Below are 55529 nucleotides of genomic sequence, written 5' to 3' on the forward strand. Positions count from 1 at the left end.
TACGCGTCGGAACGGATATCCGCTCCTCCAAGCCGGATCGTATGACCCGCTGTTATGCTAAACCCGGCAGCGGCTTTCGCCGCCGCCGGGATATTCAGACCGATCCGCGATCTCAGCCCTTGAGGACTTCGACCAGCGTCTTGCCGAGCTGCGCAGGCGACGGCGACACGCGAATGCCAGCCGATTCCATGGCTGCAATCTTGTCTTCCGCGCCGCCCTTGCCGCCGGAGATCACGGCGCCAGCATGGCCCATGGTACGTCCGGCAGGCGCCGTACGGCCAGCGATGAAGCCGACCATTGGCTTCTTGCGGCCGCGCTTGGCTTCATCCTTGAGGAACTGCGCCGCATCTTCTTCAGCCGAACCGCCGATTTCGCCGATCATGACAATCGACTTGGTTTCGTCGTCAGCCAGGAACATTTCCAGGACGTCGATGAACTCGGTGCCCTTGACCGGATCGCCGCCGATACCGACAGCAGTGGTCTGGCCGAGGCCCTCGTTCGAGGTCTGGAACACTGCTTCATAGGTAAGCGTGCCGGAGCGGGAAACAACACCCACCGAACCCTTCTTGAAGATATTGCCCGGCATGATGCCGATCTTGCATTCTTCAGGGGTCAGGATGCCTGGGCAGTTCGGTCCGAGCAGGCGCGACTTCGAACGTTCCAGACGCTCCTTGACGCGGACCATGTCCAGAACCGGAATGCCTTCGGTGATGCAGACGATGAACGGAACCTCAGCCTCGATGGCTTCGATGATCGCGTCGGCAGCACCTGCTGGCGGAACGTAGATCACGGAAGCGTCGGCGCCCGTGCGTTCCTTGGCTTCGGCAACGGTTGCGAAGATCGGGAGCTTTTCGCCCTTGGCACCTTCCCAGGTTTCGCCACCCTTCTTCGGATGGATACCGCCGACCATCTGCGTGCCATAATAGGCAAGTGCCTGTTCGGTGTGGAAAGTACCGGTCTTGCCGGTCAGGCCCTGTACGAGAACCTTGGTGTCCTTGTTAACGAGAATGGACATGCCTCAATTCCCCTTCACTGCAGCGACGATCTTCTGCGCCGCATCGTCGAGATCGTCGGCCGAAATGACGTTCAGGCCGCTCTCGTTGATGATCTTCTTGCCGAGTTCCACATTGGTGCCTTCAAGACGGACAACCAGAGGAACCTTGAGGCCGACTTCCTTGACCGCAGCGATCACGCCTTCGGCAATGACGTCGCACTTCATGATGCCGCCGAAGATGTTGACCAGAATGCCCTGGACAGCCGGATCAGCGGTGATGATCTTGAACGCAGCCGTCACCTTCTCCTTGGTAGCGCCGCCACCAACGTCGAGGAAGTTGGCAGGTTCTGCACCGTAGAGCTTGATGATGTCCATGGTTGCCATGGCAAGACCAGCGCCGTTGACCATGCAGCCAATGTTACCGTCGAGAGCGACGTAAGCGAGATCGTGCTTGGAAGCTTCGATTTCCTTTTCATCTTCTTCCGACAGATCGCGCAGTTCCTGAATGTCAGGATGACGGAACAGTGCATTGCCGTCGAACGATACCTTGGCATCGAGAACGCGCACGCGGCCATCGGTCATGACGATCAGCGGGTTGATTTCCAGAAGGCTCATGTCCTTCTCGGTGAAGGCCTTGTAGAGGATCGGGAACAGCTTCAGGCCGTCTTCACGTGCCGCACCTTCAAGCTTCAGCGCATCGGCGAGCTTGTTAGCGTCTTCATCGGTCACGCCCTTGGCAGGATCGATAGCAACGGTGATGATCTTCTCTGGAGTTTCTTCAGCAACAGCTTCGATGTCCATGCCGCCTTCGGTCGAAACGACGAAAGCAGGACGGCCAACGGTGCGGTCGATCAGGATCGAGAGATAAAGCTCGCGATCGATGTCGGCGCCGTCTTCGATGTAGAGACGGTTGACCTGCTTGCCAGCTTCACCGGTCTGCTTGGTTACAAGCGTATGCCCAAGCATTTCCTTCGCATGAGCAACCACTTCCTCGACAGACTTGGCGAGGCGCACGCCGCCTTTTGCATCGGCTGGCAGTTCCTTGAACTTGCCCTTGCCGCGTCCGCCAGCATGGATCTGGCTCTTGACGACATAAAGCGGGCCTGGAAGCGTCTTTGCCCATTCTTCCGCCTGTTCGACGGAATAGACAGCCACACCATTGGCGATCGGTGCGCCGAAGGTGTGAAGCAGGCGCTTGGCCTGGTATTCGTGAATATTCATCTGGTTGTCCTCTGCGGATTCCCGGTCCGTCGCAAATGGTATTGAACGGAACCGGTACGGATTGACAGCCGGAAAAGGCCGGAGCCGCCCGCAGGCGGCAATCCGGCCTTGTCTGGAATTTTACTTCAGCGACGGAGCGATACCGATGCAGGCTTCGCAAAGACCGGCAACAGATGCGACCGACTTTTCGAACTCGGCCTTTTCGTCCTTGTCGAGATCGATTTCAATGATGCGCTCGACGCCGTTGGCACCGATCACGGTCGGCACGCCGACATACATGTCCTTGACGCCATACTGGCCAGTCAGCTGTGCTGCCACTGGCAGAACGCGCTTCTTGTCCTTGAGGTAGGATTCAGCCATCTGGATGGCCGAAGCTGCCGGAGCGTAGAAAGCCGAACCGGTCTTGAGCAGGCCGACGATTTCCGCGCCGCCGTCACGGGTGCGCTGGATGATCTTGTCGAGCTTTTCCTGGCTGGTCCAGCCCATCTTGACGAGGTCGGGCAGCGGAATACCGGCAACGGTCGAATAACGGGCCAGCGGAACCATGCTATCGCCGTGGCCGCCGAGCACAAATGCCGTGACGTCTTCAACCGAAACGTTGAATTCTTCCGAGAGGAAATAACGGAAGCGGGCGCTGTCGAGAACGCCAGCCATGCCGACGACCTTGTGCGCCGGAAGACCGGAGAACTTCTGCAGCGCCCAGACCATGGCGTCCAGCGGATTGGTGATGCAGATCACGAAAGCTTCAGGCGCATATTTCTTGATGCCTGCGCCAACCTGTTCCATCACCTTGAGATTGATGCCCAGAAGGTCGTCGCGGCTCATGCCCGGCTTGCGCGGCACGCCTGCGGTCACGATGACAACGTCTGCGCCTTCGATTGCGGCGTAGTCATTGGCGCCGGTGTACTTCGCATCAAAACCGTCAACCGGAGAAGATTCGGCGATATCCAGTCCCTTACCCTGCGGGGTGCCTTCCGCAATGTCGAAAAGGACGACGTCGCCGAGTTCCTTCAGACCAGCCAGATGGGCGAGCGTGCCGCCGATCATGCCGGAGCCGATGAGGGCAATCTTGTTGCGTGCCATGATTGTTTCTTTCCTCACTTTTGATCCAGAAACGCATCAAGCCATCCGGAAACCTCCCCGGAAACGCTCAAGCGTTGGAACTGCGAGATAGGACTCTTTGGCGATAAACTCAACTCATTATTTTGCGACTAATGTTTTCAATCGGTTAGAATTATCTGTTCTTACGTAAACGTAAGATAATTTGTCAATATCAAGGCAAAACCACCCCTCCCTACCGCCGCAAACCATCCCCGACGAAGCGGTGAAGGAGCGGTCGGCAAGCTGTCAATTCCAACAACGTCGCGCACCGGTTTAAAACCAGTCCCGACTTCAATCTGGTTCCTGGCCGGTTTTTGGGCCGGCTTTTGTCAGATGCTTCAGCAAAACCCGGCGCGAACGCGCCAAGCCTGCCGCATGAATTGCGTGAGCAACATAGCCCACCGGGCTTATAAGTCCAGTCTATGCCAATCTAATGACGGGGCAGTCTGATGATGGGCGGCCTGATGATGGGGCAGGGCGATATGTGATCTATCCGGCCTTGCCGGGCGGCTCGGCCAGATAGTCCGCGCTCTGCATCTCGAAAAGGCGGGAAGCGGTGCGGTCGAACTCGAACGCCTCCGTGCCCTTGCTCGCGAGATAGAGCTTTTCAGGCTGGGCTTCGGCGGAAATGAACACCCGCGCGTGATGATCGTAAAGCACGTCAACCAGCAGAATGAATCGTTTGGCCTCATTGCGGCGCGAATAGTCCAGCACCGGTACATCGTCGATGAACAGCGTCGGATAGTGCTTGACGATGGCGATATAGTCCGAGGCACCAAGCGGTTTTGAACAGAGTGCATCGAAAGTGAAGCGCGCAGCACCATGCGCGGCGCGGGCAACCTCGATGTCGCGCCCCTTGATGCGGATCACGTCCGGCTTTTCGTGCGCGCCGTCCTTTTGCGCCGCCCAGGCCGCATCCATGCGCTTGGTGGTCTCGGCACCCAGCGGTGACAGATAGACCGGCTGGCGGTCGAGTTTTTCGAGGCGGTAATCAGTGCGCGAATCGAGGTTGATCACATCGACATGCTGCTTGAGGATATCGATGAAGGGCAGGAAGAGCTGCCGGTTCAGGCCATCGCGATAAAGATTGTCCGGCGCAACGTTGGATGTCGCCACCAGCACAACCCCACGCGCAAACAACGCGCTGAACAGGCGCGACAGGATCATCGCATCGGCGATATCCGTCACGGTGAATTCGTCGAAACACAGAACCCACGCCTGCTGGCTCAAGGCATCGGCTACCGGCGGGATCGGATCGTCCTGCTTGGTCTCGCCGCGCTTATGCGCCTGACGATGCGCATAAATGCGATCATGCACATCAACCATGAAGTCGTTGAAATGGGCGCGGCGCTTGCGTTCCACCGGCAGCAGCGAAAAGAACATATCCATCAGCATGGTCTTGCCGCGCCCGACCTCGCCGTGCACGTAAAGCCCCTTGATGACGCTCGATGCTTCCTTGCGCTTGCCGAACAGCCAGCCGAGCGCGCTCGATTTACGTGACAGGCGTTTGGTGCAGATTTCCTCGATCAGCCGGTCGTAACGGTCGGTGAGTTCGAGTTGAGCTGGGTCGGCTTCCACATCACCCGCCGCGACCATTGCATCATAATGTTCGCGAAGGGAGGGAAACGCCTTCAAATTACCGTCGAAAGACATGATTGCTTCCGTTCAACCTTTCAATTGCAAAAACGGCGGACCATCTCGCGATGATCCGCCTGTCTTTAAGCGAAAGAATGTCTTAGCGCGAAAGCGACACGGCCTGACCGCCGGAAGTCTGTCCGTCGAAGCGGCTCTGTCCCGAAGAATAGAGCGAAGCGACAGTACCGCCATTCGCATCATAGAGAACGAGCTGCTTGCCGTTGACAGCCCAGGAAGCAAGATTGCCCAGTTCACCCGGGCAGCGCAGCGGACCGGCGCGGAAACCTTGACCATATTTGGTCTGTGGCGTCGCTATCTTGCAGCTCTGTCCGCCGAGCGATGCATTCCATACACCGGCGACGGAGCCTGGCGTCAGGTCCGGCGCTGATGCCGGCGGCAAGCTTGCAACCTGCGTGCCGGGCTGTGCATTCGGGTCCGTGGTCGGAGCAGTCGGGAACTGCGAAGCATTGGGCGAATTAAGGTTGCCCTTCTGCACCGCACCTGCCGGAGCGGCATTGACCGGCGGCGGTGGCGGCGGTGGCGAAACCGTGTCGAGATTGCCGAACCGCGAGCTCTGGCAACCGGCCAGGACAATGCCAGCTGCCGCGAGGCCGAGCAGACTTGCTTTCGAAATTCCCATCAGGTTCTCCATTTCCGCATTTCTCATCAGGGGTGGGGATGCCCCGGGCTCCCTACCGAAGCCCTGCATTGTGACAATATTGGACCGATAAAATGGCTATATGGTTAAAAAAGCAACACCGGCACCTGTCATTTTTGCCTCCCAAACTCTTCAAGAATGCTTGAAACCGCTTAATAATCTTGAAACTGGGACAGGAAGGCCACAGTTTCCCCGATATTGCCGCCTGTTCTGAAAGAACATCTGCACCGCAACTTTTCGCAATCTGATGCGGGTACTGGCAATTTGCGGGCTTTTCCGCCATATAGACGCTAATTGTCCCATAGGCTTTATCGACCAAAGCCACAGGAAAACGGAACCACGATAGTTATGGCCACCAGGGCAGCCTTCGCCAAGATGAACGGGCTTGGCAATCAGATCATCGTTGCCGACATGCGCGGCCGCGCCGATCGGATTACGCCTGAAGCTGCGATCCGTCTTGCAGGCGACAGCGAGACCGCCTTCGATCAGATCATGGCGATTCACGATCCGCGTACAGTGGGAACCGACAACTATATAGCGATCATCAATTGCGACGGCACCGAAGCGCAGGCTTGCGGCAATGGTACACGCTGCGTCGTGCAGGCGCTGGCCGCCGAGACAGGCAGGCAGGATTTCACCTTTGAAACCCGCGCCGGAATTCTGACCGCGACCGAACACGAAGACGGCCTGATTTCCGTCGATATGGGCAAGCCACGCTTCGACTGGCAGGATATTCCGCTTGCCGAAGAATTTCGCGATACACGCATGATCGAACTGCAGGTCGGCCCCATCGACGCACCAGTGCTGCATTCGCCGTCGGTTGCGTCCATGGGCAATCCGCATGCAATCTTCTGGGTCGACCGCGATGTCCGGTCCTATGAGCTGGAAAAATTCGGACCGCTTCTGGAGCATCATCCGATCTTTCCTGAGCGCGCCAATATCTCCATTGCCCGTGTCACTTCGCCCGAGACAATCGATCTGCGCACATGGGAGCGCGGTGCGGGTCTCACCCGCGCCTGCGGTTCCGCCGCCTGTGCCGCCGCCGTCTCGGCAGTGCGCACGCGCCGCACCGGACGCACGGTTACCGTCAATGTTCCCGGCGGCCCGCTCAGGATCGAGTGGCGCGACGACGATCACGTCATGATGACCGGCCCCGCCGAGTGGGAGTTCTCAGGCACTTTCGATCCCGCTACCGGCGAATGGAACCGCGACGCCCAAAATGACAAGGGTGCAGCCTGATGACGGTGGAAGTCGTAACATTCGGATGCCGTCTCAACACCTATGAATCAGAGGTGATGAAACGCGAAGCCGATGCCGCGGGACTTGGTGAATTGAAGGATGGCGCGATCATCTTCAACACGTGCGCCGTGACGGCGGAAGCTGTGCGCCAGGCGCGTCAGGCGATCCGCAAGGCACGCCGTGAAAACCCGGAAGCGCGCATCATCGTCACCGGCTGCGCCGCGCAGACCGAAGCGGACAATTTTGCCGCCATGGACGAAGTCGATCTCATTCTCGGCAATGAGGAAAAACTGAAATCCAATTCCTACCGAATGCTGCCGGATTTCGGCGTCAACCAGTTCGAAAAGGTCCGCGTCAACGACATTATGGAAGTGCGCGAAACCGCAAGCCATATGGTCGATGCCATCGAAGGCCGCGCGCGTGCTTTCGTGCAGGTACAGAACGGCTGCGATCATCGCTGCACCTTCTGCATCATTCCCTATGGTCGTGGTAACTCCCGCTCCGTTCCGATGGGCGCGGTGGTGGATCAGGTCAAGCGCCTTGTCGGCAACGGTTATGCCGAAGTGGTGCTGACCGGCGTGGACATGACCTCCTACGGTCCCGATCTTCCGGGAAGCCTGCGTCTCGGCAAGCTGGTGAAGACCGTTCTCAACCAGGTGCCGGATCTGCAGCGCCTGCGTCTTTCCTCCATCGATTCCATCGAGGCCGATGACGATCTGATGGATGCGATTGCCAATGAAAAGCGCCTGATGCCGCATTTGCATCTGTCGCTCCAGGCGGGCGACGACATGATCCTGAAGCGTATGAAGCGCCGCCATCTGCGCGACGATTCGATCCGTTTCTGCGAAGCGGTTCGGTCGCTGCGCCCCGATATCGTGTTCGGCGCGGACATCATCGCCGGTTTCCCGACCGAAACAGAAGAGATGTTCGCAAATTCGATGAAGATCGTCGAGGAATGCGGCCTGTCCCACCTCCACGTCTTCCCCTACAGCGCACGCGAAGGCACCCCCGCCGCCCGCATGCCGCAGGTGCGGCGCGAAATCGTCAAGGAACGTGCAGCGCGTTTGCGTGCCGTTGGCGACCGCGCTTATGAAAAGCACCTCGCTTCTCTCAACGGCACTGTGCAACGCCTGTTGATCGAGAAGGAAGGCATTGCGCGCACGGAGGGCTTTACGCTGGCATCGGTGGACGGCGGTGCACCGGGCGAAATCATCGAACGTATCGTGACAGGCCATGACGGTGAAAAACTCCTCACCCGTCAGGTAGAGCCGCAAGCGGCTTAAAGCTTAAGGGCATCAGATTTCATGGCAATGGGTTTCATCAAGAAAATGTTCTCCTTCGGCAAGAAGGAGGTCGAGGAAAAACCGGTCGAACAACCGGCTCCCGATGCTGTGGAAACGGCTTTAGAAACGCAGTTTCCTGAAACCGTCGAAACGCCCGAAGAAGCAGAAACAGCCGTCGTTGAAGTGGTCATTTCCGAACCGGAAGCGCCAGTGATCGCCAACGAGCCTGAGCCGATTGAAGAGCCTGCGGCTGAAACGGTTGAGGACGAAAAGGCAGAACCGGAGCATCCGGTTGCCGAGATTGAAATCCCGATTGAACAGCCTCCGGTGATGGAACCAGTCGCGGTTGAAGCATCTGCGCCAGAGCCTGTCGTTGAGCCAGAGCCCGAACCTGTTGCTGAACCTGAACAGCCTGAAGTCGCAAAAGCTCCCGATGCATCGGTTGTAGAGGAAGCGGTCGAACCCGCGCCCCAGCCAGAGCCGGTGAAGCCCAAAAAAGTCAAGGTCGCCAAGGCCGTTGAAGAACACGAGGACGAAGCACCGGTTGAAGCAGTGCCTGAACCAAAGCTTTCCTGGTTCGAGCGCCTGCGTCGCGGTTTGCTGCGTTCATCGAATTCGCTCAGCGAATCCATCGGCGGCATTTTCACCAAGCGCAAACTTGATGACGATACGCTGCAGGATCTCGAAGATGTGCTGATCCAGGCCGACCTCGGGCTTGAAACCGCCATGCGCGTAACCGATGCGCTGTCGTCCGGTCGCTACGGCAAGGACGTGACCGGCGAGGAAGTGCGCACCATCATGGGCGCGGAAATCGAAAAGGTTCTCGGCCCCGTGGCAAAGCCGCTGGAGCTTGATCTGTCACACAAGCCGCATGTCATTCTGGTTGTCGGCGTCAACGGCACCGGCAAGACCACGACCATCGGCAAGCTGGCCGCAAAACTGACCGCGGGCGGCCTCAAGGTCATGCTGGCGGCGGGCGACACTTTCCGCGCGGCCGCTATCGAGCAGCTGCACATCTGGGGCGAACGCACCGGCTCACCGGTCGTTTCCTCCAAGCTCGGCGCCGATGCGGCGGGGCTTGCCTATGATGCATGGGAAAAGGCCAAGGAAGCGGGAAGCGACGTTCTCATCATCGATACCGCTGGCCGTTTGCAGAACAAGGCCGAACTGATGGAAGAACTGGCCAAGATCGTGCGCGTGCTGGGCAAGCATGACCCGGAAGCGCCGCATACGGTGCTTCAGACGCTCGATGCAACCACCGGCCAGAACGCGCTCAATCAGGTCGAAATTTTCAAGAATATTGCCGGCGTCAACGGTCTGGTCATGACCAAGCTTGACGGAACCGCACGCGGCGGCATTCTGGTAGCAATTTCGGCCAAGCATAAACTGCCGATCTATTTCATCGGTGTCGGCGAAGGTGTCGACGATCTGGAACCCTTTGCGGCCAAGGATTTTGCCCGCGCCATCGCAGGAGTTGCCTGATGGAGCATCCCGTTTTCGAACGCGATCCGTCACAGAAAAGCGAAGCTGAACGCAAGGAGGTCCCGCCGCTGCTCAAGCTGGTGCTGGAGCTCGGACCACTTCTTGTCTTCTTCTTTGCCAATGCGCGCGGTGAAATGCTGATCGAGCGTTTTCCGGTGCTGGCTTCCATCGGCGCACCGATCTTTCTGGCAACGGCCCTGTTCATGGCCGCGACCGTGATCGCGCTCGTCATTTCATGGGTGATGACGCGCACGCTGCCTATCATGCCGCTTGTCTCCGGCATCGTCGTGCTGGTGTTCGGAGCACTGACACTCTGGCTGCACAACGATACCTTCATCAAGATGAAGCCCACCATCGTCAACACGCTGTTCGGCGCTATCCTGCTCGGCGGACTTTTCTTCGGTAAATCCCTGCTTGGTTATGTGTTCGATTCGGCCTTCCGTCTCGATGCCGAAGGCTGGCGAAAACTGACACTGCGCTGGGGTCTGTTCTTCATCTTCCTCGCTGTGGTCAACGAGGTTGTCTGGCGGAACTTCTCGACCGATGCATGGGTATCGTTCAAGGTGTGGGGCATTATGCCCATCACCATTGTCTTCACGCTTTTACAAATGCCGCTTATCCAGAAGCATTCACTGACGGAAGACAACAAGACCGCATCATAATCGAGCATTTCCAGCAAAAGTGTGAAACGGTTTTGCGTCGGACAATGCGACACGCTTTAGGAGGAAGGACGCCATGAACGGGATCGCCCCAAGGCTTGAAATCGAACAGTTCATCTGCCGCAGCGACAATTATGGCGTTCTGATCCACGACCCGCAAAGTGCACTGACAGCATCCATCGATGCGCCCGATGCAGCCGCTGTCGAAGCGGCGCTGAAACGGCGTGGCTGGACGCTCGATTTCATCTTCACCACGCATCACCATCTCGACCATGTCGAGGGCAATGAAGCGCTAAAGGCGAAATACGCGGTCAGCATCATCGGCCCCAAGGCGGAAGAAGCAAAAATTCCCGGCATCGACCGTAGCGTGAAGGATGGCGACGAATTCACCTTTGGTCTCTTCCGGGTGAAAGCCATCGCAACACCGGGCCATACGGCGGGCGAAATTTCCTATTATCTTCCCGATGCGAAAGTCGTCTTCACGGGCGATACGCTTTTCGCACTCGGCTGCGGTCGGCTTTTCGAGGGAACGCCGCTTACCATGTTCCAGTCGCTGCAAAAGCTGATTGCGCTTCCCGGTGACACGGCGGTTTATTGCGGTCATGAATATACCGAAAGCAATGCCCGCTTTGCGCTCACCATCGACCCGGCCAATTCCGCTCTCAAGGAGCGCGCCACCGAGATTGCGCGGCTTCGTGCTGCCGACCGCATGACATTGCCGTCAAGCATTGCACTTGAAATGGCGACAAATCCCTTCCTGCGCTGGCATGATGCCGGTATTCGCAGCCGCCTCGGCCTGCAGGATGCACCTGATGAAGCCGTGTTCGCCGAAATACGCAAGCGCAAGGATATGTTCTGACATGTGGTACTTTAGCCGGCGAATCGTTCCACAGTTCGAGGATAGAAGAATGACGGTGTTTTCCCGTTTCAAGATTGCAGGCTGCGCCGTTTTCCTCGGCCTTTCCCTTATCGCCCTGCCCGTTTCCACAGGCGTCGCGTTTGCCGACGACCTGCTCGATGTCGCGCCGAAGCAAACGCCTGCCGAAATCAACAATTTCAAGCTGAGCGAAGATTTTCTGTCCCGCATGGAAAAAGTGCAGGAACAGTTGGGCGGCATGGAACTTTCCGCGACCGAAGAAGAAGGACAAGATGCCACGCCATCCTTCGACAAGATGGTGAAGAGCATCGAAACCCGTCCGCAGGTGGTGGAAGTGCTCAAGACCCAGAACATAACACCCAGCGATTATATTCTCGGCTATTTTGCCCTGATGAGCAGTCTTGCAGCCGCTGACGCCGAGAGTGAGCCGCAGCTTGTGGACGAGTTAAAGGACATCAATCCCGAACATCTCGCCTTCGGCAAGCAATATAGCGAGCGTATCCGTGTTCTGATCGGCGAGTAACGCATCACGAAGCAAGAGAGACGAACCGGCGATTTCGCCGGTTCTTTTGTTTTATCGCACTGGCTGTCTCAACAGCCGCAAAGCATTCAGCGTCACGAGAACGGTTGCGCCTGTATCGGCCAGAATTGCGGGCCAGAGGCCGGTGATGCCCAGCACTGTGGTGACGAGGAAGACCACTTTCAATCCAAGTGCAATGGCAATGTTCTGATGGATATTGCGCATGGTTCGCTTGGAAAGCTCGACCATTTCCGCGACATCGCCAACCCGTCCGTGCAGAACGGCTGCATCGGCGGTTTCCAGCGCCACGTCGGTGCCGCCACCCATGGCGATGCCGACGTCTGCAGCCGCAAGCGCTGGCGCATCGTTGATGCCGTCGCCGATCTTGGCGACGATCAGGCCCTTATTACGCAACTCGCCGACAATACGCTGCTTGTCTTCCGGCAGAAGCTCTGCCCGCACTTCGATCCCGAGATCGCGCCCGATGGCTTCTGCTGTGCGACGATTGTCACCGGTCAGCATGACGGTGCGAATATTGGCGCTTTTCAGTTCCTGCAAACCGGCAATGGCATCGGCGCGCGGTTCATCACGCATGGCGATTGCACCGGCAATCTTGCCATTGGCGACAAGGACAGAAACGGTCTTGCCTTCATCGTTGCAGGCCGCAATACGGCTCGCCAGCGCATCCGGAATGGCCACAATATCATTGGCGGCGCGGCGCGAACCCAGAAACAGCTCCACTTCGCCAACCGCACCTGACACGCCCTTGCCGCCATGGGCCTTGCCCTGCGTGATTGCGGACAGTTTCAGCTCACGCTGTTCGGCGGCACCGACAATCGCCAGTGCCAGCGGATGGCTTGAGCCCGCATCCAGAGATGCAGCAAGACGCAACACCTCATCCTCGGACAGGTCGCCTGCAAGAACATCGGTCACCTTCGGCTTGCCTTCGGTCAGCGTACCGGTCTTGTCGAAGCAGGCCGCAGTGATCTTGCCGATGGTTTCCAGCACAGCGCCCCCCTTCATCAGAAGGCCGCGCCGTGCGCCCGACGAGAGAGCCGCTGCAATTGCGGCAGGCGTGGATATGACCAGCGCGCAAGGGCAGCCGATCAGAAGGATCGCAAGACCCTTGTAGACCCATTCATTCCAGTCGCCGCCCGCAACAAGGGGCGGCAGAATGGCGACCAGCGCTGCCACAACCACAACGCCCGGCGTATAGTAAGTCGAGAAACGATTGATGAAACGTTCGGTCGGCGCCTTGGCTTCCTGCGCTTCCTCGACCAGCCGCACAACGCGGGCGATGGTGTTGTCCTGCGCAGCAGCGGTGACCCGGACCCGCAACACACCGTCACCATTGATCGTACCGGCAAAAACCGTGTCGCCTTCAGCCTTCCCGACCGGCGTGCTTTCGCCGGTGACCGGCGCTTCATCGACGGCGCTCTCGCCCGTCAGGATTTCACCGTCGGCAGGCATACGGTCGCCGGGACGCACGGAAATCACGTCGCCGACGGCCAGACTGTCGGCAGCAACTTCGGTGGTCACACCATTTTTCTCAAGGAATGCTGTCTTCGGCACCAGTGCGGTCAGGGATTGAATGCTGGCACGTGCCTTTCCTGCAGCAACGCCTTCCAGAAGCTCGCCAACCAGAAACAGAAACACGACGGCTGCCGCTTCCTCGGTCGCGCCGATGAACATCGCGCCGACGGCGGCGATCGTCATCAACATCTCGATGGAGAACGGCGTGCCGTTGATGGCCGCCATATAGGCGCGCTTGGCAATCGGCACGAGCCCGATCAGCATCGCAGCCGTGAAGGCCCAGAGCGCGACGGGCGGATAAAGATGCCCGACAATATAGGCCGCGACCAGCCCACCGCCGCAGGCCAGCATCATCTGGCCTTTTTTCGAGCGCCACCACGGCAGTGGCTTTGCAGGCGCCGCTGTCTTCCGTGCAGAACCGGCACCGGGGAGAGCCGTTTCGGCAAGCGTGGTCTTGTAGCCCAGCGCTGTCACCTTGCCGGCGATTTCGTCGCTCTTCGCCGTTCCGTCATGATTGACGGTCATCGCCCCATTGGTCACGGAAACGGACACATCCGTCACGCCCGACACCCGCCGCACGGCAGTATCGATCTTGGCCGCGCAGGATGCGCAATCCATTCCATCGACCCGAAAGCGGAAATTGTTGGCCGCTACTGCAACAACCTTGTCGTGAACTTCATGATCGTGGTGATCGTGATGCCCACCGCACGCGCTATGGTCGTGGTCGTGGTCATGGTCATGGTCATGGTCATGGTCATGGTCATGGTCATGGTCATGGTCATGGTCATGGTGAGAATGATCGTGCGAATGCTCATGCTTCGCTACAGTTTTTTCTTTGGCGAGTTTTTCCGGGGCAATCGGTTCGACGCCATAGCCGAGGCTGCGGACCTTGCTCGCAACCTTGTCGAGATCGCCCGTTCCATCGTGACTGACAGTCATCGTCCCTGCCGTGACGGAGACGGACACATCCTCGATACCACGCACCCGCCGCACGGCAGTATCGATCTTGGCTGCACAGGATGCGCAATCCATTCCATCGATGCGAAAGCGAATCTGGTTCAATATTTCAGTCATGATCTGCTCTTTTCAGGATCGCTCTTGAATTGTCCTGAGCAAGGTCTACATCCTCTAGTGACTAGAGGAGCAAGCGGAAAATGAACATAAATATACCGATCGGCGAAGCGTCGAAGGCGAGCGGCGTCAAAGTACCGACGATCCGTTACTACGAGCAGATCGGCCTGCTGCCCTCACCGCCACGCAGTGATGGCAATCGTCGTCTCTACGACCAGCAGGATGTCCAACGGCTGCTTTTCATTCGCCATGCACGCGATCTGGGTTTCGAGGTGGACGCCATCCGCACCCTTCTCGATCTTCAGGACAATCCCGACCAGTCATGTGCAGCAGCCGACGCTATTGCACGCGCACGCTTGAGCGATGTGGAACACCGCATCACAAAGCTGCTGTCGCTTAAAACCGAATTGCAGCGCATGCTGGAATGTACGGCCCATGGCCGGATCGACCAGTGCCGCGTGATAGAGATTCTCGGCAATCACGAGGAATGCGCACATCCCAAACATTGAATTCTGACCGCCGGTCAGTTCACCTTGGAAAAACGGGTGGCCTCGATCTTGAGCGTACCGATCCGCGTGCCGATTCGCGCCACAACGGGTGCGTAGATGCCCGAATTGCCGAGCGATGCGAAGGAGATCGTCATCCGGCTGCGATTGCTCAGATAATCGATGGCCTTCTTGCCCTTCTGATACCCCGAAATCGGAACGAACTTTGCCGAGCAGATAACCGATTCGCCGGTAAAGCCGTCTGTTGTGAATGATTCGGTGCCGTTGAAAGAAAGCTTGATCTCCGCACGCATCTGGCCGTCGAACACACTCAGCGAACGGTCGCAGACCGCCCGACCGTTCTTTGCCGGTATCATCAATGCACTCAGCGGGTCGCTGACATTGAGAAGATCCTGCGGCGATGTTTCCACCCAGGGATCGCGCTTTTTCACCGGAGGCTGGTTTTCCGCCGCGACGACATTGCCATTGGCGAAGCGGATTGTGGTGCTCTTGTTCTTGCGGCCATGCTTATAGGCCAGATCGAAGCTCCTGGGCACGACCTTGCCGCTGACGGCACTGCCGGTAACGTGTACGGTTCCATCCGTATTATCAAATACCCGCGCCAGACCGGAAGTCAGAAAACGTCCGTTGAGATTGTAATTGGCGCCATTGACCGTGGTTTCTATGGCGGACCGCGCAATCGAAAGCCCGAAAATGGAGATATCGTATTCGGTCCGATAAAGATCATTGGCGTTGGCCGATCCGCTCGCAATCATCAATGCCGCAAAGACTGGGCCCGCAAAGGCTGGGCCTGCACAGGCTAGCACACCATAATGCGCCAGCCGGTGCCAGACGGGCTTCAACTTATGCGACGGTTCGATCATGCGCGCATTCCTTCCGCTAAAGCACATCTCGGAAAAACGGGAACCGGTTTTCCGATAGAGACATGCGTAAAGACAAAAACTCAAAGCAGATCCGCTTTATCCTAGCTTGCGACTTGTTTTTCGTCCGGCAGCTCCACGATGGTTTTCAACCACATTGGAACGCCACAAAGTTGCGTGAGATTCTTCGATACAGTATCTGTGCAGCAGGCAAAACCGGCGAAGTTATGATCGCAAGCTTTCGTGAAGACCGTGCGAAAGCCGGAAAACCGCGTCTTTGCGCAATGGATACGGAATCTCACTTGACTGCAACGGCTGCTGTCACTATAGAAACGCGACTTTCCCAATAGGCCGCCTGTCCGAGATCGCGCGCCAGCAGCATCAAACTGCGTTGATTGCTTGAATTCGGACATTCGGGTCGGGGCCTGAAAAGAACGTAATTAAAGGTGAGACCAAAATGTCCCGCGCTTGTGAATTGACCGGCAAGTCGGTCCAGTACGGCAACAATGTCAGCCACGCGAACAACAAGACGCGTCGCCGCTTTCTGCCGAACCTCTGCAATGTTACGCTGATCTCCGAAGCACTCGGCCAGAGCTATCGTCTGCGCGTTTCCGCCAACGCCCTGCGTTCGGTTGAACATCGCGGCGGTCTCGATGCGTTCCTCGTCAAGTCTGACGACAAGGAACTGTCGCAGCGCGCTCGCCTGCTGAAGCGTCAGATCGCAAAGAAGCAGGCTGAAGCAGTCGCTGCCTAAGCTTCCGGCCAAACATTTCGACAAAAAAGGCCGGCTTCTGTCGGCCTTTTTTGCTGGTTCCATCACCCAGGATAAAAAAATGTCAATCGAGACACCTTCTTATTCCCGGCTTGTGCCTGCGATACTGGCCATGTGCGTGGCGGTTGCCGCGTCGAACATACTTGTCCAATATCCATTCCATCATTTCGGCCTTGGTGAAGTGCTGACCTACGGCGCCTTTACCTATCCCGTCGCCTTTCTCGTCAATGACCTGACGAATCGTCGCTTCGGCCCTGCTGCCGCGCGCAAAGTCGTCTATGCCGGTTTCGTGCTTGGCGTCATCATGTCGATCTGGCTCGCGACCCCGCGTATTGCGATTGCCTCCGGTTCCGCCTTCCTTCTCGCACAGCTGATGGACATCACCGTCTTCGACCGCCTGCGTCGCAAGACCTGGTGGAAGGCTCCCTTTGCCGCCGCCATGTTCGGCTCGGTGCTGGATACGATCCTGTTCTTCTCGATTGCTTTTGCAGCGGGTTTTGCGTGGATCGACAGGCTGACTGGAATGCCTGATTCGTCACTTGCCGAACCGGCATCCTTCCTCGGCCTCGGCGTGCCGCTCTGGGCGTCGCTCGCCTTCGGTGACTTCTTCGTGAAGGTCATCATGGGAACGCTGATGCTGATCCCCTATGGCGCGGTTCTCGCCGTCTTTGCTCCGACGCTTTACGCGCCAAACCGGACAACGGCGGAAAAGGCATGAAAAAGGGCGCTTAGCGCATTTCCAGCAAAAGTGTGAAACGGTTTTGCGTTCGGAAATGCGTAAAAAATAAACTTAGAACGCCCTTTTCTTTGACTGATATTCTATCGCCGACCGGTTCGCCGTCTGCCCTTACCCGAGGCTGCAGAACCCTGTTCCTCGAACAGCGAGGCAAGTTGCTCCGTCATGGCGCCAGCCAGCTCTTCCGCATCGACAATTGTTACCGCGCGCTGATAATAGCGCGTGACATCATGGCCGATACCGATGGCAATCAGTTCCACCGGAGAGCGCGTTTCGATCTCTTCGATCACGGCGCGCAGGTGGCGCTCGAGATAATTGCCCGGATTGACGGAAAGCGTCGAGTCGTCGACGGGCGCCCCATCCGAAATCATCATCAGGATCTTGCGCTGCTCGGGACGAGCCAGCAGCCGCTGATGCGCCCAGATAAGCGCTTCGCCGTCGATGTTCTCCTTGAGCAGGCCTTCGCGCATCATCAGGCCCAGATTGCGTCGTGCACGCCGCCAGGGCGCATCTGCGCTCTTGTAGACGATATGGCGCAGATCGTTCAGACGACCCGGATTGGCCGGCTTGCCGCGTCCAAGCCACGCCTCGCGTGACTGACCGCCCTTCCAGGCCTTGGTGGTAAAGCCCAGAATTTCCACCTTCACGCCACAGCGTTCCAGCGTGCGGGCCAGAATATCCGCGCAGGTTGCGGCAACCGTGATCGGACGACCGCGCATGGAGCCGGAATTATCCAGCACCAGCGTCACGACCGTATCGCGGAAATCCGTATCGCGTTCCTGCTTGTAGGAAAGCGACTGCGTCGGATCGATGACGATGCGCACAAGACGGGCCGAATCGAGATAGCCCTCTTCCAGGTCGAAATCCCAGGAGCGATTCTGCTGCGCCATCAGGCGGCGCTGCAGGCGGTTGGCCAGACGACCTACCACGCCCTGCAGATTGGCAAGCTGCTTGTCAAGGAAACCGCGCAGGCGGTCGAGTTCCGCCTCGTCGCAAAGATCGGTCGCCTCGACCTCTTCGTCGAACTCACGCGTGAAGACCTTGTAATCGACATGTTCGGAAAAATTCGCGAAAGGCTGGTTTGGACGGCGTGTATCGCCAGGCGTTTCCGCATCGATATCGTCGCTGTCGTCCATTTCATCGGCGGAAGCATCGGCGGCATCCATTTCGCCCTGCTCGCCTTCATCGCTCGAACTGTCGGATTCCTCGCTCTCGGCGGAATCGGAACCTTCCTGGCTCTCGTCGCCGCCTTCCTCGTTCTCGTCGGAATCCGGCGTCTGCTCGTCATTCTGCTCTTCGTCGTCGCTCGGTTCTTCCTGCGACAGCTCTTCCGCCATGTCCATTGAGGCGAGCATGTCGCGCACCGTACGCGCAAAGGCCTGCTGGTCGTCGAGATTATCGCCAAGCCGCGCAATGTCGGCGGCCGCCTTCTGCTCGATCCAGTCGCGCCACAGTTCCAGCACCTGTCCGGCTTCCGCAGGTGCAGCTCGCCCGGTCAGCTTTTCGCGCAGCAGAAGCGATACGGCTTCTTCGAGCGGCGCATCTTCCTTGGCGGTAACAGCTGAAAAATTGGCGCGGCTATATTTATCAGCCAGCATGGTGGTGAGGTTATCCGCCATGCCTGTCATGGCGCGGGCACCGATGGCTTCCACGCGCGCCTGCTCGACAGCATCGTAAATCGCGCGTGCCTGCTTTCCTTCCGGGGCAAGTGCCGCGTGAATGCGCGGATTGTGACGCGCCTGACGGAGCGCCATGGAATCGCCGAGGCCACGTGTGACTGCGATATCGTGCGCGGTCGGGCGCTTCGGCAGATCAGGAAGACGGGCGCGATTGGCGCTCAATGCCGGGCGATCGTTCGTAAACGCCACCTCCAGCTCATGCTCACCGGAAATGGCGCGAACACATGCCGTTAGAGCGCGCTTGAACGGTTCGGAATCCACCGGTCCCGGTTTACGCTCGCGCGAATTATCGCCTATTGCTGACTTCTGGCCCGACATATGCCTATCCTGACTTCGCTTTCAAGCAAGGGCGAAGCTGACCGCCCCCGCATCAGACATTGCTCTGCCGCCGGATATAATCAGGCGGCAGGCTTCTTCCGCATCAAGCGAGAACGATATTGGCTGCCGATTCCGGCAGTTCAACGCCGAAAGCGCGCTGATAGAACTCAGCCACAATCGGGCGTTCCAGTTCGTCGCACTTATTGAGGAAGGTCAGGCGGAAGGCAAAGCCGACATCATTGAAGATCGCAGCATTTTCGGACCACGTGATGACCGTACGCGGGCTCATGACGGTGGAAAGATCACCGTTGACGAAGGCCTGGCGGGTCATGTCGGCCACACGCACCATCTTGTTCACGATCTCGCGGCCTTCGGCATTTTGATAATGCTTGGCCTTGGCAAGAACGATGTTCACTTCATTGTCGTGCGGCAGATAGTTCAGCGTCGTCACGATGGACCAGCGGTCCATCTGTGCCTGGTTGATCTGCTGGGTGCCATGATAGAGGCCGGTCGTGTCGCCGAGGCCAACGGTGTTGGCGGTTGCGAACAGACGGAAGGCCGGGTGCGGGCGGATGACACGGCTCTGATCGAGCAGGGTCAGGCGGCCCGAGGATTCCAGAACGCGCTGGATGACGAACATCACATCCGGGCGCCCGGCATCATATTCATCGAACACCAGCGCCACATTGTGCTGATAGGCCCAAGGCAGGATACCGTCCTTGAACTCGGTGACCTGCACGCCCTCTTTCACAACGATGGCGTCCTTGCCGACGAGATCAATACGGCTGACATGGCTGTCGAGGTTGACGCGGACGCAAGGCCAGTTGAGGCGGGCTGCGACCTGCTCGATATGGGTCGACTTGCCGGTGCCGTGATAGCCGGAAACCATCACGCGACGGTTATAGGCAAAGCCTGCAAGGATCGCGAGCGTCGTCTGACGGTCGAAAAGATAATCCGGATCAAGCTCCGGCACATAGGAATCGCCTGCCGCATAGGCCGGAACCGTCATGTCGGAATCAATCCCGAACACTTCACGCACCGAAACCGTTGTATCCGGCAAATTGGCTATATCCCGCTCAACCTTGTTCATCATGCCTCCAGAGCGGCAGGCAGCGACCGGCCGCGAATTAATACCGGCAAGCTGCCGACCGGCAGCTTTCACCCGTGGGCATGTTTTTCCGGCGAGCCGGACGGTATGCCCCTTCCGTAATTCGTTGCGGGCATCCGTGCTTGCGTCCACGCAATTGCGCGGCAGAAGAATGTCCGTTAGAGCCATGAACGACGGCTCCCATAAGTCGGCCTGTCAGGCCCAAACAGGCTTTAGCAAAAACCTGCCTGCTTGAGCAATTGATAAGCCTGAATAACATCGCGAAATCTTTCTTCCGATCCGCGATCACCACCATTCGCATCGGGATGGTGCTGTTTTACTAGCTCTTTATAGCGCGCCTTGATCTTATCGCTAGTCGAATTTGGTTCAAGACCGAGCGTCGCCAGCGCCTTTATCTCAAGCGTGCGCGGTTTGCGCTGCGCCTTCTGACCCGGCGCATGTCCCTTGGCTTCCTTGAAAAGATTGAAGGGATCGCGGATGCGGTTGTGATAGGAGGCCGAGCCGGAGCGCACCTTGGCCACATCCGGCGATGTGCGCGGCTTGGCGGTGGAATTCGCCGTCGTCGACCAGGTCGGACGATGGCCCGTGATCGCATCCTTCTGGAATTTCGCGATGTCTCCATCGGAAAGACCAGAGAAGTAATTGAAATTCTTGTTATATTCCCGCACGTGATCAACACAGAAGCGGAAATATTCGCCTTCACGCATGCGTCCGACAGGCGCGCGATGCGTGCCTGGCTTGTCGCAACCGTCCCACTGGCAGCAGGGACCCGAAGCTTTCGCTTCTGCGGTCTTCTTGGGCTTGATGCGGATACTGTCGAAAAATTTTGAGTTCGTTGTCATCGAATCGAATTATGCGGATTATGAGTTGCTGAACAAGAATTGACATTTCGTCCGGTATGGCTTTGAGCCATTTCAACTGGGCGAAATTTTGAAGCAGGTGGCTTTCCTGTGCGGATTTGCCCCACCTTTTGCTGCCGAAGCAGCGTTATATGAGGCACAGCGTCTATATGGGGAGAAGTGGTCCAAATGTCCATTCACAATAGCAAACAAAGCGCAATGCAAGCCAAACTGACCACGGCTTTCGCTCCCGAACGGCTTGAAGTCATTAACGAAAGCCATCTCCACGCCGGACATCATCACGAAGAGCGCGGCGAGCACGAGGTTTATGACGGAACCGGAGAAACGCACTTCCGCGTCCGTATCGTTGCCGAGGCTTTTGCCGGAATGAGTCGCATCGCGCGTCACCGTGCCATCAATGCGCTTTTGAAGGACGAACTCGACAGCGGAGTGCACGCTTTGGCGCTTGAGCCGTCGGCTCCCGGCGAACAGACGCGGCGTTGAATCCCCCCCTGCCGCCCCGCTCCAGCCTCGACATGCCGTCACTGACGGGAGAATGGCCAATCCTGTAATCGGATTGGGGACATAATTCCAAAAGCATGTAAAGGCACCCTCACAGGTGCCTTTACACTATGGATCGAACTTTACGGAGAAATGAAATAGCTGGATAGAAACCAGTATAAATGCAAATGAAATAATGTTTTATTTCTTCATTATAAGGAACAATTAGAAGAAGAATTCACCCGAAGTTTTCGCATCCTAATATAAGCCACTTATAATGGCTGTCATATGTCTTATATGCTATGTTTATTGCTGCAACTCAGATATAAAACCCTATATTTACAACGATTTCAAACAATATTTTTTACATAACTATTGGTTGCACCCTTATTATATTAGAGCTTATTATATTTTTGTATTTGTTTTATCTAATTATAGATATCCGAAAATAATAGCGGGGACCTGCGACCACAAAGCGGCAGGCCGTGGTTTCCGAAAGAAAAAAGACTTTGCAGTTTCCGAAAAAGATTTCAAAATCAGCCTGTTAGATAAAATCCCGCCGCGGGCCACCTGTCATTGCGGCAATGCAGTGACAATCGGGGCTGGCTTGCCATCGGCATCGAGCGGCACGATACGCAACCGTGTCAGGCGGTTCTTTTCCTTCTTCAGGACGGAAAAACGCTTCCCGTAAAAAGTGAAAGCCTGCTTCACTTCAGGAATGGTCTGGGTCTCATGAATGACCAGACCGGCAATCGTCGTGGCCTCCTCATCGGGCAAAGACCAGTCAAGTGCACGGTTGATATCGCGAATCGGCAGCGAGCCGTCGACGATCACCGAACCGTCCGGCTGCAGGCGAACGCCCTGGATTTCGATATCGTGTTCATCGGCAATATCACCAACGATTTCTTCCAGAATATCCTCGAGCGTCACCAGACCCTGCACATCGCCATATTCATCGACGACGATGGCAATATGCGCCTTGCGACGGAGAAAGGCGTCGAGCTGGTCCTGCAATGTCGTCGTATCCGGCACGAACCACGGCTTGCGCGCGACCTTCATGATATCGATGCGCGAAAAATCATTGTCGACATCGTAAAGTGCGCGCAACAGATCCTTGGTGTGGATGATGCCGACAATATTGTCGATATCATCGCGCCAGAGCGGCATACGCGTATGCGGACTGGCAAGAATATCGCGCACGATCTCGTCGGCCGGTGCATCGGCATTGACGGTGCCCATCGAGGTCCGGTGCACCATCACGTCACTCACCTCCAGTTCCTTGAGGTCGAGGAGACCACCAAACTGGTCGCGATCTTCCTTGATGAGTGACTTGTCGCGATGCAGCACCTCGACCGCGCCGCGCAATTCTTCCTGCGGGCTCAGCATGGAACGACCGGCGGCAAGATTGATACCGCAAGCCTTGAGGATCGCACGCACGATCCGGTTCACGACACTGGAAACAGGACCGAGGATCAGCACGACCAGCGCCACGCCGCGCGACACGCCGAGCGCAAACCGGTCGGGGCCCGCAATCGCCCAGGATTTCGGCAGCACTTCCGCGAAGATGACCAGAATGACCGTCATCGCCAGCGTCGCATAGGCGACGCCCGCATCACCGAACAGGTTGAGGAAAATACTGGTGGCGATCGAGGAAGCCAGAATATTGGCGAGATTGTTGCCGATCAAAAGCGCGCCGATCAGCCGGTCGCGACGACGGATGAGGCGCTGGACCAGCCCTGCGCGCTCATCTCCATTATGCTCCAGCGTGAGCATACGCGCGCGCGAAGCCGCAGTCAGCGCCGTTTCGGACCCTGAAAAGAACGCGGAGAGAATGACGCAGAGCAGGATAATGCCGCACATAACCCAGAGCTCGAAAGCCATTCGCCTTGTCCTCTTATTTCGCTTCCAGACGTTCTTTCAAAAACTCTAGCACGGCTGCAGGCGGCACGTCCTTGGCAATAAAGGACTGGCCGATACCCCGCGTCAGGATGAAGGTGAGCGCGCCCCGCGCCACTTTCTTGTCCTGTGCAATATAATCCATCAGCTTTTCTGCCGGTGGCAATCCGCCCGGCACATCGGACAATCCGTACGGCAGGCCGACGGCCCTCAGATGCGTTTCGACGCGCTCCGCATCCTCGATACCGCACAGGTTCATCTTGACGGAGAAGCGATGGGCCAGCGCCATGCCGATAGCCACACCTTCGCCATGCACGAGACGGCTCGAATCGTAACCGGTCGCAGTTTCCAACGCATGACCGAAAGTATGACCGAGATTGAGAAGTGCACGATCACCGGTCTCGCGTTCGTCGCGGGCAACCACGGCTGCCTTGCAGCGGCAGGATTCGGCGATAGCTTCCGTCCGCGCCGCGCCACCGGCGAAAACCTCCTGCCAGTTCTGTTCCAGCCATTCGAAAAAGTCGGGGCGATCGATCAGGCCGTATTTTGCAACTTCGGCATAGCCCGCCCGGAATTCGCGCGCACTCAAAGTATCGAGAACTTCGGTATCGGCCAGAACCAGCTGGGGCTGATAAAAGACACCGACAAGGTTCTTGCCATGTGCCGTGTTGATCCCGGTCTTGCCACCGACGGAGGAATCGACCTGCGACAAAAGCGAAGTTGGCATCTGCACGAAATTCATGCCGCGGCGCACGATACCGGCGACGAAGCCGGATAGATCGCCAACCACACCGCCGCCGAACGCCACGACCGCATCGCCGCGCTCAAGCCGAGCTGCCAGTACAGTATTGGTGACAGTTTCCAGCGTGCCGAAGGATTTGGATTTCTCACCCGGCGCAACGATGACCGGCGTTACATCAATACCGGCCTTGGTAAAACTTGCAGTCAGGCGCTCCAGATGGGCCTTGGCGACATTTTCGTCCGTCACCACCGCCACGCGCACGCCTTTCAGACGCCTGGCCACTTCCTCGCCCGCACGATCAACCAGCCCCTTGCCGATCAGAATGTCATAGGAACGGTCACCAAGCGACACGGGAACGGTTGTGACACTGGCATCGGCGGTCAAGGGCGCATTCATGCGTAGTCTCCAATATCATGCGGCTAGAGCGCATTCCGAAAAGTGCGAAGCGGTTTTCGGACAAGATGCGCGTAAAAGCAAAAACTAGAGCATTTCCAATAACTCATGCAAAGCAGGAAATGCTCTGGGAAATCAACGGTTTCTTCTACCGAACCGGCTGAGCCTCTAAATTTTCGAGATGATCCGCCAGAACATCGAGCAGTTCGGCGGCGATCACTTCCTTCTTGTCATCACGGGTCATCAGCTGAAGATCGGCCAGCGCGTAGACGGGATAGCGTTCGTTCATCAGCCGCAGCATGACGCCGCGCGGATCGCTGTTCTTCAGAAGCGGGCGGTTCTGGCGGCGCGATACACGCTCCATCAGAATATCGATTTCCGCATTGAGCCAGACGGAGACGCCGGCACGACCGACTGCCGCCCGTGTTTCGGCATTCATGTAAGCTCCGCCGCCCGTTGCCAGAACCATCGGCCCGTCTTCGAGCAGGCGCATGATGACGCGGCGTTCGAGATCGCGGAACTCGACCTCGCCATAGGCTTCGAACAATTCAGGAATGGTCATGCGGGAAACCGCTTCAATCTCCGTATCCGCATCGCGAAATGGCAGTCCGAGCAAGGCGGCTGCCTTGCGCCCGACGGTGGATTTGCCAGCCCCCATCAACCCCACAAGCACCACGACTTTCGAACCAAGCAGATCACGGATCAGCTCCGCTTTCTCGTGTAGATTGTTTTGTTTTGTCGTACCGCTCATTGACCTCGTCCATTTGCTCCGGTTCCACATGAAAAACAGGGCGACGTCAATTGCTTTGATTGGTTTTCGGGACACGCAGGAGCGGAAGGGCGGCTTTTTTGCACGATTGCACGCTCGCTCCTCTTTCGGCCCCACCTTGCTTTCGTCCCCTCCTTGCTTTCGTCCCAATGCCACAGCATAAAAGATGAATGCCTACGCTGACGCGCCTCGCCCTCTTTCTCGCTCTTGTTGCCGCCATCGTTTATGGGGCGATGTATGCGCTCGCCAATTTCGTTGAGCCAGATGTACGGGAGATTACCGTCGAAATACCGGCTTCGAAGCTGAAACCGGTCACGATTGCGCCTCCGGCAGCTCCCGCGACTGACCCTGCCTCGGCAGAAACTGTCGATACGGCACCCCAATTGCCACAGACACCGCAGGAGTGACGATGCGCGCATCGCTGGCGATTGAAAACTTTCTGGAAATGATGAGCGCCGAACGCGGCGCAGCGGAAAACACGCTTGAATCCTACCGGCGCGATCTTGAGGCAGTGGCAGAGGCGCTGTCAGCCCGCAGCATCAATCTCGCCGAAGCCGGACCCGACCATGTTCGCAGCGCCATCGATGCCATGGCAACCGAAGGCTTTGCCGCAACATCACAGGCCCGGCGCCTGTCAGCATTGCGCCAGTTCTTCCGCTTTCTCTATTCGGAAGGCTATCGGCAGGACGATCCAACCGGCACGGTCGATGCGCCCAAAAAGCAAAAACCACTGCCAAAGATCATGAGCGTCGAACAAGTCACCAGGCTTCTCGACCGCGCGATGCTCGAAACCGATGAAATAGCCGAACCTTCCGACCACATCAAAGCCTTGCGCCTTCATGCGCTTCTCGAAACGCTCTATGCCACAGGGCTTCGTGTCTCGGAACTTGTCGGCCTGCCTGTCACCGTCGCGCGCACCGACCACCGCTTTCTGCTGGTGCGCGGCAAGGGCTCCAAGGAACGCATGGTTCCGCTTTCGTCCAAGGCACGCGAAGCGCTGCAGCGCTTCCTCATCTTGCGGGCTTCCTTGGCCGGCAGCGATGACAATCCCTGGCTGTTTCCGGCTTTTTCGGAAAGCGGCCATCTGGCACGCCAGGTTTTTGCGCGCGAATTGAAGGGGCTCGCAGCACGGGCAGGTTTATCGGCGGCCGCTGTCTCGCCGCACGTGCTTCGCCATGCCTTTGCCAGTCATCTGTTGCAGAATGGCGCTGATCTGCGCACTGTGCAGCAATTGCTCGGCCATGCCGACATTTCCACGACGCAGATCTATACACATGTGCTGGAGGAAAGACTGCATAAGCTTGTCAGCGAGCATCATCCGCTTGCCGATTAGCCTCCATCCGGTTATGAGAAAATCGAAAATTTGCAAGATGAGCCCGCAGTGAATATGTAAAGCGCCGTAAAACAGCCTTTTTCAGGCTCGCAATAGCGCTAATCCCTTTGGAAAAAGCACGAACAGTCAGGCCCGATGTACAACTATCTCGATTTTGAAAAACCCGTCGCCGATCTCGAAGGCCAGATTCTTGAGCTGAAGAAGCTCGCGCAGGAACAAGGCAGCGTCGAGATGAGCGATGAGATTCGTCGCCTCGAGAAGCGTTCAGCCGATGCGCTGAAGGACATCTACCGCAAGCTGACGCCATGGCAGAAGGCACAGATCGCCCGTCATCCAGACCGTCCGCACTGCCTGGAATATATCGACCGGCTGTTCACCGAATTCACACCGCTTGCCGGGGATCGCAAATACGGCAATGACGAAGCCATCCAGGCAGGTTTCGGTCGCTTCAACGGGCAGGCCGTCGCGATCATCGGGCAGGAAAAAGGTTCCGACACCAAGACGCGCCTGAAGCACAATTTCGGTTCGGCCCGCCCGGAAGGCTATCGCAAGGCCGTCCGCATCATGGAAATGGCCGACCGTTTCCAGCTGCCGCTCATCACCCTCGTCGATACAGCAGGCGCTTATCCGGGTGTCAGCGCCGAGGAACGTGGCCAGGCCGAAGCTATTGCCCGCTCGACGGCAGAATGCCTCAAGCTGCGCGTTCCGGTCATCTCGATCATCATCGGTGAAGGTGGTTCCGGCGGCGCAATCGCCATTGCCGTTGCCAACCGCGTCTACATGCTCGAGCATTCGATCTATTCGGTGATCTCGCCCGAAGGTGCAGCCTCGATCCTCTGGCATGATTCGACCCGCGCCAAGGATGCGGCCTCCAATATGCGCATCACCGCGCAGGACCTGTTCGATCTCAAGATCATCGACGGCATCATTCCCGAGCCCATGGGTGGCGCCCATCGCGGCAAGGAGGCGGTCATCGATGCCGCTGGCGACATCATCACCGCGTCGCTGCGCTCGATGAAGGACGTCGACGGCGAAACGCTGAAGCAGGAACGCCGCCAGAAATTCCTCGAAATCGGCCGCAACATCTGATTCTCACCGCAAAGTGATTGAAGACTCGTCCGGGAGGCCTCGTGCCTCCCGGATTTGCATCATGCTGCAAATTCAGCCATATTGCCGACGCGCCGGATTTTAGGTATCTGAGCAAGGATTTATAAACGATACCGTAAGGTTTCAGTTTTAAAATTCGACCTTCAGGAAATTGGCTTTTGCTCATAAAGTCTCTGGCGTAGCTCTAACAGACTTGATGCGACATGAAGATCAGAACCGCAATTCTAGGCTCCGTATTGGCAACCGTGCTCCTCGCCGGCTGTCAGGGTTCGTCCGTATCCGATCTAAGCCTCCGGGCTGAAAAGCCGCTTCCCGAAAAGGTGATTGCCAAGATGAAGGCGAAGGGCATGACCCGTACCTCGCCGATCATGGTGCGCATTTTCAAGGAAGAAGGCGTTCTCGAGGTCTGGAAGCAGAAGAACAACGGCAAGTACGACCAGATTACGTCCTACGAAATCTGCAAATGGTCGGGCAAGCTTGGTCCGAAATTCATCGAGGGTGACCGTCAGGCGCCGGAAGGTTTCTACACCGTCCGCCCCGCCCAGATGAATCCGAATTCCAGCTATTATCTCTCCTTCAATATCGGCTTCCCCAACGCCTATGACCGCGCCAATGGCCGCACCGGCCAGCATCTGATGGTACATGGCGCATGCTCATCGTCGGGTTGCTACTCGATGACCGACGAACAGGTCGCCGAGATTTACGCCTTCGGTCGCGACGCCTTCAAGGGCGGCCAGCGCGATTTCCAGATCCAGGCATTTCCGTTCCGCATGACGGCCGCCAATATGGCGCGTTACAAGAGCGACCCGAATTATTCATTCTGGAAAATGCTGAAGCAGGGCTACGACGCTTTCGAAACCGCCAAGGTGCCGCCGAAAGTCGATGTCTGCGAAAAGCGTTACGTATTCAACGTTGCGACACCAGACGGCCAGCCCCTGTCCGCAACGGACGCCTGCCCGCCATCGGCTGGCGGCGAGGCAATGTCCTATGCGTCTTACGAAAAGACCTATCAGTCGGCGTTCAGCGCCAGCCAGAAGGCACCTGCACCGTCCATTCAGGGCATTGCCGAGGCCAAGCTCGTCTCCGCCTGGAGTGCTGCACGTGCACGTGGTGAAAAGGTAACGCGCGAACCGCCGTCGCTTTCTCCTGCTTCTGCAGAAAAGACCGGCGCGCCGGACATTAGCCCGGCAGTGCCGTCCGTACAACCGACAGCCATTGCGGCGACGCCGCAACCGGCCGCCATTCCCGCAGCGCAGACCGCAGCGGTGCCTGCTCCGCAGCCGAACACGGCAGCCCCTGCGCAAGCCGCTGTTCCACAAGTATCTCCAATGACGACCGCCAGCACGGTGGCGCAGAATGTCGAACAACCGGCACCTGTCGCAGCCCCTGAACCGAAAAAGCCATGGTGGAAGATCATCGGGAACTGATGACCCGGCAGGATGACATTCCTGTCTATGACCTGAGGGGGCTTAAATGCCCCCTTCCGGTTTTGAAAACCCGCAATCGTCTGGAAAAAATTCCGAGCGGAGCGCTTCTCTGGGTGGAAGCTACCGATCCGCTGTCCGGCATCGACGTCCCGCATTTCTGCACGCAGGAAGGGCACGCCCTGGTCGCACAGGAGCGTCAAGGGACATTGCATCGCTTCCTTATTCGCAGGAAATAGATATCAATTCCGAGGCGAAAACCCCGCAATTGCCAGCGGGTTTTCCGTCAGCGCGGCACGGTCGGGCCTATCCAGCGCCGGGCGTCCCAAAAACGCATCGAAAAGCTCGCGAACATAAGTTTCCGGCAGGTCTTTCACGATCATCACCAGAAGCGTCTCGCGCTTATCCTGCGGCCATTGCGGCAAGCGCGCAGGCGGATGGAAAATCTTCTGCACCCCATGAATGACCACCGGGCGATCCGGGTCTTCGGCAATCTGCACGATGCCCTTTACACGCAGAAGCTTCTCGCCATGCGTCGAACGCAGAAGATCGAGGAACATGTCGAAGGTCGATAGCGGGATCGGTGCATCGTGGCGAAGCGAAAAGGACCGGATCGCATCATCATGGTGATGATGATGCGCATGGCCATGATCGTGATCGTGGTGATGATGGTCGTGATCGCAATCCGGTCCGCACACATGATCATGATCATGCTCGTCCTCATAGGCTTCCGCCTTGAGCCAGCGCTGCACATCCGCCGATTTCGCTTCGGGATTATAGAGACCGCATTCGAAAAGCGCCGCATAGCCGGTGCGCTGTTCACCGGCTTCCAAAATATCGGCACCGGGATTGAGCGCATGGAGGCGCGCCTTCAATGCAGCCAGTCCTGCCTGTGCCTCCGGCAGATCGGTTTTGGTCAGCACGAGGCGGTCGGCCATTGCCGCCTGCTTGACGGCTTCCTCGTGATTGTCGAGCGTAGCCATGCCGTTGACGGCATCCACCGTCGCCAGAACCCCGTCGAGCCTGAAAGCCTGCATGAGCACGGGATGCCCCATGATCGAATGCAGCACCGGTGCCGGATCGGCCAGCCCGGTAGTTTCGATGATCACACGCTTCAGCGCCTTGATGCGCCCGGTCTGGAGGCGGTCGATAAGGTCAGCCAGCGTATCCACCAGCTCACCGCGCACCGTGCAGCACAGGCAGCCGTCGGAAAGCTCGATCACGCCTTCGCTCGCCTGCTCGACCAGCAGATGATCGATGCCGACTTCGCCAAACTCGTTGATAATGACCGCCGTATCGCTCAGCGCCGGATCTTTCAAAAGCCGGTTGAGAAGCGTCGTTTTGCCTGAACCAAGAAAACCGGTCAGCACGGAAACGGGAATGGGATTCGGCATATCAGTTGATCGCGGTGGTATTGGCACCGGCGGAACGCTGCGGACGCGGCATCGGCACCGGAATCTGCGAAATGTCGAGCTGGCTCGCTCGGGTGGTCGGACCCGGTTCGGAAACCAGACCAACGCGAACCGGAACCGGGTCGCGATCCATGGCATGGATATAAGGCGAATTGATTTTCAGCTTGCCCTCGACATCGCGTCCATCCCAGCGATCGGCCATGGCCTGCTGGCTGCAGATCGCCTTGCGCATATCGACGGCCTGATTGAGATTGCCGCCTGCCGCAGGACGCAAAGTCGCCAGCGTCGCGCCACCACCGGCACTTGCCCGGAACGCATCGGTCATCAACTGCGCAGCCTGAACCGCGCGCACTTCCTGCCGGTCGGCACCGAGAATGATTGCCAGCACGGTCCGGCCATTGCGCGTGGCCGAGCTTGCAAGGTTGAAACCCGATGCACAGACAAAACCGGTCTTCATCCCGTCTGCACCGTCATAACGGCCAAGCAGAATGTTGTAATTGGCCTGAACCTTCTTGCCTGCACCCGGGTCGATCGCCTCGGTCGCGAAATAATGCGCATATTGCGGAAATTCGCGGCGCAACTGCACGGCCAGAACCGCGAGATCGCGTGCCGTCGTATAGTTGTTGGGATTGTGCAGACCGTTCGGATTGGCGAAATGCGAACCGGCCATACCGATACGCTGCGCTTCCTCATTCATGCGCTGCACGAAACCGGATTCCGTTCCACCCACGGCTTCGGCAACGGCAACCGCAACGTCATTGGCCGACTTCACCAGCATAATCTTCAACGCCGTATCGAGCGTCATGACCGATCCCGGCTTGTAGCCCATCTTGCTCGGCGGCTCCTTGGCGGCATTGACCGTCATGCGCACCGGAGAATCCAGCGTCATCTGACCCGATTGAAGCGCACGAAATGCCACATAGGCCGTCATCATCTTGGTTAGCGACGCGGGATACCAGCGCTGAAAAGCTTCCTGCTGCTGGTAGACCTTGCCGGTTGCGACATCCACTGCAATCGAGGGATTAGCCGCAGCAGATGCCAGCGCGGTAGCGGACAGACCAACGGCTGCAAACCAGATTTTCAATGATTTCGACATCATTCCGTAGTTCCAATCGAAATAGCCTGCAACTTCTGCGGGTTCGAATTGCGCTCTAATAAGGGATTAACGCTTTCTTTATCTATGCCATGTGGCGATGAAAAGGCAAACAGGGATTGCCCGCTTTCACCGAAACGTCATATCCTGTTTCCTTCAAATCATGCCCAATCCGGGGAGCCATCCGAAAATGCCAGTGTTGAATCGTGCCGTTGAAACGCAAGCGGAAATTGCCGCGTGGCGGCGAAAACTGCACCAGAATCCCGAACTTCTCTACGACGTGCACGAAACTGCGAAATTTGTCGAAGACAAGCTGAAATCCTTCGGTTGTGACCTTGTGGAAACCGGCGTCGGACGCACCGGCGTGGTTGGCATCATCAAGGGCCGCCACGGCGATGGCCCGGCCATCGGCCTGCGCGCCGACATGGACGCCCTGCCGATCACCGAAACGAGTGGCGTCGAATGGGCCTCGCAAAATCCCGGCAAGGCGCATTCCTGCGGCCATGACGGACACACATCCATGCTTTTGGGCGCGGCGCAACACCTCGCAGAGACCCGCAATTTCCGCGGTTCGGTCGCGCTTCTGTTTCAGCCTGCCGAAGAAGGTGGTGCGGGGGGCCTTGCCATGGTCGAGGACGGCGTGATGGATCGCTTCAATATCTCGGAAGTCTATGGCGTCCACAACATGCCGGGCCTGCCGGTCGGGCAGTTCGCGATGCGCAAAGGCCCGATCATGGCGGCAACCGATGAATTCGATCTTTTCATTACCGGGCGTGGCGGCCATGCGGCGCAACCGCACGGCACCATCGATCCAATCCTGACCGGCTCGCAACTGATGATTGCCCTTCAGGGCATTGTTTCGCGCAATACCGATCCGCTCGATTCACTTGTGATCTCGGTGACGAAGTTCATTGCTGGCGAGGCTTATAATGTGATCCCGGAAAAGGCGACGCTGTCGGGTACTGTCCGCACACTCAAGACGGAAACCCGTGCCTTTGCCGAGCGCCGTATCCGCGAAGCTGCGGCCGGTATTGCTGCGGCCACCGGCGCGGAGATTACCGTGCGCTACAAGAACAATTATCCGGTCACCTTCAATCACGATGCGCAGACGGAGTTTGCCGCCCGTGTTGCCGGCGCGGTGGCGGGTGAAGGCAAAGTGGACGAGAAAGTCGAGCCGATGATGGCGGCGGAAGATTTTTCCTACATGCTGGAAGCGCGCCCGGGCGCCTATATCTTCCTCGGCAATGGCGACACACCCGGCCTTCACCACCCGGCCTATGACTTCAACGACGATGCCATTCCCTATGGGGTTAGCTACTTTGTAGCAGTGGTGGAAACGGCGCTAGCCGCCTGATGCGGGAGCGGTTTCAGTTAAATATAAGTCGTGGAACCGCTCTGGCTTTTTGTAATTTTGCGCATCTTGTTCCGAAAACCGTTTCACACTTTTCGGGATGCGCTCTGGAAGAAATCCGCCTGCCCCGCTTTTGCGGGGTTGGCGACAGCTATGAAAACCAGTATGTCTCGAAAAGTGTTCGACAGGCTGGAATCAGCAGCGAATGCTCATCGGTTGGTCCCGTAGCTCAGTAGGATAGAGCGACAGATTCCTAATCTGTAGGTCGCTGGTTCGAACCCAGCCGGGATCACCAATTAAATCAATTGGTTAGCCTGATCAGACCTTGAAAAGCATGTTGCGACATGTTGCAAATCGCTAATGAGCAATATCAATGAGTTAAACAGGTTAGCCGCCAGTATACGCGACATGCCATGCAACATGGCTTGACCGCCTGTCACGTAGCTGCCAGCCTCTCCACACGAGGGAGGTCCAAAGCCATGAACACAGAAAAGCCGCGCATTGCCGACCTAGACGAAGACGAACTGATCTCGCTTGCAGATGCGGTTGAGATATTCTTTTCTGGGCGGCTGACGAAATCGTCTCTGCGGACAGAAGCGGCGAAGGGAAACCTCGAAATCATCCGCATAGCAAACAAGGATTTCGTGACGCGTAACGGCATAAGAAGGATGATTGAAAGATGTCGCGTAAGAGAAGTCCCGCAAGGCTCTGGTTCCGATCAGACACCGGGACTTGGTTCATTAAAGACGGAGAAAAGCGTATCAGCACAGGATGCGCTAAGGATGAGACTGAACGGGCTAGGGACTAAGAAACGATAACCGCGGGGGCTTAGATGGCAGAGGCTAATGAAAATATAGTACTTAAGTTGTCACCGAATGTTAGGTTGCGAATGACGTTCGAAAGAGAAATGATGCTCGATAAGGAGGAAAAGGTTTTTAACGACAGTATTTATCATAAATATATTAAAATGTACGAAAGGGCGTCAGCAAGGCAAGACGCTTTGATGAAGTCTTTAATGATAGTAGACGGCGTATTGGCAATTTTTCTTTCTGGAAAAGATTTTCCTATTCCAGGTATATCTATCTCAATTAGGGATTTCCCGGCTGCGCTTGAAATTCTAACTATTTTTGCCTCTTTTAGCTTCATGATACTCTGCTTGGCATTTGCTAATGCTCAAGCCTACATGGCGATTTGCAGTCAATTTTCGAATAGAGCCGCTCAGAAATATAACATTGATCCAGATTTTTTATCGGCTTCAGATATATATACCGAGTTTCACCTCAAGTTATTCAGGCCAAAGATGAATATTTTTGGAATTGACTTCTTCGAAGCCGGACGGGGGTATCGTTGGTTCTACTCATCACTTTCTTTTCTATTGTCACTAGCAATGATGAGCGTCATCGTTCTACATATTTCAATCATCGGTTACGCGATCTGGCTAATTTTTTCGATAAACTGGATTTCTATACTAGTGTGTTGTGCGGCTATCATTATAAATTTGAGTGGTCTTCTTTCTAACATAGCCCCCTCATTTAATTTCAAAGTCGTAGAGCCAGCAGGTTGAAAAGTTATGTCTAAACGTCTCGATGTCACCGCCCGCCAAGTCACCGCGATCTGCGAAGGCGCTAAAAAGGCCGGGTGCATTCCTGAGATCAAGATAGGCAATGCCTACATCCGTCTGATCCCGCAGGAACTCCTGAATGACATCTCGGATGAAATTCCTTACGAGGACAAGGGAAGGGGTTACTTATGACGCCATCTTGGCGATTGCAGATCGCAAACAAGCGCTGACTTAACCAATACCAAAGCAGCATATTGACTACTCAGCTTCGCTTAGCCAGTAATCGAAAAGCGGCGCTATCGCCGGAAGAGTGGGAACGGATTAAGGGCGAATAGGGGGACGAGAATGACCGATGGCGATCTAGAAGAAATACTGATTGAGGAAACGGCAAAATATCTAGCCAAATTGAAGGCTACGGGAGAAGATGTGTCATTCGATGACCTTCTTGAAATCGTCAAGGTTGAAGTACCAAAGGACCAATTCAAGAGTGTTTTCGAAGACGTTGTATTCTGGATGAATGAACAAGGGTATGCCAAGTATTCCGAAGCCTATTCCGGCCCTGATGACGAGACGATATTTAGCCGTTGCCGCTTGACAGAAAGTGGTTTTGAACGGTTTGCTCGTTTTGTTGACCCTGAAGGCACTCGACAACAGACACAGCAGTCAACACAGATTTCCCCTTCTGTAGTGATGAACAACGTCAATTTCACTAACAGTAATTTTCTTAATGCTGGCCATAGCAGCAGCCTCAATGTACATCAAGTCATTGACCAATCTGTGTTTACGCAGACGCTAAATGAAATTGAAGAAGCCATTGATACGCTCCCTTTGGACGAGCCCGAAAGGGCAGATGCTAAGACTTTCTTGGGAACGTTACGCACGTATGCCGGTAAAGCTTTAGACGCGACAGGGAAGCTCGTCGCGTCTGCACTCTCTACCTTGTTAACTGCGGCTGGCTCTACTTTGGGGAAGAGCCTTCTCGTAGCGTGCGGTATGCCAGTATTGTAGCTATTTCTCTGGCTATCAAGACGTTCGTTAAGCGCCGCGCCTGGTTGGTTGAAGGTCGCGGACTAGTCATATCGACCTCAGCCCGCCGCTGATCACAAACGTCACGGCGGCTCCGAGGATGCCGCTAACGACAATCCACATTATGCGCGAAAGAGTTGACTGGATGCTTTTGTTCGCACTTTCCAGCCCGTTGAACCGGGTATCGATGCGCGCTTCCATGGCAACCCACTTTTCATCATGACGAGCGCTGTCGATGTCTCTCTGGCGCTGCCAAGTCTCCAGAATGGTCAATCGCTGATTATTCGACTGTGTCGCATGTTCTAGCCCGACCACGCGGGACCGGAGATCGCTTTCTTCAGGCATGTTCGTTGCTTCCATCCGCCCGGTTGCCCCTATTATTTCTTGTCGTGAATAGCGCACTCGTCTTTCGACCAGACGCCGCCTGCACAACCGCGCACTATGGTGCGGTCGATCTTTCGTTGATCTGCCTCTGTTGCCCCGCGAGCGCCTAGCAGATCGGTTCCGAGTACCCTACGGACGCCTTCCACATTTGCCGGCGCTGAATGTCCACACCCCGCCAGCGTCAATGCACTCATCATAAGAATGAGCAGCGTCCAGAGCTTTGCCTGTGGCTTCATTGTTCTGTCTTTCGATTTTGGTTTCCGTGCTGGCCGTTCCTGAGAGCCTTCCGGCCACATACCCACCCGCCAGAAGCAGAAACGCCGCCACAAGGGCAGCGAGCGTGGTTTTTATCCATGACGGGATAAGTCCCCAGAGCGCACCCATCAGCCGATTTCCGCCTGTAGGTCTTTCACGGCCTTGAACAGATCAGCACGGCGTTTGATACCGTAGATTGCAAAGCCGATGATCGCCGCGCTGAACAGAAACTGGACGCGCCAGTCGAGGCCACCAAGGAATGAACCTGCCCCACTGATGGCCGACATGATGCCAGCACCGGCCCACGTCCATACTGTCTTGCTCTTGGACGGCTTTGTTCCAAGCTCGCCCGGATCGGCTACGACGGGTTTTTCCACGGTGACGACTTCGGGAACGACGATAGTCGGTTGAACGGCGCCAGCTGTCTTGACCTTGTTCAAAACGGCCTCGACCTTCGCCGGGGAGACAAGCGCCTTATTCAAGGCATCGCCAGCGTAGTAGCTCTGACCTCGCTTCAAATCGCGATGCGCGCCTTTTGTCGCTGCCAGCACGGGCAATGAAGCCCATTCCTGCGCCAGTCGCTTGCCGAACTCCGTGCGGGTTATCCTGCCAGCCACATAGTCGTCATAGCCGCGCCGCTTCAGCAGATGAAAGCCGAGCCGGTCTTGCAAGTCCCTGTCAAACTTCTGTGTGCCGCGCAGACCAAGCTCGCGGGAAAGGTCTTGCAGCGTGGCGCGCATGAACTGGTATCGGCCCGAAGCCGAGGATTTGAACCGCTTGGTAAATGATGCTTGCGCGTCGACCAGTTCGCCAATTGTCATCTGTGTGATTGGCTTTGGCAACTTGTCCTGATTGTTGCCGTATATCACGTCATAGCCGCGAGGGGCTTCGATCCCGCCAATAAAGTCGAGCAGAAGCGCCGCTCCTGCTGGCACGGATTTATCCATGGTCTTTCCTTTCGGGCATTAAAAAACCGCCCTGAAGGCGGTGCGGATCGTCAAGTTTTCGGTATCGGTTATGCGAAAGCCGCGTCGATCTGGGCTTCTGTGGTGATAGTACCAGCTTCGATTGCGGCCAATACTCGCGCCTCGATACCGTAGCTGTTTCGCACATGCAGGCGAACAGCGGCGGCAAGATCGTCCATCTGTTCGTTCGTCAGCGGGCGAAACTCACCATCCGCAAACTTCCACGGATCACCGTCGGCACGCTCGCCTTTTTCTATCGCCAGCGCCTCGGCAACTATTTTGTTCTGACTTTCCCGGTCAGAAAGTACCGGCCAGCCATTCCAGACGGTTCCGCTTACTTCCCGCTCCCATCGCTTGGCGGCAGCGTATTCTTGCAGCGTCATGCCGGGATGATCAGTCTGTGGAATGCCGTCTTCGACAGGGACGGTCTTCGTGGGAGGCTCAAGGCCGAGCGCTGCATAATGCATCGGATAGCCTTTCTTGCCGACGCGAGCGGTATCGATGACGGTTTCAGTTGCCGACATTACGCGTCCTCCTTTTCGAACTCTGGCACGAAGCGGCCATCACCATCGGTATTCTGATCGAGTTCAGACTTGACGAACGGGTCATTGCGCTCTGCAATCACAACCCACGACACGAGATCAGTGCAATTCTCATCTTCACAGACGATTTCGAATGCACCGCCGTTGATCGGCCCCGGCTTTAACCGCGCAAAACCTTCCTGATTTTGCAGACTGGTCACGACAGCGTTTGTGGTGAGTGCGGCGAAGGTGCCAGAAGTCATATTACTTGCTGCATCGATATCGACGGTGGCGCGGCCATTCACAAGATGAACAGTGCCGCGATAGATCAGGTCATAGCGGGGCGCTTCTACAAACCCGTGCCGAAGGTTGCGGTTATACGGATCAAGCGGGTGATCGATCAGGAACGTGCCGCCACCTTTCGAAATAGTCCCGACCACGGAGAAGTTACGGTTGTAGAGGAAAGTTGCGATCAAGCCGCCGGAACTATGAACAACCTGCAATCCGTTATCGGTCGTACCGTTTCCGCTATTGAAATAGACGGTATAACCGTAGGAACTGGTATTCAAAAACCTGACTGCACTGTCACCGTTCGAAGCGATGTTTATGCCGCCTGAGAGCGCCCCACCTGTTTTGTCGAATTTTCCGTTTAATGCCGTCTGTGTCGCGGTGCTTATGGGCTTGTTGGCATCTGACGTGTTATCTACATTGCCCAACCCAACGGCGGCTTTGTCCAAAGTCTGCAACGTTCCATCCGCACGAACGTATTGGGCGCTTGTCCCCGACGCCAGCGCCAGCAGTGCGCGTCCCAGCGTGCCAAGGTCGGACTGTTGAGCGCTGCCACTGCTATCCGTGGTGATGGCCTTGTTTGCCGCCAGCGTCAGCGCCGCCAGTTTGCCCAGCGTGCCATTCTCATCAACAGCAATCGGCTGAAGCACATACTGACCGGCAGGACCGCCAACTGGGGCCTTGCCTTCCTCGACGCCAAGCGCCGCCAATCCGGCCAATGTTCCGTCGCCCAACAATTCGATGAGAGTAGCAGCCTGCGTCCCTACGCGGGTTCCGTCTGCAAGCTGCCGAGCACGATATGGCCCATCAACAATGCTCGTGCCCGTCCATGGCTCAGTAAGGGTCAGCTGAGTATCACTATCGACACTAGCGATGACCGCCGTCAGGTTCTGGATTTGAAGCGTATCGCCTTCCCGAAACCGCGTGACCTCGAAAAGCGTCCCGGTGCCGGTAACTGTCGCTGAGCCATTCGCAAGCGATATCGTTCCCGACGTGTAGTCGGACAAAACAGCCATAGGTTTTTCTCCTGAAAGCTTACAGCGTCGTGGCGCTGAGGATGTAGTAACGGACGCCGATGGGGTCTGGCAGGTTGTAAAGAAAGCTGCCCGTTGAGGTGTCGATTGTCGTAGGAGCGCCGGGGCTGATGTGAATTACGATCCGGTTAGTCTCTACGACAGTCACGCATGACTGACTTGTAGGTTGCCATGCGTTGGTTCCCGGCAGGCGCACATACTGATGAAACCCCTGTGTGATCCGCTCTGGCCAGTTGCACATCACCTTGGGAAAGATGAACTGCCCCGAACCATCGAAATTCACAATTGCAGCGTGGGAGCCGTATTGGCCGTCCACCACGTTCGCCGTCGAAAATGACGATGCCGGTATCCATCCCTCAAGCATAACGCGCATTGACGGGAAACGGGTATCTACGAGAATATCGTTACCCGTCGGGCCTGTATCGCTCGATCCCGGCCTCTTAATCTGGACGCCGCCATTATCCAGCTTGCGCAGTGTGCTGCCCCCGCCAGTGGAAAACCCGTCTGTACTGGTCGCATAGACCATGTATCGGACATAAACAGCATAGTCGCCTTCGACGCTGAAGGTTATCCCGTTCGGGTCGATCTTGTAGAAGACCTTCATCTGCCGTCCGGTCTTGTTCGCCGTGCGATCAACAGCCGGGATGGTAAAATCCAGCCCCTGCAATGCCACGATTGTGTCAACGAACATCGTTTCGTGCAGAGGGAAGTCTGTCGTTCGCGGCACGTAAACCGATGTGTTTGCCGGGATAAGGCCAGTTTGCCCCATCATGACGCACATATTCGGAACTCGGGTACTCGTGAATATGCACTGCCGAGCGGTAGCAGCATCGACCGTAAACCCCCGTCGCGTCAGAATTGCAACGGAAGGATTGATCCGAAGCATATCCTGCCCCGAAACCGGCGTTGCATCTGGCGCGGGGATAGCGGCGTTGTTTGCGGGCAAGTCCCATTGACACGTCAAAGCCCGATAATAGCTGCCGCTGTCGGAATTGCTCAATGCACAGTTATACGGGCCTTCATTGTTATTGATGCGACCCACCCAGCCGGCATATCCAAGATCAGGGTGAATGCTTCTGAAACCCCGAATGCCGTTACCGCCTGGACCTGTTGCGCCCGGTGTCGCATAGCAGATGTCGGAATTATACGAACGGACGGTTTGGACGCGATCCTTGTTACCTGACGGGCTGTCGATATGGCCGACGCGAACCCGGCCCGCACTGTCCATCAGTTTTGCCTCATAGATCGGGACTATTGGCATATCGGGGAAACGGGCGAAGATTTCATAGTACATGAAGGCATCGACGCGGTTCTGGCCATCGAAATAGTTCTGCACCGTCATTGCCCTGCGTGCCTGCGATGCAGACGATCCATCGATAACGTAGAGGCTCCCATTTACGGTATCCGATGAAGGATAAACCGCCGGATTGAACCCGGTCGAAAAATAGAACTTGTCCCAGATATAGGACAGGTTCTGTGTCTCCGAGTTAAAATAGAAGCGATTGTAAGCCGAGTTTGGGAGCGTCAGCGGATCGTCGGTATCGTACTTGAGGATTTTCAGGACTGAGCCAACTCCCGCTTTCCATCCCAAGAAAAACAGCCCCATCAGAATACGATCCTTATGTCTGCGAAATTGTCATAGCCGCGCAAGACCATCTTCCCGTTATTGGCTTGGAGGATGTCGAACTTGAGAGTACCCAGGCGCGCATTCTGGATGTAGACCTCGCCATTCTGGACAACGAACGGATAGGTATAGCTTCCGTTATTGTTCGGATCGGCAATGGCGAACTGATTGGCCACGACAATGAACTGACTGCCGGTAGGCGTGACATTCACGAACCAACCCGCCTGTTTCCAAGTGTCACCGATACCCAAGCGACCGAAAGCTGAAATCTTTACTGAACTGCCGCCGCTGCCTGCCTGTGCCGTCATGCGCCAAGCTGCATTCGCCACAGTGCCATCAACAGAAGCGTTGACTTCTGTGAGAGCGTTGGAAATGGCAGTTACATCACCTTCGACGCCATCAACACGGGCCTGCATCAGATCGATGACGCTTGCGCCGTCGTCGGTGAATAGCTGCGCGTTGATTTCGGTTAGCTGCTGACCAATGGCACTGTTCGGCCCGGTTGCAACGAAGATATCCTGCTTCCACTGAGCCTTTGCAGAGCCGAACGTGCTTGTCAGTTGCTGGCTGAGGCGAAGAACGTTCGAATAACCCTTAAGCGCGCTGTCGGCTGTGCCTGTGGCATTTTCCTGAGCCTGCCGAATAAGCTCGCGCCGATCGTCGGTCATCCAGTTGACAAGGCCATTCAGATCACTGTCGAGACGCTCATAATCCACCGGATTATCTTCGCTGCGAGCGTTCAGTGTCGTGAATGGCGTTGCCGCCGACCATGCCACAGCACGCCCATTATCGACGCGCAACCGCGTCCGGACAAACCAGTCAGTCAGTGAGGTCAGCCCTTCGACAATAGGAACATTGATCACGTCCCACGTCACGAACTTGATAAACACCTGCGACGGGTCATTCGCTGGCCAGTATTCGATATCGACGCCGACGACCGAGATATCATCAATCGGATCCCAGATCAGGCGCACACCGGGCAGTTCGCCTTGTCCATCTGCAACAACAACAATTGGAATGGCGAAGAAATTCTGCACCTCGGCCAAATATTGCGGCGGCGGAATAACGATGATGTTCGGCGGGTTGGTTTCGTAGGCCGTTGGGTCGAACACGCCATTGCTGATCTGCTGCAGCGCAATCGAGATATCGCGAGCGCCGTCGGTATTGATCCCGCCTAACTGACGCGTCAGTACCTGATACGTGCGGTCGCCATATTTGGCGCTATTCCAGCGAACCCACCGGCCTTCCTTGATCGTGTCGAGGAATTTCGGATGGACGACAATCTCTGCTGATGCCTGATAACGAGCGCCACGGATGGCGATGTCTGCCAGCCTGTCCACCTGTCTGACGTCAGTGACGGCGGCATAAGGAATGGCGCTGGCAAGGGTCTCGCGATCTTCAGCAAGGGCCCCGGCATCAATGCGAGTGGCGGCGTCCTTCGTCTCGTAGAAATCATCCGGCGAGACATAGGAGGCCGCAACCGTGTTGATCAGTTCTGTACGCTTGCGTTTCGCGCTGAAGCGAAGCGGTGCGCCTCGCTTGATGTCGGCGTCTGTGATGGTGGCAACGATAGCCTGTGGAGCACCCGCAATCGGGAATTCACCGTCAACACGTTCGACCCACGAGCCGCACATGGCTTCGAGGATTGGTGTCAGGTTCGCATCATGGTTAGCGCCGGGGCCATCCTTGGCAATCGCATGAGCGCGATAACGCTTCGAGCCATCCGACATGACTTCGTCGCAGATGTTCGCTGCCTGGGTATATTCTGCCAACGGCAAGCGGCTTGCGCGAACAGCCTTGCCGACCATGCGCTGGGTTCCGTTGAAGAAACCGCGCTCCAGATTGTAAATCTGAACAGGCGGATTATCGGAATATTCCCACGTGCCCTGGTCATTCCAGCGATGCGCACCCGAACCGCCCATCGTGCTGTCTTTGCGCCAATCGTAAAGTGGAGCGCCGACAACTTCGAACAATAGCTTCGCTGGCGAGGTCAGGCCATCGCCGTTCTTGCGCAGTTCCGAAAACACGATGGCATAGGCAACGCCTGCACCGCGATGGCTTGCAGTCCAGCGACCGGCAGGACGGGCATTATTGATCAGCGTCGGCTCTGCCTGCTGATCCATTGTGCCGTAATAGAACTTGACACGGACGTTATCGTGATCGTCGCCGCTCGTGCCTTCGTTCGGCACGAGCCAGTAGCCGTCCGCGTCTTGCTGCACAAGTGAACGCCATTCGCCATTGTAGCGAACACGCGGTACAGCAGTGATGCGGAAGCTCGATAGAACGAACACGTCCTGTATCAGACGCCCGCCGCTGCCATAGCTGTTGCGATAGATGTGGTGACCTTCAGTCGCGCAGGTACCGAGAATGACCGAACGCGGGATATTGGCGCCATACTGGGTTTCCAGTTCGGAAGCACGGCTTTGCGTCTTCGGAGGGAACAATGCATTGACGGCATACTTGAGCGCGATGCCGAAGGCTGTCTGCGCGATACCGGCAAGGATCGGGCTCGCTGCGGCCCATGCGGCCACGCTCGTCACTATGCCGCTGAAAAAGGCGCCGATCGGGGCTAAAAATGGCATACGAGGGCCTCATGCAGGCGCAACAAAAAAAGGCCCGCTGCTGGCGGACCTTCAAAGGCGCAAATTGTAGTGGTGGTTAGCTGCCGACCTTGTAGGCCTGCTCGATTTCGGTCACCGGATAGAACGTGAGCCCTTGCGGCTGTTTGACCGCAAAGCCAGAGCCACAAATGAACCCGGCGACGTATTCGTCATTGATCAACATTACACCGACATCACCACGGCGGGCTGAGAGGCGATTGACCGGCTCAAGCTTGAGATAGTTCTCAAACACGTCCTTGACGTTCTCGCAGCCATTGGCGCGCATCTTGCGAGCGGCGCCTGCCTCGGTTTTGTATTTGCCACGGAACTCGGCCAGCGGGTCTTCTCCGGTAACGGCTTCAATCGCGTCGGCTGCCGTCATCAGACAGTCTGAAATGCCCCATTGGGGGATGATAGATACGTGAGCGGTCGCAAGGTCTTCCAGCGCCCGATCCCAGCCGGGAACCCTAGCCGAACTTGATTTTGAAGAATTCATTCTTGGTCCTCGCTGCGTGTTCGAAAAGCATGTCGCCCAGTGAAACAAGCTGCTGGTCTTCATGCGAGGCATAGCGATAGCCTTCGCGGAAATTGTCGACGGCGCCGGTCTCGATATGACCTTCGAGCCAGACTTCGTCGCTTTCCTCCCGATGGTCGATGGTGTCGACGTAGCCGTACCAGGTCGGCTCAGCGTGAAGGAAAGCGTTCGTGTCCGGATCGAAATAGAAGTCGTAGAACGTGACGGGACGGTTCTTGTAGTCTTCCTGCTCGATTAGGCCGAGCTTATCCGGGGTCAGCCCAAAATCGGCGGCAGCGGGAAGCTTCATCGTGATTGGCTGGGCAGCTGTACCCAGTGCATAGCGCGGCTCATCGATATCGATCAGCGTGTTTCCGTGATAGGTCAACCCGCCATAATCCTGACTGCCTTTCCCGGAGAAGAAACCGTAAACACCAGTACCGAACTCAAATTTGGCGGCTGAAGCGATCTTGGCCCTGCCTTCATCAAGCAACTGCTGCAATCGTGCTGGAAACGCCATTACTTGGGCACCTCCACAAGCTGGAATGATGCGTCTGGATAGAAGCCATCGCCAATATCCAGACTGTTCGGCAGAAGCCGCATGTTCATGACAGGTTCCTTGAAACGAACTGTCGAACCGACGCCAATGTAGGACGGCAAGAAAGGCTCGACCTTCACCTGTAGGGTTGTGCTTGTTGCCGTCGCATTAGCGACGATCCGCGCAATGAACCTGTAATCACCTATCGAGAAGCCAATCAGATCCCCGTCCATCAGCTTCAGACCGATAGCAACACCGTTCAAGGTGAGCGTGTTGCCACTGATCGCAGCAAGCGAAGCCGTGCCGGTGATCGCCGGATTGTTCGCATCGCCCCAGTAGGCTTGAGGAATGCAAGCATGCTTCGGAGTGTAGAGAACCGTCACCTGACCGCCCCGACAGCGATCAACGAACGCCTCAAGCTTTTGGCGCTGTGCTGGCGTCAAAGAGATGATGCGCGCTGTCCACTGCCAGAACGGGTCTCCATTCTCGATAAAAGATACAACCCGCTGGCCGTATCGCGATGTCGAAACACTGCGAACGAGCTTCAGCGGGGTGTCCTGATAGTTCAGGCCGGTAGGAAGACTTTCCGCCATTACTTTACCAGTCCTCTTTGATTGACCTGTCGCAGATCGCGAGCGGTTCTTACGGCCCCGCCACGGTCGTAAGCGTTGATCCCCTGCTTGAATGTCTGCTGGGCCACGTCCCGAACGATAGGCGCTATGTTTCCGTCCGCATCCTTCGACCAGCCGAGCGTCACGTGAACGCCGGTCGAGCCATTGGAATTTGCAGCCGACGGGATAGAAGGCACACGCGGCGCGGAAACACCGCCACGTGCGATAGATCCCAGAATATCATTCGGGATGACCTGCGCGCCGCGAGGGATATTCAACAGTTCCGGCCCGCGTTCACCGACCAGAGCCATCCCGCCGGGCGCGGAGTTCGTTCCAGTCGCGAAGCCCGGTATGCCCTTCAGAAAATCCCCCAAGGTTGTGTTCGCTTTGAACCCACCACCGAACAATCCGCCGCCGAGGTTTGCGAACAGTCCGTTGATGACACTGTTCGTTCCCATCTCGATCAGCATCTGGGCGAGACGGCTTGCAGAATTGCGCAGGATATCCATCGCATTTGCACTGTTCATAAGATCGTTGGCGAAACCTTGGGCGAAGTCGAGTGCAAGTTCCTTGCCTCTTGCCAGCTCTTCATTAAGCCTGATCGATGATGCTAGTGCTTTTCCCTGTGCTCCTTCGGGATCAATGCCTGCATTGCGCAAAGTACTGTGGACGCGCTGTTCAGTCGGACTGCGAAACATCTGCTCGCGCTCAAATCGCAGTTCTTCAGCCAGTTGCGCGGTTGACACCGTTTCGGCCAATGCCCCGTAAGATGCAGCAAGCTTGTCGATTTCGGCCCGCTGGGCTTCGGTGACAGAGCGGCCTTTATCCTGCGCCCGCTGAAGAAGCTCCAGCTTCATGCGCATGGCCTCGGCTGCAACGCCGGTCTTGCCTACAAGCTGTTCCTCAAGGTTAAGCTGGTCTATGCGATCCTGAGCCGATTTGACCAGATCACGATAGGCATTCGCATCACGCTCAGCCTGCCGCTCTGCCGATGATTTCTTAGGCTTCTTCTCAAGCTCTTTCTTCTGGCTTTCTAGTTTGTTGACGATGTCATCATTTGCGCCATAGCGGCGATTGAAAGCGGCATCACCGAGGCCCGGTTCACGATTGCCCTTCGGCGTAGTCTTGGCAAAGCCGTCGACGGCAGCGCGAGCAGTCAGAGCCGCTTCAGCGAGTTTGATCAGTTCATTGCGGTGTTCGCTGAGGTCAGGGACCGTCATCGCCAGCCGATTGATGGCGTCGATCAGGTCACGGAAACGACCATCGCCTTGCACCGTCTTGTCGAACAGCTGCTGAAGCTCATCACGTGCTTTCGATGACGATATCTTGCCGAGGCCATCAGCAAACTTAGCTGCTGCGAATGCAGCATCATCAACTTTGGTATCGAGAGCGCTAAACGCTGTTTCTGCCCGTGCGGCCTCAGCGGTGGCATTTATGAGAGCATTGGCCACTTTATCAGTAAGCTCGCCAGCTTTTTGTAAGCGGGTGATCTCTTCCTGAAACGCTGCGACCTGTGGTTTTCCGGCAGTGACCGACGCCTGAAATCGAGCGATAGCCGCACGTGCCGCTTCAAATCTGGAGCCCAGAAGTGTCAGGCCTTCCGATTTCGCCAGATTTCCAATCGATTTTTGAGCCTGATCAAGAAGGGCGGTTTGGCGTTCGTCCACCAATGCTCGCAAACGGAGGTTAGCTAGGTCTTTCGACTGATTGATGTATTGCTGCTGTTTCTGAGCGGCGCTTTCATATGCCGGACCAAGGCTTTGAATGATCGCCGCATGTTCCTTCAGTATCTCATCAATCGATTTCGTCTTGTCCGCTGTCGTGATGTACTGGAACAGGGCAGCACCGGCAGCGATGACGCCAATCGTGACCAAAGACACAGGGCTGATAATCGATGCGAACGCGGCGCCAATGCCTTTGATCACGTCGCGGCCTTTACCCATTTCGTTAAAGACGGCAGAAAGCTGGGTGCCCTGCTGAAGTGCGATCTGGATAGGTGACATACCCATAGCTGACGTGACGGCGATATCCTGAAACTGGGCGGCGATGTTGGCGGTCTGAAAGCTTCTTGGTCCGGACTTCACCGCAGCATTCCGCTGCTTGATTGCTGCTATACTGTCCAGCGTGGCCCTACGCTCGCGCTGAATGGCCGTCGTCATTTCTTCAGCAGAGATAGCACCAAGTCGATGCGCCTGCTGGATGCCGACAACACTCTCCTGATACTGCCGCACGGCAGCAAAGACCGGATTGTAACGCATGCGCAGCTTTTCAAGCTCTGCGCCCTGCTGGGCAAGCGCGCCGGTCCACTGCTTGGATGCCTTCGTGCCGATCCCGACCATCTCATTGATGCGTGACTGCATCGCAGTCGTGATCGAATTATCGATGCCTTTGCCCATGGCTTCGAACTGCTTGACCACGCCTTTCGTGGACGTGGATATATCAGCCTCAAGCTTCTTCAGGCTTCGGCGCACCGTCGCCATGTCAGTGCTGATACTGATAATCAGGTCATCTGTCTTGTCGGCCATGGGAAAGGCGTCCTATAAATAAACCCGCACGAGGCGGGCTTGGAGATAAACATGGACAATTGGCTGAAGGTGTTAGTGGCTACTGCTTGCTTGGTGATCATCGCCGGAGGTGGCTATTTCGCGTGGACCCAGTACGGCCAATATCAAGCCCGTGCTGCATACGAGCAGAACGCTCCTCACAGACATTGCGAACGCGTATATGCAGACATCCGGCGACTGAACGCCTATCAAAAGATGGTCGATTTCACAGTTGACCAGATCAAAGCAGAGCAGGCGAACTGCGATAAGCTCTTGGGCATCAAGCGCGGGTAAATCAGCCATACTTCGCCAGCAGCCACGCCATTTCGCCGTCGGTTGGTCCGCCTGACTTCTTTTTCTTAATGCCTTTGGCCTCACAGTAGCCGTCAATCGCGTTGACCAGTTCCGTGAGTGTAGAACGCCAGAACGTGTCTGGCGTCCACCGTAGGGCACCGTAGGCGATTTGCTGCCAATGCCGCCAAGGGAGAGGTTGCTCTACTTCTTCCCCTTGACGGCTGCGCCGTTTCCCTCGTCATCATCGAAATGATGGGAGAGAGCCTTGGAAAAGGCCTCTGCGATGGCCTTGAAGTGCTTGAGCTTCAGAACCTTGAGAGCGTCGGAGGCATCGCCCTTGATGGCCAGAGCAGGCAGAGCGGCCCGTGTGGCTGATACTTCCGTGGCTGATAGCCGGGTGAAAAGGTCGTGAAGCGACTTGCATTCAAGACGACTGGAGAGGACAGAAAGCCCCTCCATTTCGGCGGCGATGACAAGCGGCACGTCACCAACCCACAAAGCCACCTCGCCACGTGCTTCGTTGACCTGAAGCGGAAATTCCTTCTCGGCCATTGATTATACCTCGGCTTCAAAAGTGAGCGGTCCAGCGGCAACAAAGGTAGCGCTGAAATCCATGTTGCCTTCATCCTCGCCCGAAAGCTCATAATCGGAAACGAACCAAGGCCCGGTGAACGTGCCCATACCGGGAACGCTGACTTGAGCATTGAACTTGGTCGCATCGATCACGTGCTGAACGAAGGTCGAGCTATCCGCGCCAGCGATGTACTTGCCATTGCCGGTAAAGGTGCGGTTCTTGATGCCCGGTTCTGCCGTCTTCTGAGGCGTTGCGGCTGGGTTTTGACAGTCGCGAACGGTCGTATCGACCTCATTGGCCGACATGTTGAAGGATGTGGTTTGCAGGCCGCAAAGGTTCTTGAATTCCTCCGGGCCGGGAGTGGTATTGCCGTCCCCGATCTTGATCAGGAGAAGGCGACCAATCTGCTGTCCATCAGCCATGGGTAAAAGTCCTCTATTGCCGGATCGACCATCGAACCGGTTCAGTTGCGTCAAGTTGTGAGGGGATCGGCGCTTAGAGCGCTTCTATGTAAGCCAGAAAATCGCTGACCGAATGGGACAGGATGCCGTCTGGCTGGCGGATATACTCGGTTTTGATGTGTGAAAGACTGATCAGCCTATAGCCAACGACCTCCAGCGGATATTCGTGGAGCGCATCATTCACGGCTTGGGCAATCTCTTTCACTTCCTTGTAGCCGCGATGGTCTGACCATCCGTCCACCTGGAAATAGACCCGATAGGATTTCTTGCAGGTAACATCGTCCTGAAAGTTATATTCGTCTCCCAGCGTCACATACGGATATGCGGCCTCCAGCGTCGGCATGTCGTAAACGCCCGCGCCCACGATGTCGGTCAGCGGAGTGAAGGCCAGAAGCCGGTTATAGACGGCAACCTGCAAGCTGTTGCTGAGTGATGCCATTACTTGCCTCTTGCCTTTCTGACCGCCTTATTGATCGCATCCCGAACGCGGCGCTTGGCCTTGCGCTGCATGGCTCGCCATGTCGGGAAGATATGCGGTTGCTTCGCTGTGCCGGGATGATGGGTTCCGGGCGCCGCACCCTTATTGATATGCGGCTTGGTGCCAAATTCGAGAAAGCGCCAGATGTATTCGGCATAGACACCAGTTGCATCCGGGTCTTTGGTGCGGGACTGTCCGATACCGATCTTGCCCGCGTTGTCGCGCTGCAATCCGCCCTTGATGCTGGCCCGGTATTTCCCGGCCTGTCTCGGCTTTCCGGTGAATGGATCTGTTGCTGGGCCAATGGGCGCTTTCGCGGCTATGGCATTGGCTGCTTCGTTCGCAATCTGCAGCTTTGCTTCAGCTGCGTTCTTTTCCGCGTCGGGTACTAACTGGCGAAGCCGCCGGTTCAGCGCCTCGCGCCCTTGAATTGTCGCTTTGATCGCCATCGATGAAAGCCTCGCCCTTTCGTGGTGTTTTGATGCGCTCAATCTTGCCCTGCGCTTCGGCCATATCGGCGCACCGTGTGGTGACGTTGCCGGTAAAGCCTGCTGGATATCGTTGCGTGACGGCTGGTGTGGCCGGAAAGTTGAAAACCTCTTTGAACCGAACCCAAGGCATAGCTTGCTCCCTAGATGGTCACGCCGCTTTCCGCAGTGACTTCCAGAAACTTCCGGTCATCAGTCGGGACAACGGCGCGAATGTTGTACTTGGTGCCGGTGCGCGTATCGCGCATGACGGTATCGGTCTTGATCAGCCGGGTACGCTCGTTCCGTCGGATTGTGGCGACGATGGGCTGTTTTCCGTCCAGCCGGGCCGCAAGAACGACTTCACCGCCGCGCAGAAAGCGGAAATGTGCCCGCGTGGTGATCGTCTCCGGAACCTGATCATAACCGCCTTGGCCGTCCGGCTGATTGGTCATGATATCGAAAGCGACCGCTTGATTAAGGTCGCCGGGTCGAATGTTTGCCATGATTGCCTCAGATCGCCACTGGATCGCGAAGTTGATAGAGGAGCGAGGATACGGGCTTGGGCAGCGTCCCGCGCTCGTAGCTGTCGTCTGTGCCCTGATCCGGGGCGTTGTAGAGATAGCCGACCAGCATGATCGTTGCGACCTTCAACCGGGGGTCGGATGCTTTCTTGTCGGCGTCGGTCACTTCCGTGATGCGTGAACCGATGTAAGCGGCAACACGCTCGGACGCGGCGGCAATCAGCATTTCAAACTGTGCATCGTCCTCGGTAGCCTCGACATCGAAATGCAGGCCTTGCTTGGCTTCAGCGACGGTGATGAAATTGTAAGCCATCATTCACCGCCCTTCGGGATAGTGACACGTATCGGCCCAGATTTGGCCGCTGGCTCGATCTTTCCGTCTTTGCCGTCTCTGCCTTTCTTTACGGCCAAACGCCAGCCCTTGGCGCTGTCTGGCTTATCTGTCGTGGCTTCCTGAGCAATCCAGAAGCTTCCAGCCCACGTAACGCCGTCGCCTGGTTCATAGGTCTTGCCTTCCGAGAAAACACCACGGTCAATCACCACAGGCAAAACCAAGGGGAACTCCTTGCTCTGCTGGCCGCGAACGAATTTCACGGTTACCGTCTTTTCCCCATCGTACTCGACAGACAGATCATCAAAGCCAAGGCCGTCGGCGCCTGGCTTGCCATCATCACCGACAACATTGCCCAGTTCCTTTGTGTCACCGTTCGAGAGCGTCAGCACGAGCTTGTTTTCCCGGTCGATTAAAGCGCTTTTGACACTGACTGGCTCCGGCTTCTGTGTCAGTTCCAGCAACCTTCCTTCAAGGTCAGAAAGATGGTTCTGGAGGATGGAAACCCGGCTGTCGTAAGCCTCAAACGAGCGATCGACATACGCCTTGACCGCTTCGAACCCTTCATCGAATATCTTCTGTAGGTCCATCATGCGGCCTTTCGTGTGTTTCGCTGTCCAGCGAACAGCGCCTTAACGGCAACGGTCGAAATGTGCTTTGGTTCGGGTTGTTGCGGTGGTTCAGGCGGGGCCGGTGGCGTGTCATTCTGTGACTTGCCGAACGGGTCATCCTTGGCGTCACGCTTGGCAAGCGCTTCAAGGCTATAGTTCTGTTGCTGAACCATCGGGCTATTGCCGCCAGCGGTCGGAGCATAGCCGAGCTTCCGGCGCATCTCATTCGGCGTCAGGATGCCCTTTGATTTGTCCATGGCTTCCATCTGGGAAACCGTGTCCATGCGGAATAGATTATCGATATCCAGTTCCGTGCCCAGACCGTCGCCAGTGCCCAAACCTTCATCAAGGCAAAGCTCAATGCTTTCGATAAGGACTTGCAGGCACTGCGAGTAATATTCGAGGTTCAGGCTTTCGATACCGGTGTTTGCCGGAATTTCACCAATGCCGACCTTGTAAGGTGGCACGTGATAGACCGAGCAAACGACAGTTGCCGACCATTTCAACTGTTCGATCAACTGCGCGTCGACCGCCTTGGCCTTCATCGGGTCGTACTTCAGACCATCACCCATAACGGCGATACGGCCCGCATTTTTGCCTGTAAACTCGGTTTCCCAGTGCTTTTTAATGCGCTCGGCGGTTTCCTCTTGGATTTCGTTATCCGTGGACAGGATGCCGCCAGGTTGCGCACCGTTCTGGAAGAACGCGGTGCTGTCGTTCTGGATCGCTAGGCCCTGCATCGCAGCCAAGCCGCCAGCGAAGATCGGAGATGTGCCGACCAGTGGGTGAAAAATGGTGTTGAAACGGTCGTGAATGATCTCACGGGCCGGAACTCGCACCGAAGCCGGGAAACCTACCAGCGCATCCGTCGACAAGTCATAGAACACGCTGCCGTCATCCGCGATCAGCGGAGTGACCAGCATCGGATCCAGAACGTCCAGCCTCGTGACATCACCATTTCCGTTGCGATGCTTGAGGATATATGCGTTGCCGGTCTGAAGCTTCGATGTCACCCAGCTTTCAATGAACTGTATTCTGTTCTGGTAGTGGTTCGGCTTGTCCAGAACTGCCGAGAACGGATTGCGCTTGATTTCGGTCCAGATGCCCGGTTCATCCTCGCGCATCAGCTTGATGCGCAGCTTAGCGATATCGCTGGCGATCAGGGTCTTACAGGCGAAATCCGCGTGATACGACAGGACACTATCGAACTTTACTTCGACATTTTGCTGCCAAGCACCGGCAAAGCTCTCCAGAATTGACCACCAGCCGCGCCGACCGCGCACGACCGGGCCGACAGACTTCTTTCCGCCGCGTCTGAGTGAACCGAGCCAGCCCATTATTTCGCGTCCTTTGCCTCGGCAATCTTTGCCTTGAGTGTCGCAGCGTCCCATCCGTTAAAGGCGCGCTTTCCGACGATTTCCTGATATTCCTTGCGGAGCGCGGCCATATCCTCGACAGGCTGTCCCGGTTTCGGATCCGGTGCAGTTACCTTTTTTCCCAGTTTCCCCAGAATGGTCGCGTAACGCGGGTCCTGAGCCTGCAAGGCGCGGGTCATGTAAGACTGTGATTTCATGGCGTATCTCCACCGGTTGGGGCCAGCCGCGTCGAGCGCGGCCAGCCGGTTCGATTTATCGGCTTATGCGCCGCCTTCCGGTGCCGCAGGTTCACCCCATGCCACGCCAGTCAGGTACGCAACCGCGCTTGCGCGACGACGCGCCCAGTTGATGGTACGTTCCGCACGGAAGCCCACGCTGTTCGTCTGCCAGAGCGACACAAGGCCGGTTGCAGGCGTTGGCGTATCGCTGTCATGCGTCGGCGCGTTGTCCATTTCGAGCGATGCTTCCATGGACATGTCGACGTTCACGTCGCCGTCGTCGGCCTGGTAGATGTCAGACGCATTGACCAGAGCAACGATGCCGTCAGGCACATACTCAGACACGATCACCGGCAGGCCGGAGAGCGTACCGCCGTTCATGGTGATGCCTGGGAACTCTGCCTGACCAAGCGGGTTGGTCATGAGCGAGAGAGCAAGCGCCGTGGTGGCTTCCGTGATGAACACGCCAGAGGTCGGCGCATTGTTCGCAGCGATGAATGCACCGAAAAGCGCCTTCAGATCGGCACGAACGGCATCGGCAGTGTTGCCCGACGACGGGATACCGGCCACACCGTTCAGGATCGACGCTGGGGAGATGTCAGCAACAGCAGCCTTGGCCGGGTTGATGAAATCGATATCCAGACGTTCGCGAAGTGCAGCGGCCAGCTGGTCACGAACGATGGCCTCAGCCGACGGCGAACTGTCACGCAGCACTTCCATCGTCACGACGGCGATGTTTGCGACCTTCAGCGGTGCGAGGTTGGTGCGGCTGAAGTCAAACTTGGTCAGCGGCTTGGCCTTGCCTTCGCCTACCCAGTAGCCGGAACCGCCCGAAGTCTGACCGATCAGCGGAACGCGGAACGGTACGCGACGAAGCGACGGAACGCCGCTGGCACCGAAGCGGCCAAGGATGGTCTGAGGGCGAAGCCATTCCACGAAATCCGCGAACAGGCTGGTTTCATCACCCACCAGATTGCCCGCCCAATTGGCATTCCCGGTATTTGCAGCCGGAACAGCGGCCTTGGCAAAAAAGCCATAGATTTCGCTGTCCTCGCCATACAGGTTCTTGGCGATCTCGCGGACGTTCACAACGTCGATCTTGGAGATCGCCTTCACCTTGGCAAGTCGGGCGAACATGATGCCTGGTTCGACCTTGGGTCCTTTCAGGACGATGCCAGAACGAGCGGCAGCGGCCTTTTCGGCAGTCGTGATCTGGTTCGCGACAATCGACTTTGCGGTCAGCCCTTGAGCCTTCTCCAGAGTACGGAGACGCTTCAGGTCGCCGTCGATTGCGGAAAGTTCAACTTCAAGCGCGTCGAACTCTTCCTGTTCGGCGCCGTCAGTCGAGCGACCTTCGTCAATCGACTTCTGCATTACTTCGCCCATACGGGCCGATTTTGCGTTGCGGGATGCTTCCAGCGCCGCGATTTGTTCAGCAACGGTAGCCATTGCATTGCCTTTCTGTGAATTGAGGATGACTGGTTTTGTTGGTTTCCCCGCAGCGCCGGGGGCGGTTTTCGTCACGGTTGCCGGAATGCCAGACGCGGCGGGCAGTCCCGTGTCGAAAGACTTGATGAGCGCGATACCTTCCGCGTCCATATTCTTGATGCTGGTCATGACGGCCTCGGCTTGAGCCGGGATCGTCACCGCCGAGAGTTCAAACACCTCTGATTTGGTGAAGCGAATGCCGTCATTGTCGAGAAAAGCGTATTCGATAGCCCGGAAACCGATGGAAACGGCTCGGACCAAGCCAAGCTTGATGCTCTGCCATGCCTCATCAACTCGATCCTTCAGAACGCCGGGTTCATCGATAATCGGTAGTTCGGCCTCGAATGTGATGCCGTTCGCCGTTGGAGCGTCGAATTTGACCGTTCCTATGGGCTTATCGTGCTTGTGCTGCCACAAGAACGGCATCGGGTTGGTGAATTTGACGCCCAGCGGCTCCACGATGTCGCCCACGCGGTCAGGCGTCGGCGTCGTCGCGATGCCACGAATGACGCGCTTGTCCTCGCTGATCGATTTGACTTCGAGGAACGAATAGGCGCGCTGCGCCGACAGATGCCGGTTCATAGGCAACTCTCCGTTTCTTCAGGTTTTCGGGTTGGATCAGCCCACGACCATGAACTGATAGGCCTTCTTCCGCTTCGCTTGCGGGTTCCGGCTCATGATGGTGACGGCATCGAAAAGAGCCATCACCGGGTCTATCTTGGCATCGCCTGCCGTCTGCTTGGTGGCGCGGATCGCGGTAGCCGTCGGCTCGATCTTCAAATTGCTGACGCACCACTGCATGAGCGGCCCGCCAGCATGCCTGAACGTGCCGTTTTTCAGCTTGCGTTCCGTCGTCTTGATCGAGTTCATCATGGCGTAGCCTTGCGGAACACCGATAAGCAGGCCGTTTTCGTCGGTGATATCGACGTCCGGAGCCGCGAGAGCGTCCACCATTTCGCCCAGTCCAGCCGGGTCAACTGCGACCGATGCGAGGACGCCTAAATCCTTCACACGCTTGATGATGCTGACAATCGTCGCGATATCTTCCAGCGCGTCATCGGTAATCGTCAGTTGCCCGGCTTTCTCCAACTCCAACAGCTTCGAAGCGATTGACGTTCGTCGGGTCAGAAC

The 55529-nt window shown here is 56.7% G+C and carries 59 protein-coding genes, 1 tRNA gene and 1 pseudogene (1 of these 61 running past the window's edge); 22 read left to right on the forward strand and 39 right to left on the reverse strand.

Annotated features, from left to right (window positions below; genetic code table 11):
* Nucleotides 1-112: 112 nt before the first annotated feature.
* From sucD to CQZ93_RS12840, 5 genes are all read right to left on the reverse strand, one after another.
* Nucleotides 113-1015, reverse strand: coding sequence for a succinate--CoA ligase subunit alpha (sucD, locus tag CQZ93_RS12820; RefSeq protein WP_105542885.1), 903 nt, complete (start codon nt 1013-1015; stop codon nt 113-115).
* A gap of 3 nt (nt 1016-1018) precedes the next feature.
* Complete coding sequence (sucC, locus tag CQZ93_RS12825; RefSeq protein ID WP_105542886.1) at nt 1019-2215, reverse strand: ADP-forming succinate--CoA ligase subunit beta; 1197 nt, start codon at nt 2213-2215, stop codon at nt 1019-1021.
* A 120-nt stretch (nt 2216-2335) separates the two neighbouring features.
* Complete coding sequence (gene mdh / locus CQZ93_RS12830) at nt 2336-3298, reverse strand: malate dehydrogenase (protein ID WP_105542887.1); 963 nt, start codon at nt 3296-3298, stop codon at nt 2336-2338.
* Between the two features lie 507 nt (nt 3299-3805).
* Nucleotides 3806-4969 carry a cell division protein ZapE gene (zapE, locus tag CQZ93_RS12835; RefSeq protein WP_105542888.1) on the reverse strand — a complete coding sequence of 388 codons (1164 nt, stop codon included), beginning with the start codon at nt 4967-4969 and terminating at the stop codon, nt 3806-3808.
* A gap of 82 nt (nt 4970-5051) precedes the next feature.
* A complete protein-coding gene (locus tag CQZ93_RS12840) occupies nt 5052-5591 on the reverse strand; it encodes a protease inhibitor Inh/omp19 family protein (RefSeq protein WP_105543304.1) in 540 nt (179 codons plus the stop codon).
* 366 nt (nt 5592-5957) lie between these two features.
* On the opposite strand from CQZ93_RS12840, the gene dapF reads away from it, so the two are divergent.
* The 6 genes from dapF to CQZ93_RS12870 all read left to right on the forward strand — a co-directional run bounded on the left by dapF (nt 5958) and on the right by CQZ93_RS12870 (nt 11672).
* The gene (gene dapF / locus CQZ93_RS12845; protein WP_105542889.1) at nt 5958-6848 is read left to right on the forward strand and encodes a diaminopimelate epimerase; all 891 of its coding nucleotides are present in this window, start codon (nt 5958-5960) and stop codon (nt 6846-6848) included.
* On the forward strand, nt 6848-8131 hold the full coding sequence (mtaB, locus tag CQZ93_RS12850; protein WP_105542890.1) for a tRNA (N(6)-L-threonylcarbamoyladenosine(37)-C(2))-methylthiotransferase MtaB: 1284 nt from the start codon (nt 6848-6850) through the stop codon (nt 8129-8131). Before dapF ends, mtaB begins: the two co-directional genes overlap by 1 nt.
* 21 nt (nt 8132-8152) lie before the next feature.
* Nucleotides 8153-9613 (forward strand): signal recognition particle-docking protein FtsY, encoded by a 1461-nt coding sequence (ftsY, locus tag CQZ93_RS12855; RefSeq protein ID WP_105542891.1) that lies wholly within the window; start codon nt 8153-8155, stop codon nt 9611-9613.
* Nucleotides 9613-10275: a septation protein A gene (locus CQZ93_RS12860; protein ID WP_105542892.1), complete on the forward strand. Its 663-nt coding sequence runs from the start codon at nt 9613-9615 to the stop codon at nt 10273-10275. The genes ftsY and CQZ93_RS12860 overlap by 1 nt, the downstream gene beginning before the upstream one ends.
* Nucleotides 10276-10348: 73 nt before the next feature.
* Entirely contained in the window at nt 10349-11131 is a 783-nt protein-coding gene (gene gloB / locus CQZ93_RS12865) for a hydroxyacylglutathione hydrolase (RefSeq protein WP_105542893.1), read from the forward strand.
* A gap of 49 nt (nt 11132-11180) precedes the next feature.
* Nucleotides 11181-11672, forward strand: a complete 492-nt coding sequence (locus CQZ93_RS12870; protein WP_105542894.1) for a hypothetical protein — start codon at nt 11181-11183, stop codon at nt 11670-11672.
* Nucleotides 11673-11723: 51 nt separating this feature from the next.
* On the opposite strand, the gene CQZ93_RS12875 is transcribed toward CQZ93_RS12870, so the two are convergent.
* Complete coding sequence (locus CQZ93_RS12875; protein ID WP_105542895.1) at nt 11724-14276, reverse strand: heavy metal translocating P-type ATPase; 2553 nt, start codon at nt 14274-14276, stop codon at nt 11724-11726.
* An 80-nt stretch (nt 14277-14356) separates the two neighbouring features.
* Here CQZ93_RS12875 and CQZ93_RS12880 point away from each other — a divergent pair, with 80 nt between their 5' ends.
* Nucleotides 14357-14782 carry a MerR family transcriptional regulator gene (locus CQZ93_RS12880; protein WP_105542896.1) on the forward strand — a complete coding sequence of 142 codons (426 nt, stop codon included), beginning with the start codon at nt 14357-14359 and terminating at the stop codon, nt 14780-14782.
* Nucleotides 14783-14796: 14 nt separating this feature from the next.
* Here the strand turns inward: CQZ93_RS12880 and CQZ93_RS12885 are convergent, their stop codons facing one another.
* Nucleotides 14797-15642, reverse strand: a complete 846-nt coding sequence (locus CQZ93_RS12885; RefSeq protein WP_105542897.1) for a DUF3108 domain-containing protein — start codon at nt 15640-15642, stop codon at nt 14797-14799.
* Between the two features lie 454 nt (nt 15643-16096).
* Between CQZ93_RS12885 and rpmB the strand changes: the two genes are divergently transcribed.
* Both rpmB and CQZ93_RS12900 read left to right on the forward strand, forming a co-directional pair.
* Nucleotides 16097-16393, forward strand: coding sequence for a 50S ribosomal protein L28 (gene rpmB, locus CQZ93_RS12895; RefSeq protein WP_078337585.1), 297 nt, complete (start codon nt 16097-16099; stop codon nt 16391-16393).
* A 79-nt stretch (nt 16394-16472) separates the two neighbouring features.
* Nucleotides 16473-17129, forward strand: coding sequence for a queuosine precursor transporter (locus tag CQZ93_RS12900; protein WP_105542899.1), 657 nt, complete (start codon nt 16473-16475; stop codon nt 17127-17129).
* Between the two features lie 101 nt (nt 17130-17230).
* Here the strand turns inward: CQZ93_RS12900 and cobT are convergent, their stop codons facing one another.
* The 4 genes from cobT to CQZ93_RS27240 all read right to left on the reverse strand — a co-directional run bounded on the left by cobT (nt 17231) and on the right by CQZ93_RS27240 (nt 21288).
* A complete protein-coding gene (cobT, locus tag CQZ93_RS12905; protein WP_105542900.1) occupies nt 17231-19144 on the reverse strand; it encodes a cobaltochelatase subunit CobT in 1914 nt (637 codons plus the stop codon).
* A gap of 103 nt (nt 19145-19247) precedes the next feature.
* Nucleotides 19248-20234, reverse strand: a complete 987-nt coding sequence (gene cobS, locus CQZ93_RS12910) for a cobaltochelatase subunit CobS (RefSeq protein ID WP_105543305.1) — start codon at nt 20232-20234, stop codon at nt 19248-19250.
* A 230-nt stretch (nt 20235-20464) separates the two neighbouring features.
* A complete protein-coding gene (locus CQZ93_RS12915) occupies nt 20465-21094 on the reverse strand; it encodes a J domain-containing protein (protein WP_105542901.1) in 630 nt (209 codons plus the stop codon).
* The gene (locus CQZ93_RS27240) at nt 21091-21288 is read right to left on the reverse strand and encodes a hypothetical protein (protein ID WP_105543306.1); all 198 of its coding nucleotides are present in this window, start codon (nt 21286-21288) and stop codon (nt 21091-21093) included. The genes CQZ93_RS12915 and CQZ93_RS27240 overlap by 4 nt, the downstream gene beginning before the upstream one ends.
* On the opposite strand from CQZ93_RS27240, the gene CQZ93_RS12925 reads away from it, so the two are divergent.
* Nucleotides 21281-21595: a BolA family protein gene (locus CQZ93_RS12925; protein WP_105542902.1), complete on the forward strand. Its 315-nt coding sequence runs from the start codon at nt 21281-21283 to the stop codon at nt 21593-21595. The genes CQZ93_RS27240 and CQZ93_RS12925 overlap by 8 nt on opposite strands.
* Nucleotides 21596-22165: 570 nt before the next feature.
* On the opposite strand, the gene CQZ93_RS12930 is transcribed toward CQZ93_RS12925, so the two are convergent.
* The 3 genes from CQZ93_RS12930 to CQZ93_RS12940 all read right to left on the reverse strand — a co-directional run bounded on the left by CQZ93_RS12930 (nt 22166) and on the right by CQZ93_RS12940 (nt 25374).
* Nucleotides 22166-23473, reverse strand: coding sequence for an HlyC/CorC family transporter (locus CQZ93_RS12930; protein ID WP_105542903.1), 1308 nt, complete (start codon nt 23471-23473; stop codon nt 22166-22168).
* A gap of 13 nt (nt 23474-23486) precedes the next feature.
* Nucleotides 23487-24626, reverse strand: a complete 1140-nt coding sequence (gene aroB / locus CQZ93_RS12935; RefSeq protein WP_105542904.1) for a 3-dehydroquinate synthase — start codon at nt 24624-24626, stop codon at nt 23487-23489.
* Nucleotides 24627-24771: 145 nt separating this feature from the next.
* Entirely contained in the window at nt 24772-25374 is a 603-nt protein-coding gene (locus CQZ93_RS12940) for a shikimate kinase (RefSeq protein WP_105542905.1), read from the reverse strand.
* A gap of 188 nt (nt 25375-25562) precedes the next feature.
* Between CQZ93_RS12940 and CQZ93_RS12945 the strand changes: the two genes are divergently transcribed.
* The 5 genes from CQZ93_RS12945 to CQZ93_RS12965 all read left to right on the forward strand — a co-directional run bounded on the left by CQZ93_RS12945 (nt 25563) and on the right by CQZ93_RS12965 (nt 29495).
* On the forward strand, nt 25563-25799 hold the full coding sequence (locus CQZ93_RS12945; RefSeq protein WP_105542906.1) for a hypothetical protein: 237 nt from the start codon (nt 25563-25565) through the stop codon (nt 25797-25799).
* A 2-nt stretch (nt 25800-25801) separates the two neighbouring features.
* A complete protein-coding gene (xerD, locus tag CQZ93_RS12950; RefSeq protein ID WP_105542907.1) occupies nt 25802-26725 on the forward strand; it encodes a site-specific tyrosine recombinase XerD in 924 nt (307 codons plus the stop codon).
* A 135-nt stretch (nt 26726-26860) separates the two neighbouring features.
* Nucleotides 26861-27814, forward strand: a complete 954-nt coding sequence (locus CQZ93_RS12955) for an acetyl-CoA carboxylase carboxyltransferase subunit alpha (protein WP_105542908.1) — start codon at nt 26861-26863, stop codon at nt 27812-27814.
* A 221-nt stretch (nt 27815-28035) separates the two neighbouring features.
* Entirely contained in the window at nt 28036-29259 is a 1224-nt protein-coding gene (locus tag CQZ93_RS12960) for a L,D-transpeptidase family protein (RefSeq protein WP_105542909.1), read from the forward strand.
* Entirely contained in the window at nt 29238-29495 is a 258-nt protein-coding gene (locus tag CQZ93_RS12965; protein ID WP_286153490.1) for a sulfurtransferase TusA family protein, read from the forward strand. The genes CQZ93_RS12960 and CQZ93_RS12965 overlap by 22 nt, the downstream gene beginning before the upstream one ends.
* 3 nt (nt 29496-29498) lie before the next feature.
* Here CQZ93_RS12965 and CQZ93_RS12970 read toward each other — a convergent pair whose 3' ends face one another.
* The gene (locus CQZ93_RS12970) at nt 29499-30650 is read right to left on the reverse strand and encodes a CobW family GTP-binding protein (protein WP_105542910.1); all 1152 of its coding nucleotides are present in this window, start codon (nt 30648-30650) and stop codon (nt 29499-29501) included.
* Between the two features lies 1 nt (nt 30651).
* Nucleotides 30652-31767 carry a D-alanyl-D-alanine carboxypeptidase family protein gene (locus tag CQZ93_RS12975; RefSeq protein ID WP_105542911.1) on the reverse strand — a complete coding sequence of 372 codons (1116 nt, stop codon included), beginning with the start codon at nt 31765-31767 and terminating at the stop codon, nt 30652-30654.
* A 184-nt stretch (nt 31768-31951) separates the two neighbouring features.
* Here CQZ93_RS12975 and CQZ93_RS12980 point away from each other — a divergent pair, with 184 nt between their 5' ends.
* The 6 genes from CQZ93_RS12980 to CQZ93_RS13015 all read left to right on the forward strand — a co-directional run bounded on the left by CQZ93_RS12980 (nt 31952) and on the right by CQZ93_RS13015 (nt 35681).
* Nucleotides 31952-33115 (forward strand): M20 aminoacylase family protein, encoded by a 1164-nt coding sequence (locus tag CQZ93_RS12980; protein WP_105542912.1) that lies wholly within the window; start codon nt 31952-31954, stop codon nt 33113-33115.
* 215 nt (nt 33116-33330) lie between these two features.
* Nucleotides 33331-33407, forward strand: a tRNA-Arg gene (locus CQZ93_RS12990).
* A 184-nt stretch (nt 33408-33591) separates the two neighbouring features.
* Nucleotides 33592-33930, forward strand: a complete 339-nt coding sequence (locus tag CQZ93_RS26945) for a hypothetical protein (RefSeq protein WP_286153284.1) — start codon at nt 33592-33594, stop codon at nt 33928-33930.
* Between the two features lie 14 nt (nt 33931-33944).
* Complete coding sequence (locus CQZ93_RS13005; RefSeq protein WP_146114441.1) at nt 33945-34676, forward strand: hypothetical protein; 732 nt, start codon at nt 33945-33947, stop codon at nt 34674-34676.
* A gap of 6 nt (nt 34677-34682) precedes the next feature.
* Nucleotides 34683-34865, forward strand: a complete 183-nt coding sequence (locus tag CQZ93_RS13010) for a hypothetical protein (RefSeq protein ID WP_105542915.1) — start codon at nt 34683-34685, stop codon at nt 34863-34865.
* Nucleotides 34866-35018: 153 nt separating this feature from the next.
* Entirely contained in the window at nt 35019-35681 is a 663-nt protein-coding gene (locus tag CQZ93_RS13015) for a hypothetical protein (protein WP_105542916.1), read from the forward strand.
* 66 nt (nt 35682-35747) lie between these two features.
* Here the strand turns inward: CQZ93_RS13015 and CQZ93_RS13020 are convergent, their stop codons facing one another.
* From CQZ93_RS13020 to CQZ93_RS13070, 11 genes are all read right to left on the reverse strand, one after another.
* Entirely contained in the window at nt 35748-36044 is a 297-nt protein-coding gene (locus tag CQZ93_RS13020; RefSeq protein WP_146114442.1) for a hypothetical protein, read from the reverse strand.
* A 32-nt stretch (nt 36045-36076) separates the two neighbouring features.
* Complete coding sequence (locus tag CQZ93_RS13025) at nt 36077-36319, reverse strand: hypothetical protein (RefSeq protein ID WP_105542918.1); 243 nt, start codon at nt 36317-36319, stop codon at nt 36077-36079.
* 147 nt (nt 36320-36466) lie between these two features.
* Nucleotides 36467-37285: a lysozyme family protein gene (locus CQZ93_RS13030; RefSeq protein WP_105542919.1), complete on the reverse strand. Its 819-nt coding sequence runs from the start codon at nt 37283-37285 to the stop codon at nt 36467-36469.
* A gap of 68 nt (nt 37286-37353) precedes the next feature.
* A complete protein-coding gene (locus tag CQZ93_RS13035; protein ID WP_105542920.1) occupies nt 37354-37827 on the reverse strand; it encodes a DUF4376 domain-containing protein in 474 nt (157 codons plus the stop codon).
* Nucleotides 37827-39128 carry an autotransporter outer membrane beta-barrel domain-containing protein gene (locus CQZ93_RS26785; RefSeq protein ID WP_210201089.1) on the reverse strand — a complete coding sequence of 434 codons (1302 nt, stop codon included), beginning with the start codon at nt 39126-39128 and terminating at the stop codon, nt 37827-37829. Before CQZ93_RS26785 ends, CQZ93_RS13035 begins: the two co-directional genes overlap by 1 nt.
* Before the next feature lie 19 nt (nt 39129-39147).
* The gene (locus tag CQZ93_RS13045) at nt 39148-40752 is read right to left on the reverse strand and encodes a hypothetical protein (RefSeq protein ID WP_105542921.1); all 1605 of its coding nucleotides are present in this window, start codon (nt 40750-40752) and stop codon (nt 39148-39150) included.
* A complete protein-coding gene (locus CQZ93_RS13050; protein WP_105542922.1) occupies nt 40752-43352 on the reverse strand; it encodes a phage tail tip fiber protein in 2601 nt (866 codons plus the stop codon). Before CQZ93_RS13050 ends, CQZ93_RS13045 begins: the two co-directional genes overlap by 1 nt.
* A 76-nt stretch (nt 43353-43428) precedes the next feature.
* Nucleotides 43429-43866 (reverse strand): DUF6950 family protein, encoded by a 438-nt coding sequence (locus CQZ93_RS13055; RefSeq protein ID WP_105542923.1) that lies wholly within the window; start codon nt 43864-43866, stop codon nt 43429-43431.
* Nucleotides 43838-44404: a hypothetical protein gene (locus tag CQZ93_RS13060; protein WP_105542924.1), complete on the reverse strand. Its 567-nt coding sequence runs from the start codon at nt 44402-44404 to the stop codon at nt 43838-43840. The genes CQZ93_RS13055 and CQZ93_RS13060 overlap by 29 nt, the downstream gene beginning before the upstream one ends.
* Nucleotides 44404-45015 carry a hypothetical protein gene (locus tag CQZ93_RS13065; protein WP_105542925.1) on the reverse strand — a complete coding sequence of 204 codons (612 nt, stop codon included), beginning with the start codon at nt 45013-45015 and terminating at the stop codon, nt 44404-44406. The genes CQZ93_RS13060 and CQZ93_RS13065 overlap by 1 nt, the downstream gene beginning before the upstream one ends.
* Complete coding sequence (locus CQZ93_RS13070) at nt 45015-47558, reverse strand: phage tail length tape measure family protein (protein ID WP_105542926.1); 2544 nt, start codon at nt 47556-47558, stop codon at nt 45015-45017. The genes CQZ93_RS13065 and CQZ93_RS13070 overlap by 1 nt, the downstream gene beginning before the upstream one ends.
* A gap of 51 nt (nt 47559-47609) precedes the next feature.
* On the opposite strand from CQZ93_RS13070, the gene CQZ93_RS13075 reads away from it, so the two are divergent.
* Entirely contained in the window at nt 47610-47870 is a 261-nt protein-coding gene (locus CQZ93_RS13075; protein WP_105542927.1) for a hypothetical protein, read from the forward strand.
* A 1-nt stretch (nt 47871) separates the two neighbouring features.
* Here the strand turns inward: CQZ93_RS13075 and CQZ93_RS13080 are convergent.
* The 12 genes and pseudogenes from CQZ93_RS13080 to CQZ93_RS13140 all read right to left on the reverse strand — a co-directional run.
* Nucleotides 47872-48048, reverse strand: a pseudogene (locus tag CQZ93_RS13080) (phage tail assembly chaperone); the annotation flags it as partial.
* Nucleotides 48049-48071: 23 nt separating this feature from the next.
* A complete protein-coding gene (locus CQZ93_RS13085; protein ID WP_105542928.1) occupies nt 48072-48422 on the reverse strand; it encodes a hypothetical protein in 351 nt (116 codons plus the stop codon).
* Nucleotides 48423-48425: 3 nt separating this feature from the next.
* The gene (locus CQZ93_RS13090; RefSeq protein WP_105542929.1) at nt 48426-48866 is read right to left on the reverse strand and encodes a phage tail tube protein; all 441 of its coding nucleotides are present in this window, start codon (nt 48864-48866) and stop codon (nt 48426-48428) included.
* Between the two features lie 73 nt (nt 48867-48939).
* Nucleotides 48940-49344, reverse strand: coding sequence for a DUF3168 domain-containing protein (locus tag CQZ93_RS13095; RefSeq protein WP_105542930.1), 405 nt, complete (start codon nt 49342-49344; stop codon nt 48940-48942).
* Nucleotides 49344-49832: an HK97 gp10 family phage protein gene (locus CQZ93_RS13100; RefSeq protein ID WP_105542931.1), complete on the reverse strand. Its 489-nt coding sequence runs from the start codon at nt 49830-49832 to the stop codon at nt 49344-49346. The genes CQZ93_RS13095 and CQZ93_RS13100 overlap by 1 nt, the downstream gene beginning before the upstream one ends.
* 182 nt (nt 49833-50014) lie before the next feature.
* The gene (locus CQZ93_RS13110) at nt 50015-50356 is read right to left on the reverse strand and encodes a head-tail adaptor protein (protein ID WP_105542932.1); all 342 of its coding nucleotides are present in this window, start codon (nt 50354-50356) and stop codon (nt 50015-50017) included.
* Between the two features lie 7 nt (nt 50357-50363).
* Nucleotides 50364-50690 carry a head-tail connector protein gene (locus CQZ93_RS13115; RefSeq protein ID WP_286153292.1) on the reverse strand — a complete coding sequence of 109 codons (327 nt, stop codon included), beginning with the start codon at nt 50688-50690 and terminating at the stop codon, nt 50364-50366.
* The gene (locus tag CQZ93_RS13120) at nt 50687-51298 is read right to left on the reverse strand and encodes a hypothetical protein (protein ID WP_105542933.1); all 612 of its coding nucleotides are present in this window, start codon (nt 51296-51298) and stop codon (nt 50687-50689) included. The genes CQZ93_RS13115 and CQZ93_RS13120 overlap by 4 nt, the downstream gene beginning before the upstream one ends.
* On the reverse strand, nt 51295-52653 hold the full coding sequence (locus tag CQZ93_RS13125; protein WP_105542934.1) for a phage portal protein: 1359 nt from the start codon (nt 52651-52653) through the stop codon (nt 51295-51297). The genes CQZ93_RS13120 and CQZ93_RS13125 overlap by 4 nt, the downstream gene beginning before the upstream one ends.
* Entirely contained in the window at nt 52653-52889 is a 237-nt protein-coding gene (locus CQZ93_RS13130; protein WP_105542935.1) for a hypothetical protein, read from the reverse strand. Before CQZ93_RS13130 ends, CQZ93_RS13125 begins: the two co-directional genes overlap by 1 nt.
* 63 nt (nt 52890-52952) lie before the next feature.
* On the reverse strand, nt 52953-54980 hold the full coding sequence (locus CQZ93_RS13135) for a phage major capsid protein (protein WP_181153350.1): 2028 nt from the start codon (nt 54978-54980) through the stop codon (nt 52953-52955).
* A gap of 36 nt (nt 54981-55016) precedes the next feature.
* On the reverse strand, nt 55017-55529 hold the final stretch of the coding sequence (locus CQZ93_RS13140; RefSeq protein WP_105542936.1) for a terminase large subunit. 1281 nt of this gene lie beyond the right edge of the window; the window shows 513 of its 1794 coding nt (coding positions 1282-1794); its start codon lies beyond the right edge, outside the window — the gene reads right to left on this strand; its stop codon occupies nt 55017-55019.

Origin of the sequence: Ochrobactrum vermis (genome assembly GCF_002975205.1) — a bacterium.
Classification (GTDB): domain Bacteria; phylum Pseudomonadota; class Alphaproteobacteria; order Rhizobiales; family Rhizobiaceae; genus Brucella; species Brucella vermis.

Bases quoted from the DNA above. Each gene is read 5' to 3' on its own strand.
- sucD (WP_105542885.1), bottom strand. From the start codon at position 1,015: ATGTCCATTCTCGTTAACAAGGACACCAAGGTTCTCGTACAGGGCCTG.
- sucC (WP_105542886.1), bottom strand. From the start codon at position 2,215: ATGAATATTCACGAATACCAGGCCAAGCGCCTGCTTCACACCTTCGGC.
- mdh (WP_105542887.1), bottom strand. From the start codon at position 3,298: ATGGCACGCAACAAGATTGCCCTCATCGGCTCCGGCATGATCGGCGGC.
- zapE (WP_105542888.1), bottom strand. From the start codon at position 4,969: ATGTCTTTCGACGGTAATTTGAAGGCGTTTCCCTCCCTTCGCGAACAT.
- CQZ93_RS12840 (WP_105543304.1), bottom strand. From the start codon at position 5,591: ATGGGAATTTCGAAAGCAAGTCTGCTCGGCCTCGCGGCAGCTGGCATT.
- dapF (WP_105542889.1), top strand. From the start codon at position 5,958: ATGGCCACCAGGGCAGCCTTCGCCAAGATGAACGGGCTTGGCAATCAG.
- mtaB (WP_105542890.1), top strand. From the start codon at position 6,848: ATGACGGTGGAAGTCGTAACATTCGGATGCCGTCTCAACACCTATGAA.
- ftsY (WP_105542891.1), top strand. From the start codon at position 8,153: ATGGCAATGGGTTTCATCAAGAAAATGTTCTCCTTCGGCAAGAAGGAG.
- CQZ93_RS12860 (WP_105542892.1), top strand. From the start codon at position 9,613: ATGGAGCATCCCGTTTTCGAACGCGATCCGTCACAGAAAAGCGAAGCT.
- gloB (WP_105542893.1), top strand. From the start codon at position 10,349: ATGAACGGGATCGCCCCAAGGCTTGAAATCGAACAGTTCATCTGCCGC.
- CQZ93_RS12870 (WP_105542894.1), top strand. From the start codon at position 11,181: ATGACGGTGTTTTCCCGTTTCAAGATTGCAGGCTGCGCCGTTTTCCTC.
- CQZ93_RS12875 (WP_105542895.1), bottom strand. From the start codon at position 14,276: ATGACTGAAATATTGAACCAGATTCGCTTTCGCATCGATGGAATGGAT.
- CQZ93_RS12880 (WP_105542896.1), top strand. From the start codon at position 14,357: ATGAACATAAATATACCGATCGGCGAAGCGTCGAAGGCGAGCGGCGTC.
- CQZ93_RS12885 (WP_105542897.1), bottom strand. From the start codon at position 15,642: ATGATCGAACCGTCGCATAAGTTGAAGCCCGTCTGGCACCGGCTGGCG.
- rpmB (WP_078337585.1), top strand. From the start codon at position 16,097: ATGTCCCGCGCTTGTGAATTGACCGGCAAGTCGGTCCAGTACGGCAAC.
- CQZ93_RS12900 (WP_105542899.1), top strand. From the start codon at position 16,473: ATGTCAATCGAGACACCTTCTTATTCCCGGCTTGTGCCTGCGATACTG.
- cobT (WP_105542900.1), bottom strand. From the start codon at position 19,144: ATGTCGGGCCAGAAGTCAGCAATAGGCGATAATTCGCGCGAGCGTAAA.
- cobS (WP_105543305.1), bottom strand. From the start codon at position 20,234: ATGAACAAGGTTGAGCGGGATATAGCCAATTTGCCGGATACAACGGTT.
- CQZ93_RS12915 (WP_105542901.1), bottom strand. From the start codon at position 21,094: ATGACAACGAACTCAAAATTTTTCGACAGTATCCGCATCAAGCCCAAG.
- CQZ93_RS12925 (WP_105542902.1), top strand. From the start codon at position 21,281: ATGTCCATTCACAATAGCAAACAAAGCGCAATGCAAGCCAAACTGACC.
- CQZ93_RS27240 (WP_105543306.1), bottom strand. From the start codon at position 21,288: ATGGACATTTGGACCACTTCTCCCCATATAGACGCTGTGCCTCATATA.
- CQZ93_RS12930 (WP_105542903.1), bottom strand. From the start codon at position 23,473: ATGGCTTTCGAGCTCTGGGTTATGTGCGGCATTATCCTGCTCTGCGTC.
- aroB (WP_105542904.1), bottom strand. From the start codon at position 24,626: ATGAATGCGCCCTTGACCGCCGATGCCAGTGTCACAACCGTTCCCGTG.
- CQZ93_RS12940 (WP_105542905.1), bottom strand. From the start codon at position 25,374: ATGAGCGGTACGACAAAACAAAACAATCTACACGAGAAAGCGGAGCTG.
- CQZ93_RS12945 (WP_105542906.1), top strand. From the start codon at position 25,563: ATGCCTACGCTGACGCGCCTCGCCCTCTTTCTCGCTCTTGTTGCCGCC.
- xerD (WP_105542907.1), top strand. From the start codon at position 25,802: ATGCGCGCATCGCTGGCGATTGAAAACTTTCTGGAAATGATGAGCGCC.
- CQZ93_RS12955 (WP_105542908.1), top strand. From the start codon at position 26,861: ATGTACAACTATCTCGATTTTGAAAAACCCGTCGCCGATCTCGAAGGC.
- CQZ93_RS12960 (WP_105542909.1), top strand. From the start codon at position 28,036: ATGAAGATCAGAACCGCAATTCTAGGCTCCGTATTGGCAACCGTGCTC.
- CQZ93_RS12970 (WP_105542910.1), bottom strand. From the start codon at position 30,650: ATGCCGAATCCCATTCCCGTTTCCGTGCTGACCGGTTTTCTTGGTTCA.
- CQZ93_RS12975 (WP_105542911.1), bottom strand. From the start codon at position 31,767: ATGATGTCGAAATCATTGAAAATCTGGTTTGCAGCCGTTGGTCTGTCC.
- CQZ93_RS12980 (WP_105542912.1), top strand. From the start codon at position 31,952: ATGCCAGTGTTGAATCGTGCCGTTGAAACGCAAGCGGAAATTGCCGCG.
- CQZ93_RS26945 (WP_286153284.1), top strand. From the start codon at position 33,592: ATGAACACAGAAAAGCCGCGCATTGCCGACCTAGACGAAGACGAACTG.
- CQZ93_RS13005 (WP_146114441.1), top strand. From the start codon at position 33,945: ATGGCAGAGGCTAATGAAAATATAGTACTTAAGTTGTCACCGAATGTT.
- CQZ93_RS13010 (WP_105542915.1), top strand. From the start codon at position 34,683: ATGTCTAAACGTCTCGATGTCACCGCCCGCCAAGTCACCGCGATCTGC.
- CQZ93_RS13015 (WP_105542916.1), top strand. From the start codon at position 35,019: ATGACCGATGGCGATCTAGAAGAAATACTGATTGAGGAAACGGCAAAA.
- CQZ93_RS13020 (WP_146114442.1), bottom strand. From the start codon at position 36,044: ATGCCTGAAGAAAGCGATCTCCGGTCCCGCGTGGTCGGGCTAGAACAT.
- CQZ93_RS13025 (WP_105542918.1), bottom strand. From the start codon at position 36,319: ATGAAGCCACAGGCAAAGCTCTGGACGCTGCTCATTCTTATGATGAGT.
- CQZ93_RS13030 (WP_105542919.1), bottom strand. From the start codon at position 37,285: ATGGATAAATCCGTGCCAGCAGGAGCGGCGCTTCTGCTCGACTTTATT.
- CQZ93_RS13035 (WP_105542920.1), bottom strand. From the start codon at position 37,827: ATGTCGGCAACTGAAACCGTCATCGATACCGCTCGCGTCGGCAAGAAA.
- CQZ93_RS26785 (WP_210201089.1), bottom strand. From the start codon at position 39,128: ATGGCTGTTTTGTCCGACTACACGTCGGGAACGATATCGCTTGCGAAT.
- CQZ93_RS13045 (WP_105542921.1), bottom strand. From the start codon at position 40,752: ATGGGGCTGTTTTTCTTGGGATGGAAAGCGGGAGTTGGCTCAGTCCTG.
- CQZ93_RS13050 (WP_105542922.1), bottom strand. From the start codon at position 43,352: ATGCCATTTTTAGCCCCGATCGGCGCCTTTTTCAGCGGCATAGTGACG.
- CQZ93_RS13055 (WP_105542923.1), bottom strand. From the start codon at position 43,866: ATGAATTCTTCAAAATCAAGTTCGGCTAGGGTTCCCGGCTGGGATCGG.
- CQZ93_RS13060 (WP_105542924.1), bottom strand. From the start codon at position 44,404: ATGGCGTTTCCAGCACGATTGCAGCAGTTGCTTGATGAAGGCAGGGCC.
- CQZ93_RS13065 (WP_105542925.1), bottom strand. From the start codon at position 45,015: ATGGCGGAAAGTCTTCCTACCGGCCTGAACTATCAGGACACCCCGCTG.
- CQZ93_RS13070 (WP_105542926.1), bottom strand. From the start codon at position 47,558: ATGGCCGACAAGACAGATGACCTGATTATCAGTATCAGCACTGACATG.
- CQZ93_RS13075 (WP_105542927.1), top strand. From the start codon at position 47,610: ATGGACAATTGGCTGAAGGTGTTAGTGGCTACTGCTTGCTTGGTGATC.
- CQZ93_RS13085 (WP_105542928.1), bottom strand. From the start codon at position 48,422: ATGGCCGAGAAGGAATTTCCGCTTCAGGTCAACGAAGCACGTGGCGAG.
- CQZ93_RS13090 (WP_105542929.1), bottom strand. From the start codon at position 48,866: ATGGCTGATGGACAGCAGATTGGTCGCCTTCTCCTGATCAAGATCGGG.
- CQZ93_RS13095 (WP_105542930.1), bottom strand. From the start codon at position 49,344: ATGGCATCACTCAGCAACAGCTTGCAGGTTGCCGTCTATAACCGGCTT.
- CQZ93_RS13100 (WP_105542931.1), bottom strand. From the start codon at position 49,832: ATGGCGATCAAAGCGACAATTCAAGGGCGCGAGGCGCTGAACCGGCGG.
- CQZ93_RS13110 (WP_105542932.1), bottom strand. From the start codon at position 50,356: ATGGCAAACATTCGACCCGGCGACCTTAATCAAGCGGTCGCTTTCGAT.
- CQZ93_RS13115 (WP_286153292.1), bottom strand. From the start codon at position 50,690: ATGATGGCTTACAATTTCATCACCGTCGCTGAAGCCAAGCAAGGCCTG.
- CQZ93_RS13120 (WP_105542933.1), bottom strand. From the start codon at position 51,298: ATGATGGACCTACAGAAGATATTCGATGAAGGGTTCGAAGCGGTCAAG.
- CQZ93_RS13125 (WP_105542934.1), bottom strand. From the start codon at position 52,653: ATGGGCTGGCTCGGTTCACTCAGACGCGGCGGAAAGAAGTCTGTCGGC.
- CQZ93_RS13130 (WP_105542935.1), bottom strand. From the start codon at position 52,889: ATGAAATCACAGTCTTACATGACCCGCGCCTTGCAGGCTCAGGACCCG.
- CQZ93_RS13135 (WP_181153350.1), bottom strand. From the start codon at position 54,980: ATGAACCGGCATCTGTCGGCGCAGCGCGCCTATTCGTTCCTCGAAGTC.